The organism is Pseudomonas sp. PDM17 (assembly GCF_014851985.1).
Taxonomy (GTDB): domain Bacteria; phylum Pseudomonadota; class Gammaproteobacteria; order Pseudomonadales; family Pseudomonadaceae; genus Pseudomonas.
On sequence record NZ_JACVAT010000004.1, the window covers coordinates 1 to 55,762 of the forward strand.

General features: G+C 64.8%; 59 protein-coding genes (1 of these 59 cut by a window edge). 17 read left to right on the forward strand and 42 right to left on the reverse strand.

Annotated features, from left to right (window positions below):
- Positions 1–239: 239 nt before the first annotated feature.
- On the reverse strand, positions 240–1,439 hold the full coding sequence (gene tyrS / locus IB256_RS14185; RefSeq protein WP_192402997.1) for a tyrosine--tRNA ligase: 1,200 nt from the start codon (positions 1,437–1,439) through the stop codon (positions 240–242).
- Between the two features lie 182 nt (positions 1,440–1,621).
- Here tyrS and IB256_RS14190 point away from each other — a divergent pair, with 182 nt between their 5' ends.
- Positions 1,622–3,067 carry a peptidoglycan DD-metalloendopeptidase family protein gene (locus tag IB256_RS14190; RefSeq protein WP_192296207.1) on the forward strand — a complete coding sequence of 482 codons (1,446 nt, stop codon included), beginning with the start codon at positions 1,622–1,624 and terminating at the stop codon, positions 3,065–3,067.
- Between the two features lie 3 nt (positions 3,068–3,070).
- Positions 3,071–4,162: an anhydro-N-acetylmuramic acid kinase gene (locus IB256_RS14195; RefSeq protein ID WP_192296208.1), complete on the forward strand. Its 1,092-nt coding sequence runs from the start codon at positions 3,071–3,073 to the stop codon at positions 4,160–4,162.
- Positions 4,163–4,219: 57 nt separating this feature from the next.
- Here IB256_RS14195 and erpA read toward each other — a convergent pair whose 3' ends face one another.
- The 3 genes from erpA to IB256_RS14210 all read right to left on the reverse strand — a co-directional run bounded on the left by erpA (position 4,220) and on the right by IB256_RS14210 (position 7,197).
- Complete coding sequence (erpA, locus tag IB256_RS14200) at positions 4,220–4,570, reverse strand: iron-sulfur cluster insertion protein ErpA (protein ID WP_045212604.1); 351 nt, start codon at positions 4,568–4,570, stop codon at positions 4,220–4,222.
- A 135-nt stretch (positions 4,571–4,705) separates the two neighbouring features.
- Positions 4,706–5,740 (reverse strand): N-acetyl-gamma-glutamyl-phosphate reductase, encoded by a 1,035-nt coding sequence (gene argC / locus IB256_RS14205; protein ID WP_192402998.1) that lies wholly within the window; start codon positions 5,738–5,740, stop codon positions 4,706–4,708.
- Between the two features lie 89 nt (positions 5,741–5,829).
- Positions 5,830–7,197, reverse strand: coding sequence for a chloride channel protein (locus IB256_RS14210; RefSeq protein ID WP_225601773.1), 1,368 nt, complete (start codon positions 7,195–7,197; stop codon positions 5,830–5,832).
- 145 nt (positions 7,198–7,342) lie between these two features.
- Here IB256_RS14210 and hemJ point away from each other — a divergent pair, with 145 nt between their 5' ends.
- The 6 genes from hemJ (at position 7,343) to coq7 (ending at position 11,959) form a co-directional block, all read left to right on the forward strand.
- Entirely contained in the window at positions 7,343–7,768 is a 426-nt protein-coding gene (hemJ, locus tag IB256_RS14215; protein WP_192296209.1) for a protoporphyrinogen oxidase HemJ, read from the forward strand.
- A gap of 19 nt (positions 7,769–7,787) precedes the next feature.
- Positions 7,788–8,756, forward strand: a complete 969-nt coding sequence (locus IB256_RS14220; RefSeq protein ID WP_081520751.1) for an NAD(P)H-dependent flavin oxidoreductase — start codon at positions 7,788–7,790, stop codon at positions 8,754–8,756.
- 105 nt (positions 8,757–8,861) lie between these two features.
- On the forward strand, positions 8,862–9,962 hold the full coding sequence (locus IB256_RS14225) for a DUF805 domain-containing protein (RefSeq protein WP_192402999.1): 1,101 nt from the start codon (positions 8,862–8,864) through the stop codon (positions 9,960–9,962).
- A 55-nt stretch (positions 9,963–10,017) separates the two neighbouring features.
- The gene (locus IB256_RS14230) at positions 10,018–10,806 is read left to right on the forward strand and encodes an SDR family NAD(P)-dependent oxidoreductase (protein WP_192296211.1); all 789 of its coding nucleotides are present in this window, start codon (positions 10,018–10,020) and stop codon (positions 10,804–10,806) included.
- A 75-nt stretch (positions 10,807–10,881) separates the two neighbouring features.
- Positions 10,882–11,220: a histidine triad nucleotide-binding protein gene (locus tag IB256_RS14235; RefSeq protein ID WP_192296212.1), complete on the forward strand. Its 339-nt coding sequence runs from the start codon at positions 10,882–10,884 to the stop codon at positions 11,218–11,220.
- Positions 11,221–11,311: 91 nt separating this feature from the next.
- Positions 11,312–11,959 carry a 2-polyprenyl-3-methyl-6-methoxy-1,4-benzoquinone monooxygenase gene (gene coq7, locus IB256_RS14240; protein ID WP_192296213.1) on the forward strand — a complete coding sequence of 216 codons (648 nt, stop codon included), beginning with the start codon at positions 11,312–11,314 and terminating at the stop codon, positions 11,957–11,959.
- Between the two features lie 57 nt (positions 11,960–12,016).
- Here the strand turns inward: coq7 and speD are convergent, their stop codons facing one another.
- Together speD and IB256_RS14250 are read right to left on the reverse strand one after the other, a co-directional pair.
- Positions 12,017–12,811, reverse strand: coding sequence for an adenosylmethionine decarboxylase (gene speD / locus IB256_RS14245; RefSeq protein ID WP_192296214.1), 795 nt, complete (start codon positions 12,809–12,811; stop codon positions 12,017–12,019).
- Positions 12,812–13,037: 226 nt separating this feature from the next.
- Positions 13,038–13,460 carry an OsmC family protein gene (locus IB256_RS14250; protein ID WP_015475289.1) on the reverse strand — a complete coding sequence of 141 codons (423 nt, stop codon included), beginning with the start codon at positions 13,458–13,460 and terminating at the stop codon, positions 13,038–13,040.
- A 375-nt stretch (positions 13,461–13,835) separates the two neighbouring features.
- On the opposite strand from IB256_RS14250, the gene crp reads away from it, so the two are divergent.
- Positions 13,836–14,483, forward strand: coding sequence for a cAMP-activated global transcriptional regulator CRP (gene crp / locus IB256_RS14255; protein WP_024763566.1), 648 nt, complete (start codon positions 13,836–13,838; stop codon positions 14,481–14,483).
- 61 nt (positions 14,484–14,544) lie between these two features.
- Here the strand turns inward: crp and trpC are convergent, their stop codons facing one another.
- From trpC to IB256_RS14370, 23 genes are all read right to left on the reverse strand, one after another.
- Positions 14,545–15,381, reverse strand: coding sequence for an indole-3-glycerol phosphate synthase TrpC (trpC, locus tag IB256_RS14260; RefSeq protein WP_081520757.1), 837 nt, complete (start codon positions 15,379–15,381; stop codon positions 14,545–14,547).
- On the reverse strand, positions 15,378–16,427 hold the full coding sequence (gene trpD, locus IB256_RS14265) for an anthranilate phosphoribosyltransferase (protein ID WP_192403000.1): 1,050 nt from the start codon (positions 16,425–16,427) through the stop codon (positions 15,378–15,380). The genes trpC and trpD overlap by 4 nt, the downstream gene beginning before the upstream one ends.
- Positions 16,424–17,020: an aminodeoxychorismate/anthranilate synthase component II gene (locus IB256_RS14270; RefSeq protein WP_192296216.1), complete on the reverse strand. Its 597-nt coding sequence runs from the start codon at positions 17,018–17,020 to the stop codon at positions 16,424–16,426. The genes trpD and IB256_RS14270 overlap by 4 nt, the downstream gene beginning before the upstream one ends.
- A gap of 317 nt (positions 17,021–17,337) precedes the next feature.
- Entirely contained in the window at positions 17,338–17,589 is a 252-nt protein-coding gene (locus tag IB256_RS14275; protein WP_192403001.1) for a hypothetical protein, read from the reverse strand.
- Positions 17,586–17,942 (reverse strand): hypothetical protein, encoded by a 357-nt coding sequence (locus IB256_RS14280; RefSeq protein WP_192296218.1) that lies wholly within the window; start codon positions 17,940–17,942, stop codon positions 17,586–17,588. Before IB256_RS14280 ends, IB256_RS14275 begins: the two co-directional genes overlap by 4 nt.
- On the reverse strand, positions 17,939–18,568 hold the full coding sequence (locus IB256_RS14285; RefSeq protein ID WP_192296219.1) for a glycoside hydrolase family 19 protein: 630 nt from the start codon (positions 18,566–18,568) through the stop codon (positions 17,939–17,941). The genes IB256_RS14280 and IB256_RS14285 overlap by 4 nt, the downstream gene beginning before the upstream one ends.
- Position 18,569: 1 nt before the next feature.
- Positions 18,570–19,574, reverse strand: coding sequence for a phage late control D family protein (locus IB256_RS14290; protein WP_192403002.1), 1,005 nt, complete (start codon positions 19,572–19,574; stop codon positions 18,570–18,572).
- Positions 19,575–19,628: 54 nt separating this feature from the next.
- Positions 19,629–19,841, reverse strand: coding sequence for a tail protein X (locus IB256_RS14295; RefSeq protein ID WP_192296221.1), 213 nt, complete (start codon positions 19,839–19,841; stop codon positions 19,629–19,631).
- Positions 19,810–20,679 (reverse strand): phage tail protein, encoded by an 870-nt coding sequence (locus IB256_RS14300; RefSeq protein WP_192403003.1) that lies wholly within the window; start codon positions 20,677–20,679, stop codon positions 19,810–19,812. Before IB256_RS14300 ends, IB256_RS14295 begins: the two co-directional genes overlap by 32 nt.
- A 9-nt stretch (positions 20,680–20,688) precedes the next feature.
- Positions 20,689–22,548 carry a hypothetical protein gene (locus IB256_RS14305; RefSeq protein ID WP_192403005.1) on the reverse strand — a complete coding sequence of 620 codons (1,860 nt, stop codon included), beginning with the start codon at positions 22,546–22,548 and terminating at the stop codon, positions 20,689–20,691.
- A gap of 108 nt (positions 22,549–22,656) precedes the next feature.
- Positions 22,657–22,998 carry a phage tail assembly protein gene (locus IB256_RS14310; protein ID WP_192296224.1) on the reverse strand — a complete coding sequence of 114 codons (342 nt, stop codon included), beginning with the start codon at positions 22,996–22,998 and terminating at the stop codon, positions 22,657–22,659.
- An 11-nt stretch (positions 22,999–23,009) separates the two neighbouring features.
- Complete coding sequence (locus tag IB256_RS14315) at positions 23,010–23,513, reverse strand: phage major tail tube protein (protein ID WP_192296225.1); 504 nt, start codon at positions 23,511–23,513, stop codon at positions 23,010–23,012.
- A 12-nt stretch (positions 23,514–23,525) separates the two neighbouring features.
- Positions 23,526–24,686 (reverse strand): phage tail sheath family protein, encoded by a 1,161-nt coding sequence (locus tag IB256_RS14320; protein ID WP_192403007.1) that lies wholly within the window; start codon positions 24,684–24,686, stop codon positions 23,526–23,528.
- Between the two features lie 123 nt (positions 24,687–24,809).
- Complete coding sequence (locus tag IB256_RS14325; protein ID WP_192403009.1) at positions 24,810–26,426, reverse strand: phage tail protein; 1,617 nt, start codon at positions 26,424–26,426, stop codon at positions 24,810–24,812.
- Positions 26,417–27,031, reverse strand: coding sequence for a phage tail protein I (locus IB256_RS14330; protein WP_192403011.1), 615 nt, complete (start codon positions 27,029–27,031; stop codon positions 26,417–26,419). The genes IB256_RS14325 and IB256_RS14330 overlap by 10 nt, the downstream gene beginning before the upstream one ends.
- On the reverse strand, positions 27,024–27,914 hold the full coding sequence (locus IB256_RS14335; protein ID WP_192403013.1) for a baseplate J/gp47 family protein: 891 nt from the start codon (positions 27,912–27,914) through the stop codon (positions 27,024–27,026). Before IB256_RS14335 ends, IB256_RS14330 begins: the two co-directional genes overlap by 8 nt.
- Positions 27,911–28,237, reverse strand: coding sequence for a GPW/gp25 family protein (locus IB256_RS14340; RefSeq protein ID WP_192296230.1), 327 nt, complete (start codon positions 28,235–28,237; stop codon positions 27,911–27,913). The genes IB256_RS14335 and IB256_RS14340 overlap by 4 nt, the downstream gene beginning before the upstream one ends.
- Before the next feature lie 110 nt (positions 28,238–28,347).
- On the reverse strand, positions 28,348–28,911 hold the full coding sequence (locus IB256_RS14345; RefSeq protein WP_192403015.1) for a phage baseplate assembly protein V: 564 nt from the start codon (positions 28,909–28,911) through the stop codon (positions 28,348–28,350).
- Positions 28,908–29,438 (reverse strand): hypothetical protein, encoded by a 531-nt coding sequence (locus IB256_RS14350; protein WP_192296232.1) that lies wholly within the window; start codon positions 29,436–29,438, stop codon positions 28,908–28,910. The genes IB256_RS14345 and IB256_RS14350 overlap by 4 nt, the downstream gene beginning before the upstream one ends.
- Before the next feature lie 17 nt (positions 29,439–29,455).
- Entirely contained in the window at positions 29,456–29,800 is a 345-nt protein-coding gene (locus IB256_RS14355; RefSeq protein WP_169942383.1) for a phage holin family protein, read from the reverse strand.
- Between the two features lie 316 nt (positions 29,801–30,116).
- Positions 30,117–30,590, reverse strand: a complete 474-nt coding sequence (locus IB256_RS14360) for a GNAT family N-acetyltransferase (protein WP_192296233.1) — start codon at positions 30,588–30,590, stop codon at positions 30,117–30,119.
- Between the two features lie 83 nt (positions 30,591–30,673).
- Entirely contained in the window at positions 30,674–31,033 is a 360-nt protein-coding gene (locus IB256_RS14365) for a hypothetical protein (RefSeq protein WP_192296234.1), read from the reverse strand.
- A gap of 19 nt (positions 31,034–31,052) precedes the next feature.
- Positions 31,053–31,262: a TraR/DksA C4-type zinc finger protein gene (locus IB256_RS14370; protein ID WP_192296235.1), complete on the reverse strand. Its 210-nt coding sequence runs from the start codon at positions 31,260–31,262 to the stop codon at positions 31,053–31,055.
- Between the two features lie 412 nt (positions 31,263–31,674).
- Here IB256_RS14370 and IB256_RS14375 point away from each other — a divergent pair, with 412 nt between their 5' ends.
- Positions 31,675–32,445: an XRE family transcriptional regulator gene (locus tag IB256_RS14375; RefSeq protein ID WP_192296236.1), complete on the forward strand. Its 771-nt coding sequence runs from the start codon at positions 31,675–31,677 to the stop codon at positions 32,443–32,445.
- A 121-nt stretch (positions 32,446–32,566) separates the two neighbouring features.
- Positions 32,567–32,893, forward strand: a complete 327-nt coding sequence (locus IB256_RS14380) for a pyocin activator PrtN family protein (RefSeq protein ID WP_192296237.1) — start codon at positions 32,567–32,569, stop codon at positions 32,891–32,893.
- Positions 32,894–33,204: 311 nt separating this feature from the next.
- Here the strand turns inward: IB256_RS14380 and trpE are convergent, their stop codons facing one another.
- The 10 genes from trpE to IB256_RS14430 all read right to left on the reverse strand — a co-directional run bounded on the left by trpE (position 33,205) and on the right by IB256_RS14430 (position 45,485).
- Positions 33,205–34,698 (reverse strand): anthranilate synthase component I, encoded by a 1,494-nt coding sequence (gene trpE, locus IB256_RS14385; RefSeq protein WP_192296238.1) that lies wholly within the window; start codon positions 34,696–34,698, stop codon positions 33,205–33,207.
- Between the two features lie 72 nt (positions 34,699–34,770).
- On the reverse strand, positions 34,771–35,589 hold the full coding sequence (locus IB256_RS14390) for a phosphoglycolate phosphatase (RefSeq protein WP_192403017.1): 819 nt from the start codon (positions 35,587–35,589) through the stop codon (positions 34,771–34,773).
- A complete protein-coding gene (rpe, locus tag IB256_RS14395) occupies positions 35,589–36,263 on the reverse strand; it encodes a ribulose-phosphate 3-epimerase (protein ID WP_192296240.1) in 675 nt (224 codons plus the stop codon). The genes IB256_RS14390 and rpe overlap by 1 nt, the downstream gene beginning before the upstream one ends.
- Positions 36,264–36,451: 188 nt before the next feature.
- Positions 36,452–37,279 carry an ABC transporter permease gene (locus IB256_RS14400; RefSeq protein WP_045214142.1) on the reverse strand — a complete coding sequence of 276 codons (828 nt, stop codon included), beginning with the start codon at positions 37,277–37,279 and terminating at the stop codon, positions 36,452–36,454.
- A gap of 16 nt (positions 37,280–37,295) precedes the next feature.
- Positions 37,296–38,543: an ABC transporter permease gene (locus IB256_RS14405; protein ID WP_192403019.1), complete on the reverse strand. Its 1,248-nt coding sequence runs from the start codon at positions 38,541–38,543 to the stop codon at positions 37,296–37,298.
- A 239-nt stretch (positions 38,544–38,782) separates the two neighbouring features.
- Entirely contained in the window at positions 38,783–39,832 is a 1,050-nt protein-coding gene (locus IB256_RS14410) for an ABC transporter substrate-binding protein (protein ID WP_081520783.1), read from the reverse strand.
- A gap of 68 nt (positions 39,833–39,900) precedes the next feature.
- Positions 39,901–41,010, reverse strand: coding sequence for an ABC transporter ATP-binding protein (locus tag IB256_RS14415; RefSeq protein WP_192296241.1), 1,110 nt, complete (start codon positions 41,008–41,010; stop codon positions 39,901–39,903).
- Positions 41,011–41,190: 180 nt separating this feature from the next.
- Complete coding sequence (locus IB256_RS14420; protein ID WP_192296242.1) at positions 41,191–42,228, reverse strand: ABC transporter substrate-binding protein; 1,038 nt, start codon at positions 42,226–42,228, stop codon at positions 41,191–41,193.
- A 164-nt stretch (positions 42,229–42,392) separates the two neighbouring features.
- Positions 42,393–43,022 (reverse strand): response regulator, encoded by a 630-nt coding sequence (locus IB256_RS14425; RefSeq protein WP_192403021.1) that lies wholly within the window; start codon positions 43,020–43,022, stop codon positions 42,393–42,395.
- 51 nt (positions 43,023–43,073) lie between these two features.
- The gene (locus tag IB256_RS14430) at positions 43,074–45,485 is read right to left on the reverse strand and encodes a PAS domain S-box protein (protein ID WP_192296243.1); all 2,412 of its coding nucleotides are present in this window, start codon (positions 45,483–45,485) and stop codon (positions 43,074–43,076) included.
- 166 nt (positions 45,486–45,651) lie between these two features.
- Here IB256_RS14430 and IB256_RS14435 point away from each other — a divergent pair, with 166 nt between their 5' ends.
- Positions 45,652–46,701: an alpha/beta hydrolase family protein gene (locus tag IB256_RS14435; protein ID WP_192296244.1), complete on the forward strand. Its 1,050-nt coding sequence runs from the start codon at positions 45,652–45,654 to the stop codon at positions 46,699–46,701.
- A gap of 12 nt (positions 46,702–46,713) precedes the next feature.
- On the opposite strand, the gene IB256_RS14440 is transcribed toward IB256_RS14435, so the two are convergent.
- The 3 genes from IB256_RS14440 to IB256_RS14450 are packed head-to-tail and all read right to left on the reverse strand — an operon-like array spanning position 46,714 to position 49,173.
- The gene (locus tag IB256_RS14440; protein ID WP_192296245.1) at positions 46,714–47,478 is read right to left on the reverse strand and encodes a DnaJ domain-containing protein; all 765 of its coding nucleotides are present in this window, start codon (positions 47,476–47,478) and stop codon (positions 46,714–46,716) included.
- Between the two features lies 1 nt (position 47,479).
- On the reverse strand, positions 47,480–48,154 hold the full coding sequence (murU, locus tag IB256_RS14445) for an N-acetylmuramate alpha-1-phosphate uridylyltransferase MurU (protein WP_192296246.1): 675 nt from the start codon (positions 48,152–48,154) through the stop codon (positions 47,480–47,482).
- Complete coding sequence (locus IB256_RS14450) at positions 48,151–49,173, reverse strand: aminoglycoside phosphotransferase family protein (RefSeq protein WP_192296247.1); 1,023 nt, start codon at positions 49,171–49,173, stop codon at positions 48,151–48,153. Before IB256_RS14450 ends, murU begins: the two co-directional genes overlap by 4 nt.
- 129 nt (positions 49,174–49,302) lie before the next feature.
- Here IB256_RS14450 and IB256_RS14455 point away from each other — a divergent pair, with 129 nt between their 5' ends.
- The 5 genes from IB256_RS14455 to apaG all read left to right on the forward strand — a co-directional run.
- The gene (locus IB256_RS14455; protein ID WP_192296248.1) at positions 49,303–52,074 is read left to right on the forward strand and encodes an LPS-assembly protein LptD; all 2,772 of its coding nucleotides are present in this window, start codon (positions 49,303–49,305) and stop codon (positions 52,072–52,074) included.
- Positions 52,055–53,347, forward strand: coding sequence for a peptidylprolyl isomerase (locus IB256_RS14460; RefSeq protein WP_139791707.1), 1,293 nt, complete (start codon positions 52,055–52,057; stop codon positions 53,345–53,347). The genes IB256_RS14455 and IB256_RS14460 overlap by 20 nt, the downstream gene beginning before the upstream one ends.
- A 131-nt stretch (positions 53,348–53,478) precedes the next feature.
- Entirely contained in the window at positions 53,479–54,480 is a 1,002-nt protein-coding gene (gene pdxA, locus IB256_RS14465) for a 4-hydroxythreonine-4-phosphate dehydrogenase PdxA (RefSeq protein WP_192403023.1), read from the forward strand.
- A 116-nt stretch (positions 54,481–54,596) separates the two neighbouring features.
- Positions 54,597–55,424, forward strand: a complete 828-nt coding sequence (gene rsmA / locus IB256_RS14470; protein ID WP_192296250.1) for a 16S rRNA (adenine(1518)-N(6)/adenine(1519)-N(6))-dimethyltransferase RsmA — start codon at positions 54,597–54,599, stop codon at positions 55,422–55,424.
- Positions 55,421–55,762: the 5' portion of a Co2+/Mg2+ efflux protein ApaG gene (gene apaG / locus IB256_RS14475; RefSeq protein ID WP_138213007.1), read on the forward strand. It continues 39 nt past the right edge of the window; 342 of the gene's 381 nt are visible here — the first part of the coding sequence; it begins with the start codon at positions 55,421–55,423; its stop codon lies beyond the right edge, outside the window. The genes rsmA and apaG overlap by 4 nt, the downstream gene beginning before the upstream one ends.

Below are 55,762 nucleotides of genomic sequence, written 5' to 3' on the forward strand. Positions count from 1 at the left end.
GCGGGAGGCGCATTCTACAGCGATCAAACTCGCTGTCAACCACCTCGGCGATCTTCTTTTCAGCTCGCTGCCGGAGCAGCTAATGAAGAGCGGCAAGTGAATCACCTGCCTGACCACCACCCTCAACTTCGAATCTCTGTAAGTACTTGATTTTCAAGTTCTTTCAGCGCTTCGTCGCTGGGAGTGGTGCGCATTATAGGGAGTTTAAATCGGCCGTCAACGACTAATTTAAACTTTCTTCACTCAGCGACCAGGGAGACGCGAGCGAAAGCCTTCTTGCCCGCCTGCAGGACGTGGGTAGCGCCCACCTTGAAGACAAAGCTGCGATCCACAGCCTCACCATCCACCCGCACACCGCCGGACGACAGCAAGTCGCGAGCGACAGCCGAGTTCTTCACCAGGCCTGCCTTATTAAGGACAGCACCAATGGGCAGGTCTTCCGCAGCGGCGACCTCCACTTCCGGCAGGTCTTCCGGTAGCTCGCCCTCTTTCAGGCGGTTGCCAGCGGACTTGTGCGCGGAAGCGGCCGCTTCGTCACCATGGAAGCGGGCTACGATTTCTTCCGCCAGCTTGATCTTGATGTCGCGCGGGTTGGCGCCAGCCTCGACGTCTTTCTTGAAGCCCTCGATCTCTTCCATGGAGCGGAAGCTGAGCAGCTCGAAGTAACGCCACATCAAAGTATCCGGGATGGAGACGAGCTTGCTGTACATGACGCCCGGCGCTTCCTGGATGCCGATGTAGTTGCCCAGCGACTTGGACATCTTCTTCACGCCGTCCAGGCCTTCGAGCAGCGGCATGGTCAGAATGCACTGAGGCTCCTGCTCATAGGCACGCTGGAGCTCACGCCCCATCAGCAGGTTGAACTTCTGGTCGGTGCCGCCGAGCTCGACATCCGCACGCAATGCCACCGAGTCGTAACCCTGAACCAGCGGATAGAGGAACTCGTGAACGGCGATGGACTGATTGCTGGCATAGCGTTTGCTGAAATCATCGCGTTCCAGCATACGAGCAACGGTGTACTGGGAAGCCAGACGAATGAAATCAGCGGGGGAAAGCTGGTCCATCCAGGTGGAATTGAAGGCTACTTCGGTCTTCGCGGGGTCGAGGATCTTGAAGACCTGGGCCTTGTACGTCTCGGCGTTGTCGAGAACCTGCTCGCGAGTGAGGGGTGGGCGGGTAACACTTTTCCCGCTGGGGTCACCGATCATCCCAGTGAAGTCGCCGATCAGGAAGATCACCTGATGGCCCAGCTCCTGGAACTGACGCAGCTTATTAATAAGGACGGTGTGCCCCAGGTGCAGGTCGGGAGCGGTCGGGTCGAAGCCGGCCTTGATACGCAGGGGTTGGCCGCGCTTGAGCTTCTCGATCAGCTCGGCCTCCACGAGAATTTCGTCTGCACCGCGCTGGATCAGCGCCAGCTGCTCTTCGACCGACTTCATTGCAGGTTCCTGTACGTTGCGAATTGCGAAAGGGAACCAACGATACAAGAACAGGCACTAAAAACAAGTTTTGCCCAGCGCCAGAGGACAGGACGTCAGAAGCCCGACATCAGGGTTGCTTCAGAGGGAATTTGGTTATATTTTAGGCAGTTATTTCACATTCCAAAAACACCACTCACGCCATGACGCAATCCGATCAGAAAGCGCCGTACTACCCGAAGAGCCATCTGCTGGCCGCAAGCGGTGTAGCAGCGCTCCTCAGCCTGGCTCTGCTGGTGTTCCCCTCGGCCGAGGTCGAGGCGAAGAAGACCACGCTCAATCTCGAGCTGGAAAACAGCACCGAGCAGATCCTTCAGGAAAAAGACGATCTTCGACCCAACGCGGTCACGGAAGACGACGGCTCTTCGCCTTTTGCACAGATAGAAGGTCAGCCGGACAACCAGAACAGCGCCGGAAAAGACGCGGACAAGAAGAACGATCTCGCCGATTCGAACCAGCAACCCTCCCCCTCCGCTTCCGCAGATCCTGCGTGGAAAAGCGTGACCGTGGGCAAGGGCGACACCCTTTCTACCGTGTTCGCGAAGGCCGGCCTGCCGGCGAACGTCGTGCACGACATGCTTGCCGCCAGCAAGGACGCCAAGCAGTTCACCCGTCTTGATATCGGCCAGGACGTGGACTTCCTCATCGACACCAAGGGCGAGCTGCAGGGTCTGAAGGTCAAGCGCAGCGACCTGGAGACCATCAGCCTGAACAAGTCCGCCAAGGGCTATGACTTCAAGCGCGACCTGGTCAAACCCTCGGTCCATGCGAACTATGCCCACGGCCGCGTAGACAGCTCGCTGTTCGTCGCAGGCAAGAACGCCGGACTGTCCCACGACCTGATCATGTCGATGGCCAACATTCTCGGCTACGACATCGACTTCGCCCAGGATATTCGCGAAGGCGATTCGTTCGACGTGATCTACGAATCCCAGCAGGTGCAGGGCAAGCAGGTCGGTACCGGCAGCATCCTTGCGGTGCGCTTCGTCAACCGCGGCAAGGAATACACCGCGGTGCGCTACACCAGCAAACAGGGCAGCACCAGCTACCTGCGCGCCGATGGCAGCAGCATGCGCAAGGCGTTCATCCGCACTCCGGTGGACTTCGCCCGTATCAGCTCGCGCTTCTCTATTGGGCGTTTCCACCCGATCCTGAACAAGATTCGTGCACACAAGGGCGTGGACTACGCGGCGCCTATCGGTACACCGATCAAGGCGACCGGCGACGGCAAGATCCTCGAGGCCGGCCGCAAGGGCGGCTACGGTAACGCCGTGGTGATCCAGCACGGCCAGCGCTACCGCACCGTGTACGGCCACATGAGCCGCTTCGCCAAGGGCATCCGCTCCGGCGTGGCGGTGAAGCAGGGCCAGATCATCGGCTACGTCGGCATGACCGGCCTTGCCACCGGCCCGCACCTGCACTACGAGTTCCAGGTCAACGGCCAGCATGTCGATCCGCTGAGCGCCAAGCTGCCGACGGCTGATCCGCTGTCCGGTCCGGAGCGCAAGCGCTTCATGGCACAGGCGCAACCGCTGATCGCGCGCATGGACCAGGAGAAGGCGACCTTCCTGGCCCTGAACAAGCGCTGAGTCATGCCGCTCTACCTGGGGGTGATGTCCGGTACCAGTCTCGACGGGCTGGACATCGCCCTGATCGAGCAAGGCGAGCAGACTACTCTGCTCGCCTCCCACTACCTCCCCATGCCTGCGGCGCTGCGTGCCGACCTTCTGGCACTCTGCTCTCCCGGCCCTGACGAAATTGCCCGCTCCGCCCTCGCGGAAAACAGCTGGGTACGCCTGGCCGCCCAAGGCATCAACGAACTCCTCGCCCGCGAGAAGCTGAGCACCAGCGCCATTCGCGCCATCGGTAGCCACGGCCAGACCATTCGCCATGAACCGCATCTAGGCTTCACTGTGCAGATCGGCAACCCGGCACTGCTCGCCGAGCTGACGGGCATCGACGTAATCGCCGACTTCCGCCGCCGCGACGTAGCCGCCGGCGGCCAGGGCGCACCGCTGGTACCCGCCTTCCACCGCGCGTTGTTCGGTAGCGATGGTCGCGAATGCGCCATCCTCAACGTCGGCGGCTTCAGCAACGTCTCGCTGCTCAGTCCTGGCAAGCCGGTTCGCGGATTCGACTGCGGCCCCGGCAACGTCCTGCTGGATGCCTGGATCCAGGAGCAGCGCGGCGAAGCCTATGACCGCGACGGCGCCTGGGCTGCCAGCGGCAGCATCGATCAGGCGCTATTGCAGAAAATGCTGGCCGATGACTTCTTCGCCGCCAAAGGCCCGAAAAGCACCGGACGCGAGCGCTTCAACCTGAACTGGCTGAACGCAGTCCTCGCCGGGCACGACCCGGTGAAGGTCGAAGACGTGCAGGCAACCCTGCTCGAACTGACCGCACAAAGCATCGCTGCAGCACTATTGGACGCGCAGCCCGGCTGCGAGGAAGTGGTGGTTTGCGGTGGCGGCGCCTTCAACGCGACACTGATGCAACGACTGGCCGCGCACATGCCGGGCGCCAGCGTGATCAGCAGCCTCGAGCGCGGCGTACCGCCGGAATGGATGGAGGCGATGGCCTTCGCCTGGCTGGCCCATCGCTTCTTTGAACGCGAGCCCGGCAACTGCCCGGAAGTCACGGCCGCGCCGGGGCCCCGTATCCTCGGCGCGCTCTACCCCGCCTGAATCCGACGCACAAACAAAAACGCCGCGCATCTGCGCGGCGTTTTCGATGCTACGGCATCAGATCGAGAAGGACTGACCGCAGCCGCAGGTGGTCGCTGCGTTCGGGTTCTTGATGACAAACCGCGAACCTTCGAGGCCTTCCTGGTAGTCCACTTCCGCACCGGCGAGGTACTGGAAGCTCATCGGATCGACCACGAGGTTGACGCCGTCGCGCTCGACGATGGTGTCGTCGTCCGCGGTGTCTTCATCGAAGGTGAACCCATACTGGAAGCCCGAACAGCCACCGCCCGTGACGAACACCCGCAGCTTGAGGCGCGGGTTGCCTTCTTCGTCGATCAGGTTCTTCACCTTGTTCGCAGCGCCTTGCGAGAACATCAGCGGAGTGGGGGTGAAGGTTTCGATGGTCATGGTGAAAACTCTCCCGGCCGAGGCCGTACGTTACAACATTGCGGACCATTATCCGCTTACCCCAGAAAAACGGTCAACTAATCCGACTCATCCATTGGTCCAGATCAATCGACCGCCTTCCGGGGCAGTCTTTCCTTACGGCAGCAGCGCGACGTTGGACAGGCCCAGGTGCTCGTCCAGGCCGAACAGGATGTTCATGTTCTGGATCGCCTGGCCGGATGCACCCTTCACCAGGTTGTCGATGACCGAGAGGATCACCACCAGGTCGCCGCCCTGCGGACGGTGTACCGCGATGCGGCAGACGTTGGCGCCGCGCACGCTACGGGTTTCCGGATGGCTGCCAGCCGGCATCACGTCGACGAACGGCTCGTTGGCGTAGCGCTCTTCATACAGCTTCTGCAGGTCGACGCCATGGTCAGCGACACGTGCGTACAGGGTCGCGTGAATGCCACGGATCATCGGGGTCAGGTGCGGCACGAAGGTCAGGCCGACATCGCCCTTGGCTGCACGACGCAGGCCCTGACTGATTTCCGGCAGGTGACGGTGACCTTTCACCGAGTAGGCCATCATGCTTTCACCGGCTTCGCAGAACAGCGAACCGACCTTGGCACCACGGCCAGCACCGCTGACGCCGGATTTGCAGTCAGCGATCAGCTGGCTGGCATCGGCCAGGCCGTTCTCCAGCAGCGGGATGAAACCGAGCTGGGTAGCGGTCGGGTAGCAGCCGGGAACGGCGATCAGGCGAGCGGACTTGATCGCCTCGCGATTCACTTCCGGCAAGCCGTAGACGGCTTCGGGGAGCAGTTCCGGCGCGCCGTGCGGTTGGCCGTACCACTTGGCCCACTCCTCCGCGTCCTGCAGCCGGAAGTCCGCGGACAGGTCGATCACCCGGGTACCGGTCGCCAGCAGTTCGCCGGCCAGTGCGTGGGCCACGCCGTGCGGGGTGGCGAAGAACACCACATCGCATTCGCCCAGACGCTTCACGTCCGGCACGCTGAAAGCCAGGCCGTCGTAGTGGCCTCGCAGGTTCGGGTACATGTCGGCGACTTTCACGCCCTCCTCGGAACGCGAGGTAATCACCTCGACGCGAGCCTGGGGATGCTGTGCCAGCAGGCGCAGCAGTTCCACGCCCGTATAACCCGTACCGCCTACGATACCGACCTTGATCATCTGCCTGTCACTCCACCTATGGGACCAAATTCAGGGGCAGCCATGATATGAGCCGCTGCCCCTGCTGAACAGAGCGAATGCACGCAGGTTTAAGGGCCTTTGGTCGGAGCCAGGGTTTCCTGCATCTGACGAGCGAGCGCGTGATAGATCGGCAGCGGGTTCAGGCGCGCCGATACACCACTGGCCAGCAGCGTCGCGGCGAGGATAGGGATCAGCATGTCCGGGCTATGGGACATCTCCACGGTGATCACCGTGGCGGTGAGAGGCGTGCGCGTGACCCCAGCGAGGTAGGCGGACATCCCCAGCAGCGCCACTGCCGGCAGGCTTGCGCCGGGGATCAGCGGCGTCAGCCAGGGTGCCAGACTGGCGCCGACGGTGAGCGAGGGCGAGAACAACCCACCCGGGATGCCGGCGATGAAGGAGATCACGTTGGCGATGAACTTCCACAGGAGGAAGTCATGCCCCACCACCGGCTGCCCCTCGAGGATGGACCGGGTCTCGGCGTACCCGGTGCCGAACACATGTTGCCCGGACAGCAGGCCGAGCAACGCCAGCACCAGCCCGCAGGCAGCGGCGAAGCGGATCGGCCAGCGCCCGCGCCAGCGGCTGATGAAGCTGAGCGGACCGCGATGGGTCGGCAACACGAGCCGGCAGTAGAGGCCGCCAAGCAAGCCCCCGAGCACTCCGCAGGCCACCACGGCGATCCAGGCCGGGCCCAGGGGCATGCTTTCCGAGAGACGACCGAAATAGCTGTAACTGCCCATCAGGCCGAGCGTAACCATGCCGCCGAGCAGGACGGCGGTGAGCACCAGCCCGCTGAAGCGTTGCTCGAAGGTGCGGCTCAGTTCCTCGATGGCGAAGACCACCCCGCCCAATGGCGTATTGAAGGCGGCGGCGATACCTGCCGCACCGCCGGCGATGATCAGGCCGGACACCGTGCGCTTGTCATAGAGCCCCAGGCGACGGCCAAGCGAGTACATCAGGGCCGCGCCGATATGCACGGTCGGGCCCTCGCGGCCGGCCGAGGCGCCCACCAACAACGCCATCAGAGTCATCGCCAACTTGCCCACGGCAATCCGTACTGACAGCAAGGCATTGCGTGTGCGGCTGCTGCGTTGCTCCAGCGCCACGATGACCTGTGGAATGCCGCTGCCACGGGTGTTCTTCAGCGCTCCCTGGGTCAGCCAGACCAGGCCGGCGAAGCCCAGCGGGCAAAGCAGCCACGGCCACCACGGACTATGCGCGACCACGCCGCGGAAGGTCGCGCTGGCGAGGTCAGCCAAGTGGGCGAAGGCCAGTGCCACCAGGCCCACCAGCAACGCACCGAGCCAGAACGCCAGGTTGCGCCGCCACTGGCGCAGCAATGGGTGTCGCGCCAGTGGGCGCTTGGGGACGGTACGAGCGGACAGATCACCAGTCGGCTCGCTGGAACTCTCCGGCGGTACAGGTTCTGACATGGATACGAAGCCGGGCATCTTCCGGATGCCATGCGGCGCGCGCGGCAAACAGCCACGGACGGAAGAGCTCAGTGTAATAGACGCAGGGATGACGCCATTGCACGGCGCCACTACTATCGGCTCACCGTGATCCGAGGAAGTCCCGATGCTTTACCTGTGGTTGAAAGCCTTTCACATCATTGCCGTGGTCTGCTGGTTCGCCGGCCTCTTCTATCTGCCGCGACTGTTCGTCTATCACGCCATGAGCGAGGACGCCGCCAGCCGCGAGCGCTTCTGCATCATGGAGCGCAAGCTGTACCGCGGCATCATGGGCCCGTCGATGATCCTCACCATCATCCTCGGCGCCTGGATGCTCTACCTCAACCCGACCTGGCTGACCCAGGGCTGGATGCACGCCAAGCTGACCCTGGTGGTCCTGCTGATCGGCTACCACCACGCCTGCGGCGCCATGCTCAAGCGCTTCGCCCGTGGCGAGAACGGCCGCAGCCATGTGTTCTACCGCTGGTTCAACGAAGTGCCGGTGCTGTTCCTGATCGCCATCGTGATCCTGGTGGTCGTCAAACCCTTCTGACCCCGACAAGGAGACTGTCATGTCCCTGCCCGCCCTGCTCGACCGCCGCCTGCGCATTCCCCTGGTGGCGGCACCGATGTTCCTGGTCTCCAACCCGCAACTGGTGCTGGCCTGCTGCAAGAGCGGCATCGTCGGCAGCTTCCCGGCGCTGAACCAGCGCGAGAGCAGCGGCTTCAAGGCCTGGCTGGAAGAGATCGAGGCCGGGCTGGCCGCCGACCCGCAGGCCGCGCCCTATGCGGTGAACCTGATCGTCCACAACACCAACCCGCGCCTGCAGGAAGACCTCAAGCTCTGCGTCGAGCACAAGGTGCCCATCGTCATCACCAGCCTGGGCGCGGTGCGCGAAGTGGTGGATGCGGTGCACAGCTATGGCGGCCTGGTGTTTCATGACGTCACCACCCGCCGTCATGCCGAGAAGGCGGCGGAAGCCGGTGTCGATGGCCTGATTGCCGTGGCGGCCGGCGCCGGTGGTCACGCCGGCACCTGGAGCCCCTTCGCGCTGGTCGCCGAAATCCGTCAGTTCTTCGACAAGACTCTGCTGCTGGCCGGCTGCATCAACCACGGCCACGAAATTCTTGCGGCCCAGGTGCTGGGCGCCGACCTCGCCTACCTCGGCACTCGCTTCATCGCCACCCGCGAGAGCGCCGCTTCCGAGGACTACAAGCACATGCTGCTCAACGCCCGCGCCGCCGACATCATCCACACCCCCGCCGTTTCCGGCGTGCCAGCCAGCTTCATGCGCCAGAGCCTCGAGGCCGCCGGCTTCGACATGCAGAGGCTGAACGACAAGGGCGCGCTCGACTACGGCGAGAAGCTCAAGCCGGTCAGCGACGAGGCCAAGGCCTGGAAGACCGTATGGTCCGCCGGCCAGGGTGTCGGCGATATCCGCGACCTGCCCGCAGTGGGCGAGCTGATCGCGCGGCTCGACCACGAGTACCGCCAGGCGCTGACCCGCAGCGCCGGCCTGTCCAACCAACTGCTGGTCTGAGCTGCGGCACCGCTCACGATATATCCGCCGGGGCCGCTTGTTGGCCCCCGGCGGCCCGATTACGCTGTAGCGATTCCAACATAGCCAGAAGACAAGGATGCCCCGATGGATCAATCCCGCTTCAAGATCGTGTTCGACGGCGCGCTGATGCCGCAGACCCCCCTGGAAACCGCCAAGGAAAATCTCGCCCGACTGTTCAAGAGCGACGCCTCGAAGATCGAAGCACTGTTCAGCGGCCAGCCGGTCGTTCTCAAGCGCGACCTCTCCGGCGATGAAGCCGACAAGTACCTGCGCGCCCTCCATGGCGCCGGCGCCAACGCCCGCAAGGAAGCCGAAGGCGGTGCCGGTTTCAGCCTGGTAGAGACCGATGACCACCCCAGCGAAGCGACGCTGGCCGCCCGCGCTGCTGGCGAAAGCACGAGCAACGAGCGGATGACCTGCCCCAAGTGCGGGCATGAGCAGACAACCGCCAACGAGTGCGGCGCCTGCGGCATCGTCATCGAGAAGTACCTGGCACGCCAGGCCGAACTCACGGCCAACCCGGCGCCCACCGTGGCGGCCACGACTCCGAGCGCGACGCCCTCCCCTTATGCGCCGCCCCAGGCCAAGGTCGGCGAAGACCTGCCGGAGTTCGGCGAACTGAAAGTCCGCAGCCTCTCCGGCCGGATCGGTCGCGTGCGCTACCTCGGCTGGTCCGCTGCACTGTCCTTCATCGTCTTCGGTGCCTACCTGGTCGCCAGCCTGCTGATGGCCGTCTCGATGCCCCTGGGCGTGGTTGCCATCGCCGCAGTAGTCATCGCGGCCATGGTCTTCAGCGTACCCATCGGCGTACAACGCCTGCATGACCTGGGCTGGTCCGGCTGGCTCTGGCTCGCCCTGCTGGTGCCCTTCGTCAACGCCGTCCTCAGCCTGCTGATGCTGTTCATGCCCGGCGAGCAGACTACCAACCGCTTCGGCCCGCCGCCGCCGCCCAATAGCACCGGCGTCAAGGTCCTGGCCTTCTCCTGGCTGCTGTTCCCGGTGTTTGGCGGTATCCTCGCCGCCATCGCGATCCCGGCCTACCAGAGCTACGTTGAGCGCGCCCAGGCAGCGCAGACCTCGCAGTACCAGCAGGGCGACGAAGCTGCCGATCCGGCGGCCACCGCGGAGCCCTCCGACGGCGACTTCAGCAGCGGCGACACCGAAGGCGGCGACTCGGATCAGTAATGCAACAACCCGTGGCGGGCGTGGTCGAACGCCACCCCGTCACAGAGACTCGTGAATGCCTCGTTTTGCCCTCATCACCGGCGCTTCCAGCGGTATCGGCCTGGCCCTGGCCGAAGCCCTCGCCCGCCGCGGCCAGGCACTGATCCTGGTGGCGCGCCAGCGCGATGCACTGGACAGCGCCGCCTGCGAGTTGTCTCAGCGTTTCGGGGTGGAAGTGCTGTTCCGCGTCTGCGACCTGTCCGAACCGCTGCAGATCTCCGGCCTGCTGCACGAACTGGAACAGAGCGGGCGGCAGATCGAGCTGCTGGTGAACAATGCCGGCGTCGGCACTTCCGGCGCCTTCATTGACCAGGACTGGTCCCGCGAGCAGGAACTGCTGGAGCTCAACGTCCTGGCCCTGGCGCGCCTTTGCCACGGCATCGGCGCGATGATGGAGCGCACTGGCGGCGGACGGATTCTCAACGTTGCCTCCATGGCCAGCCTGCTGCCTGGCCCATGGATGAGCAGCTACTACGCCAGCAAGGCGTTCGTGCTGCATTTCTCCGAAGGTCTGCGCGAGGAACTCAAAAGCCGCGGCATCAAGGTCTCGGTGCTGTGTCCGGGGCCGACCCGGACGGCCTTCTACCGCAATGCCGACCTGCACCTGGGCAAACTCGACGACGGCAAGCGCGTCATGACACCCGAGGAGGTCGCCTTTCTGGCCGTGAAAGCGCTGCGCCGCGCACCCGCGCTGATCATCCCTGGCTGGCGCAACCGCCTGTTCGCCTGCGGCGTGCGCCTGCTGCCACGCTGGGTCATGCGCAAGCTGGCCGGGCGCATCAACCGCCTTGCGCTGGCAGACTGAGCGCGCACTGGGCGCACCTCCATCCATAGCGCTAAACTCCTCCGCCTACCCACCTGCTGGCCGGAGGAACGTTTCGTGGACTGTCTGTTCTGCAAGATCGTCGCCGGGGATATCCCCGCGAAAAAACTCTATGAAGATGACCAGGTGATCGCCTTCCATGACATCGGCCCGCAGGCACCGGTGCACTTCCTGGTGATCCCGAAGAAGCACGTGTCCACCCTCAACGACCTGACCGAGGCGGACACGCCGCTGGCCGGGCACATCCTCTTCACCGCCCAGCGGCTGGCGAAGGAGCAGGGCTGCGACGAGGGCTTCCGCGTGGTGATGAACTGCAACGACCTGGGCGGCCAGACCGTTCACCACATCCACATGCACGTGCTGGGTCAGCGCCAGATGCACTGGCCGCCGGGCTGATCGGGTAAAAGAAGCTGCGCGCACCTCGGCAAGACCTGTCATCCGCCATCCGGTAAACTGCCGGGCGAATGTTCCTACTCGGAGGTGCGCCATGTCCGCCGACCGTCACTACTCCCCCGCCGACCGTTTCCTGCTGCAGGCCGATGCCGCGCTGCGCACACTGCTGCCCTTCAGCGGTCACCCGGGACGCCCGTCCCCCGCCATCGTCCAGCCCGACAGCCACCTCAGCGACACCGATGCCCGCCATGTTGCCGGACTGATGCGCATCAACCATACCGGCGAGGTCTGCGCCCAGGCGCTGTACCAGGGCCAGGCGCTGACCGCCAAGCTGCCGAAGGTCCGCAAGGCCATGGAAGAAGCCGCCGACGAGGAAGTCGACCATCTCGCCTGGTGCGAGCAGCGCATCCGCGAACTGGGCAGCCGCCCCAGCGTGCTCAACCCGATCTTCTACGGTCTGTCCTTCGGCGTCGGCGCCGCCGCCGGGCTGATCAGCGACCGCGTCAGTCTGGGCTTCGTCGCCGCCACCGAAGACCAGGTATGCAAGCACCTGGACGAGCACCTGGCGGAAATCCCCGCCGAGGACCAGAAGTCCCGCGCCATTCTCGAACAGATGCGCGAGGACGAGGAACACCACGCCACCAGTGCCATCGAGGCTGGCGGCCTGCGCTTCCCGGCGCCGGTGAAGTTCGGCATGACGCTGCTGTCCAAGGTGATGACCAAGTCCACCTACCGGATCTGATCCGGCCGGCAACGAAAAAGGGCGCCCACCGGGCGCCCTTTTTCATCGTACGGAAGATCAGCGCGGCATGTTGCGCGCGTAGAAGATCTCCAGCATTTCGTGCCGTACGCGTTCTTCCACCTGCTTGCGCTGCTCAGGCGACAGGTTGCTGGTCGCATCGCCGAACAGGTAGTTGTCCAGGTCGAACTGCTTGAGCAGCATCTTGGTGTGGAACAGGTTCTCCTGGTACACGTTCACGTCGGTCATCTGATAGGCCTCGTACGTGTCGTCGGAGAGATAGTTCTGGATCGAGTTGATCTCGTGGTCGATGAAGTGCTTCTTGCCTTCCACATCGCGGGTGAAGCCGCGCACGCGGTAATCCACGGTGACGATGTCCGAATCGAACTGGTGGATGAGGTAGTTGAGCGCTTTCAGCGGCGAGATGACGCCGCAGGTCGACACATCGATGTCCACCCGGAAGGTCGCGATGCCTTCCACCGGATGAATCTCCGGATAGGTGTGCACGGTGATATGGCTCTTGTCGAGGTGCGCCAGGATGGTTTCCGGTAGCGGCCCCGGGGATTCCTCGATCTGGCTGTCGGTCGGGGTGACCGGCTGCTCGGAGATCAGGATGGTTACGCTGGCGCCTTGCGGATCGTAATCCTGACGGGCGATGTTCAGGATGTTTGCGCCAATGATGTCGACAACATCGGTGAGGATCTGCGTGAGACGTTCAGCATCGTATTCTTCGTCGATGTACTGCACGTAGGCCTGCTGGTCTTCAGGCGTCTCGGCATAGCAGATGTCATAGATATTGAAGCTCAAGGTCTTCGTCAGGTTGTTGAACCCGTGGAGCTTGAGTTTGCTTTTCACCGTGGGAAAACTCTCATCAAATGCGGCTCTGCCGCGTGGTTGAGCATGCCCGTCAGATGCGTACGGCGGCACCTGCGTAGGACGGTTTACACCTCTTCGCGATGGCGATTGTGGTTGCTTGGTTTCGGGCCGGATGGCCCTGAAAAAAGGTGGCGCATTATGCAGAGGTCAGGCGACCTCTGCCAGAGTTTGCGCACCCTTGATGATGAAAGGATGAAGGGGGCTGTCAGCCCAGTTCCACGATCTCGTAGTCGTGGGTGATCTCGACGCCAGCGCGACCGAGCATGATCGAGGCAGAGCAGTATTTCTCGGCCGACAGCTCGACCGCGCGCTTGACCTGCGCTTCCTTCAGGCCACGGCCCTTGACCACGAAATGCACGTGGATCTTGGTAAACACCTTCGGGTCTTCGTCGGCGCGCTCGGCTTCGAGGAAGGCTTCACAGCTTTCCACCGGCTGGCGGCCCTTCTTCAGGATGCTGACCACGTCGAAGTTGGTGCAACCGCCCAGGCCGAGCAGGAGCATTTCCATGGGGCGCACGCCCAGGTTGCGGCCACCGGCGTCTGGCGGGCCGTCCATCACCACGACGTGGCCGCTGCCGGATTCACCGAGGAACATCGCCTCGCCCGCCCACTGGATTCGCGCTTTCATTGCAAGGAACTCCGCCGAAAAAAAGGGGCGACAGCTTATCACAGGCCCCTAGCACGCCCAGTGGGAGCGATGGCTGTTACCCAAGTCTCATTTCCACACGGCAAGTATGCATTTATCACTTAAGCTGGCGCCGGTTTACTGGCACACTCTCAGAAATTGCCTACACGAACGTTCCAGACTTCCGATTGCTGGTAACACGTCGTCTGTTAAGCTCTTGCTGATTTACGTACATGCAAGACTGCTCAGCAAGGCAATCATGCCGCCCTGGGGATCGAGGGGGATCGCGCCAGGGACGCACGGCACTAAAGCTGAACATAAAAAATCATTAGCGCCTGTTGTGCAAAGGCCACTCTTTCTACTTTCCGGGACTCGGGCATGGTAGCTATTACCCTCACACCCAAAATCAAGAACCTCGACAAGTTGCTCGCGCACTGTCATCGCCGCCGCTTCACCGCCAAGAGCACCATCATCTACGCCGGTGACCGCTGCGAGAGCCTGTTCTTCATCATCAAGGGGTCGGTGACCGTCCTGATCGAGGATGACGATGGCCGCGAGATGATCATCGGTTACCTCAACACTGGCGACTTCTTCGGGGAGATGGGGCTCTTCGAGAAGGAAGGCAGCACCGGCCAGGAGCGTAGCGCCTGGATCCGCGCCAAGACCGAATGCGAAGTCGCCGAGATCAGCTACGCGAAGTTCCGCGAACTGAGCCAGCAGGACCCGGAGATTCTCTTCACCCTGGGCAGCCAGATGGCGGACCGCCTGCGCAAGACCACGCGCAAGGTCGGCGACCTGGCCTTCCTCGACGTCACCGGTCGCGTCGCGCGCACCCTGCTGGACCTGTGCCAGCAGCCGGACGCCATGACCCACCCGGACGGCATGCAGATCAAGATCACCCGCCAGGAAATCGGCCGCATCGTCGGCTGCTCCCGCGAGATGGTCGGACGCGTGCTCAAGAGCCTGGAAGAACAGGGCCTGGTGCACGTGAAAGGCAAGACCATGGTGGTCTTCGGCACCCGCTGAAGAGTCGCCAGACAACAAAAAAGCCGGCAATCGCCGGCTTTTTTGTTGTCCGCAGGAAGCATCAGTCCGGATCGGCGCCCAGCTTGACCTTGCTGCGTTCGGGGAAGAACAGGCGCTTGAGCTCGGTACCCGGCTCGTCGGCGCGCATGAAGGCTTCACCGACAAGGAAGCCGAACACGTCGCTGACTTCCATCAGCTCGACATCGGCCCGGTTGAGGATGCCGCTCTCGGTGATCACCATGCGCTCACGCGGGATTTCCGGCAGCAGGTCCAGGGTGGTCTCCAGGCTCACTTCGAAGGTGTGCAGGTTGCGGTTATTGATGCCGACCAGCGGGGTGTCCAGGGTCTTCAGTGCGCGCTCCAGCTCCGGGGCGTCATGCACTTCCACCAGCACGTCGAGGCCGACGTCCTTGGCCACCGAGGCCAGCTCGGCCATGCGCACGTCATCCAGCGCCGAGACGATCAGCAGGATGCAGTCGGCACCAATGGCACGAGCTTCCACCACCTGGTACGGATCGATCAGGAAGTCCTTGCGGATCACCGGCAGCTTGCAGGCCGCGCGGGCTTCCTTCAGGTAGGCGTCGCTGCCGAGGAAGAAGTCGATATCGGTCAGCACCGAGAGACAGGCTGCGCCGCCCTCTTCGTAGCTGCGGGCGATATCGGCAGGGTCGAAGTTCTCGCGCAGGATGCCCTTGCTCGGGGAAGCTTTTTTCACCTCGGCGATCACTGCCGGTTCACGACGCTTGGCGCGCTCCAGCAGAGCATTGGCAAAACCGCGCGGGGCGTCAGCGGCACGCGCCAGCTGCTCGAGCTCGGCGATGCTCACGCGGGTGCGGCGTTCGGCGACTTCTTCGGCCTTGCGGGCCAGGATCTTCTGCAGAACCGTCGGCACACTCACTGTGCATTCTCCTCTCGGTAAACGGCGGTGAAGGCCGCCAGCTCTTCCATCTTCTCCCGCGCCAGCCCGGTGTGCAGGGCGTCGTGGGCCAATTGCATGCCTTCGTGCAAGCTGGTGGCCAGGTCCGCGGCGTAGAGCGCGGCGCCGGCGTTGAGCACGATCAGCTCGGCAGCCTTCTGGCCGGCCTCGGTCTTGCGCCGGCCGAGGGCATCACGGATCAGCTCCAGCGACTGCTGCGGGCTATCCACGGTCAGGCCGATCAGGCTCTGGCTCTTGATGCCGAAATCTTCAGGCTGCACTTCGTATTCGGTGACCACGCCGTCCTTCAGTTCGGCAACGTGAGTCGGCGCGGCGAGGCTGAACTCGTCCAGGCCATCGCGCGAATGCACCACCAGGATGTGCTCGCTGCCCAGGCGCTTGAGCACCTCGGCCAGGGGGCGGCACAGCGCCTGGCTGAACACGCCGACCACTTGGTGCTTCACCCCAGCCGGGTTGGTCAGCGGGCCGAGCATGTTGAACAGGGTACGCAGGCCCAGCTCGCGGCGCGGCGCGGCAGCGTGCTTCATGGCCTTGTGGTGGACCTGGGCGAACATGAAGCCGACGCCGACGGTCTCGATGCAACGTTTCACCTGGACGGGCTTGAGGTCCAGGTAGATGCCGGCAGCTTCCAGCAGGTCGGCGCTGCCGCTCTTGCCGGAGACCGCACGGTTTCCGTGCTTGGCGACCTTGCCGCCAGCCGCGGCGACCACGAAGGCCGCCGCCGAGGACACGTTGAAGATGTTCGCGCCGTCGCCACCGGTGCCGACCACGTCGACCACGTGCTTCAGGCTGTCCAACTCGACCTGGTCGGCCAGCTCGCGCATCACCGCCACGGCGCCGACGATCTCGTCGATGGTCTCGCTCTTCATGCGCATGCCCATGAGGAAGGCGCCGATCTGAGCGTCGGTGCACTGCCCGGTCATGATCTCGCGCATGACGTCCTGCATTTCCTCGGTGGTCAGGTCCAGCTGGGTGACCACGCGGCCGAGGGCTTCCTTGATGTTCATGCGCGCACTCCGCCGGTCTGCTTGAGGAAGTTGGCCAGCATCTCGTGGCCCTGTTCGGAAAGGATCGACTCGGGGTGGAACTGCACGCCCTCGACGTTCAGCGTCTTGTGGCGCAGGCCCATGATCTCGTCGACCGAGCCGTCTTCCAGCGCCGTCCAGGCGGTGATTTCCAGGCAGTCGGGCAGCGTCTCGCGCTTCACCACCAAGGAGTGGTAACGGGTCTGGGTCAGCGGATTGTTCAGGCCGGCGAATACGCCCTGGCCCTTGTGGAACACCGGGCTGACCTTGCCGTGCATGACCTGGCGGGCCCGCACCACGTCACCACCGAAGGCCTGGCCGATGGACTGATGGCCCAGGCATACGCCCAGCAGCGGGAGCTTGCCGGCGAAGCGCTCGATGACTTCCAGGGACACGCCCGCCTCATTCGGCGTACACGGGCCGGGAGACAGGACAATGCGTTCAGGGTTGAGCGCGGCGATCTCGTCGACGCTCAGTTCGTCATTGCGAATGACGTGGATGTCGGCCTTCAACTCGGCGAAGTACTGCACCAGGTTGTAGGTGAAGGAATCGTAGTTATCGATCATCAGCAGCATGTCTGCTCGAACCTCATGATTGCACTGCTTTCGGATCGCGCCATCGTCGACACCCGTTGCGGCCTCGCGGGCTGCGCGAATCTGGCAATTATGCCAGCGGATGGGAGAAATGGACGCGTAAGAAGAGACCGGCGCTATGCCGGGAAAGAAGGAATCAGGCGCGCCAGCGCCAACGGGCGAATGCCTTGAGGAGGGAGGTGATGATGCGGGTGCTGTGGATCACGGTTGCGGTCTCGCCTAGCGATGGCCGAACAGTAGCCCAAGGCCGGGCGCCAGCGCAATACGCGTGGCGGCCCTGCCGACGAAGGTAGGAAGGTTCAGCGGCACGCATCGAGTGCAGCATGCAGGCGGGTTTCGTAGGCCAGGTGCTGCTGCCGCTCGGCCAGCAGCGCGCGCACTTTGGTTTGCAGGTCGTCCGCCGGGCGCAGGTCGGCGGTGGCGAATCGAGGGGTTTCGACAGCCGGCGCCTGGCACGGCACCGGGACGGCAACGCGCACTTCCACCGGCGCCGGCGCGGTGGATGCGCACCCCACCAGAAGCAGCGCGGGGATTACCCGCAGCAGCTTCATGGCAACAGCTCCCGGTCGATCAGTTGACGTACCACGGCGCACTCCTCGCCTTCGCTGCGCTCCAGCAACAGCCGGCTGGCAGCGGCCTCATGGCTCTGCGCCTGTTCGCGGGCCAGTGTCAGAGCGCGCTCGGCGGCGTCCGCACGCTGGCGGGCAGCCTGCTCCAGCGCTTCGACCTGGGTGTTCTGCAGCGCCAGCTTCGATTCCAGAACTTTGCCGGCATCGCTGCAACGAGCCTGCTCCAGGTGCAGGCTATCCAGCTGCCCACCATAAAAGCGCGCGGTCAGCCAGCCACCGATACAGCCCCCCACCAGAAAGCCGGTCAGGCCCAGCGCCAGCCAGAAGCGGCTCATTGCAGAACCTCCAGCGCACGGCGCCAGAGCTGTGCCCGGACCTCCTGGCCATTCAATCCCCCATTGATGCGCCGGGTGATGTCCTCGAAGCGCACCGCATCAGCCAGCTCGTTGAGCCCGTTGCATTGCCACCACCAGGCGGCGGTGCGACACGCCCAGCGCGGCTCCGCCAGCAGCTGCGGGCGAGCGACAAAAGGTTGCGCGAGCCCTTCGCCGACAGAACGGTAATTGCTCCGCCCGGTCACCTGCAGCAGACCCCGTCCCCGAAAGCGCCAGCCATCGCCGGAGGCCTCGTCGCCGTTGCCATTGCGCCCGGCGTAGACGAGGTTGGCAATGCGCTCCGGCTGGTACGCCACCTCCCGCGCCAGCGCCGTGGGCGAGCCGTCGGCACTGCGGAAGCGCCGAGGCCAGACAACGGCCAGGCGCTGCGCGCTGTAGGTCAGGCTCTCCACGCAACGGGTCAGCTGCGCGCTCTCGTACCCGACCTGGGCGAGGAAGGCGGCAACGCGCGGCGGCGTGTCGATACCAAAGTCGCGCATCGCTGCCTCCAGCACCGGCAGAAAAACGCCCGCGACGGGGCGGGCGTTGGGCAGGATCAGCAGAAGCTGGCGTTCGTCGATGAGCATGTCAGCCGCCCTCCCCTGCCATTGCCTTGCCGTCGCTCCCGCCATTGCACAGCACGCTGGTCGTCCAACCGCTCGCCTGGTAGTGCTGGGTCACGGTATCGACCAGGTAAACGCCGTCGACTCCGGTCTTGAATCCGCTCAGCTCGACCAGGCACTCCGCGAAGAGATCTGCGCGGCCCGGCAGTTGCAAACGGACGCCGGCGGTCTGCCGGTTGAAGTCCGCCAGTCTCGACTTGGCCAGCTGCTGGGCTGCCGTCTCATTGGCCTGGACATGGCGCTCGACGTACTCGGCCAGTACCTTCTTCGGCGCATTCGGGTTTGCCGCCGTCACCGTGCGCAGAGTGCCGTCAGGCCCCTGGAAAGGCACGACCACCTTCGCGACCACCTTGCGATCGTCCAGGGTAAAGGTGAAAGAGCTGACATCCCCGCGCATGAGGCGCACGTTGTCCAGCGCCTGTCCCGAAGCACTTCGGCCCGCCTGACGGGGCATGACCAGCAACTTCAGGTCAGCGATCTTCGCTGTACAGTCGTACTGACGCGCCAGGCGGGTGATGAAGTGATAGTCGGACTCATTGATCTGGTCCGCGCGCGCAATTCGCGTCTTCACTTCGCACTCAGCCTTCCAGCCGTTGCGCTCGGCAATGCGGGCCACCACTTCGGCCAGTGTCACGTTCTCCCAGCTGTCACTGCGAACGGACTTGCCGGCATTGCGCGAGTCGCCGGACTTGGCCTTGATCACCAGCGTATCGGGCGCGCCGCTGAAGGTTACGGTGTCCACCGTATAGCGCCCCATCGGCGCGACACCCGTTTCGTCATAGCCCAGGTACAGTTCCAGCTGCGCGCCGCGCCGCGGCAACACCACAGTGCCGGCGCGATCATCGAGAGTGAGAGAAAGGGTGTCCGACTCCAGGCCATGCTTGTCGGTTACCACCAGTTCGAGCACGCGGTCGTTGACCTGTGCCGAGATGTCGCGGCCATCGGCGACGATGCGAAAGACAGGTTTCATGGGTCACCAGAATGAAAAAGCCCCGCTTGTGCGGGGCCGTGAGGGAGCTGGGATTCAATCCCACAGACGGACCTGCGGATTGTCCGGTGCCGCCAGTTCGGGCATGCGGATCAGCACGCCAGCGCGCAAGGGTTGAGGCTCGTCGGCCAGGCCCGGATTGGCATCGAGCACTGCCTCCACACAACCCTTGAGATGGCCGTAGCGCTGATAGCAGAGCTGATCCAGCACATCGCCGTCACTGCTGCGATAGTTCGTTGTCGTCGCCATAGCGGTTGAACTCCAGTTCGAAGGCTTGATTACGCGGGGCGCCATTGCTGAGCAGAGCACTTTGCGTCTCGCTGACCCTGGTCAGGCACCAGGTCCCCAGCGGATCCCCGTAACCGCTGATCAGGCTCACCGGTTTGCCGCTCAAGGCGATTTCGCGCAGCTGGTTCGGTATTTTCCAACCCACGCGCTTGCCCGATGCCCGCGACAGGGCCGGCATCAGCGTCGCCTTCAGCAACAGCGACTCCGTACCAACGCCGACGTACTGCAGGGCGCCCCGACGGCCCAGCCGCGCCTGCTCCTTCCAGGTGAGCTGGCTGGTGCGAATCGTTGACTCGAAAGGCACCGTGTCGATGTTGAAGAAGAACTGCGTCTGCGAACCCACTACGTTCATGACCAGCAGGTGCGGCAGGGGAATCGCACACATGAAATCGCCGGGCGACAGTTGGGGCGACAGCGCCGAGCTGGGCAGCACCGAACCCAGCGAATCGCCGACCTTGCCGATGACCTTGTCCACCGCCTTCCTGGCCCGGTCCACCTGTTCCCCCAACCCCTGCATGCGCTCATCGATGCCCTTCAGGGCGCGCGTGGCGCTGTTGTAGGTGTTGACCACCTTGTTGACCTTGCCCTGTGCGCGCTCGATGCCCTGCATCGCGCGCTGAACCTTGCCCGCCATCTCCGGAGAAACACCCGGCAAGCCCTCGAGCTCGGCGGCCGCGCCACGGATTTCGCTGACGGCGCCGTTGACCGGCGCGATCACCGTGTCCAGGTCGCGGCGGCCATCCTCGGCTGCCCGGGCCAGCTGCGACAGGCCGTTCTGCATTTGTTCCCAATACGCCATATCGCCTCCTTAAACCACGACCGGATCGAACAGTGCATCGCGCTGCCGTTCCAGAGAGAAGTCTGCCAGCAGCTGCCGCAACCTTGGCAGCAGGTCATTGGCCAGCTGGTTGGGATCGTTGAGGTTGCCGGATACGTTGATGCTGATCTGCGGGGCGAAGGTCCAGTTCTCCGTGGTCGGCTCCTTGTTCGGAATTGCAGAGGAAAGGTCCGGTCTCAAGGCGCCGTGTCGTGGCGCCTGCTCGGCATCCTCGTTCCGATTAGCCTTGCTCGTATCAGGCATGCCGCTCCAATCTGGCAGCCCACCAACCATGGCACCGATGAATGGTCCAACCACCGGCACCATCCAGCCTCCCAGCATGCTGCCGGCAACGACTCCACCCAGAGCCTGGCTGCCCTCGTCATCGCTACGCACTTCGGGACTAGCCCCTGCGCGCGCGCGTCGGCGTGATTGCGAAGAAGCATCCAGCGCCGTGCCCCACGGTTGCGCCGCCGGGCCATAACCGACGTTATCCCAGTAGCTGCGTACGCCACGCCAGATGGTCGAGGGGCTCAGACTCAGGTTCGGCAGCTCCCGGGTTCTGGGGGATGCTCCAGGTTTCTCGGCAAGATGCCCGCCGAGCTTCATGAGTAGTTCCGAGCGATCGGCGAGCACGCCCAGGTCGACCGACTGGAGGCTGCGCGACAGCCCCTCCAGTCCCACCGTGGATGCAAAGGTCGCGAGCATGTCCTTCGACAGCCCAAACTGTCCTGTCGCAGCCGCCAGACCTGCTCCAAGGAAGGGGGTGGACTCTTTCAGCCGATCAGCGAAGAAAACCAGCGCCGGCAAGTTTTTATCAGCCAGCTCCAGAGTGACACTACCACCGGCCTGCAATGCTCCTGCCACGGCGTTTTCAGTCGTGCGGCGCAGCCCCTGGACTGTCCCCCTCCGCGCATCGACATCCGCTTGCAACACCATTGCCGGCTCGGCGCGCATTCCCTCGGGTTGCCGCAGGACCTGCGTCCACGGCCGACCGTCCTGCCCGCCATTGAGCCGACGCACCAGAATGTCGGCAGGTACATTGTCCTGGCGCGCGCGCCAGGAAATGACACCCAGGCTCCGCTCTACTTCCGCCGCACTGCCATCGCCATGGTCGACAACGTTCTTCACCAGTGCCGCCACGGCATCCGGTGCAATCGCCTTGCCGTACTGCAGCTTCGTCGCGGCCGGCAGGTAATCCAGACTCTGCCGGAGGGTGAGGCCGGCGTTCATCAACTGCCGGGTCATGTCCAGCGCCGCCTGGACATCAAGCCCGCTGTCCTGCGCCGCCGCCTCGACTCGGGCTTTGACGAAGCTTTCGGACGCGTCTCCCGGCGCCAGGCCTCCGCGCACTACCAGCTCCTGAACCCGCTGCTCGTAACGGTGAGCGCTGGTGAACGCCATCGAGAGGGCGTCCAGAGGGTTGGACAGTATCTGGAAGATGGTCGAGTCCTTGTCCTGCCAATCGACACTGACCGGCTGCATAGCGGTTGCTTGAGCCGCCGAGCCAATCTGTGCCGCGCTGCCAACGACACCTGCCGGCCCCGAACGTCGAAGCAAAGTAGCGATTTCCCTCAGTGTTTCGAGCGTCTGGCGAGCGACCTCGTCTCCCTCCCGCACATCCTGTTTCAGTGATTGATGCAGGGCACTACCCGGTGGCTCAGGGGCACCGTCTGCCATCGCCCGCCTTCCCTCGCCCTGCAAGCGCACAACTGCATCGGCAATGGCCAGTCCCAGAGAATCCTTCAGGGCCAGGCCGAGCGCCTGGCCCACCTCGGGGCCGAGGACCACTGTTACCTCATTGGTTTCACTAACATTCATTTCATTCACCTCCCTGACGACAAAGGGCACCGGTTACCCGGCACCCCCTGCGAAGCGAACTAATCCGCCTCCCCCCCGAGCCACCAACGCAGGTCGCTAAGGGTCATGCGTTCCAGTTCGCCGGCCGTGAAGCCCGACTCAGCCGCCAGTCGCCGCGCCAGCTGGCGCATCAGCGCGAAGCTCATCGCCGTCCTCTCGCACCAGGCGAAAGTAGGCGTGCTGCAGGCGCTGGTAATCGCTGAGCTTCAGTCCCTCCAGGTCCTGACGGCTGACCTGTACCAGCGAGGCAAACAGCTGCAGTTCGCGCTCCTCGTCATCGCTGGCGACCTTGCTGGCGAGGCGGATGTCGCGCACGGTCGGCGCACGCAGAGTGAGTGCGTCGACGTCGACGCCGTTGCAGGAGGTCGGGCGGGACAGCTTCACCACCGCCGCGTCCTCTGACAGGCTCAACCACGCGGGTTGCTTGACGGAGTCATGCATCACGGATTACCTCAGACGCCCAGGTCGTTGCGCAGCGCGGCGAGCTGGTCGACGCCGTTGATCTTGCGCACCGAGTTGACCGGATCGATCTCGAACATCTCGCGGCCTTCGACCTCGAGCTTGTAGTAGGTGACCGCCACGCTGTAGGAGCAGGCAGCCAGCTCATTGGCCTTCCACTCACCCGGATCGACTTCCTTGAGCAGGCCACGGACGGTGGCAACCACCGGTACGGTGCCGCCCTTCTGGGTCTTGAAGGAGCCGCGGAAGGTGCCGTTGAAAGAGCCCTGATCGCTCAGGCCGAAGAACTTCATGGCCTCGCGGCGCGCGCCATTGGTGGTGAATTTCGCCTCCATGGCCTCAAGGCCCATGTCGAGCAGGACCGGCGCGTCCATGCCGCCGGCACGGTACTCCTGGGTCTTCACCTTGAGGGCAGGCAGGGTCAGGGACGGTACGTCACCGGCAAAGCTCACGCCGTCGACGAAGAGGTTGGTGTTGGTGAGGATCTGCGGAATCATCTGGGGTTCTCCTTAAGCTGCGTCCAGGACTTCGGTGAGCCACTGATCGGTCACCTCGACGCGGAAGTTGGGGTTCTCGGCAGGCGGTACGTCGGTGAAGCGGATGTTCCAGTACACCTTGCCCTGGGCCAGCTGGCTGGCGGTGTTGAGTTCCGGGTCGGCGTAGACCTCGAAGTCGATCACCGCGCCCTGGTTCTTCAGGTCGCGCATGAAGGCCTGCAGGCCCTCGGTGACGTCCTTCACGTAGGTCTTGGTGATGCCGCGGTCGACCGCCCACTTGTGCCCGGCGAGGATCGCGTCCATCACCATGTCCATGGTCCGCACGCGGGTCACGAAGGCCCACTTGGCGTCGCTGGAGAGGGTGCGGTTGCCCCACAGGCGATAGCCGTCGTCACGGATGACGGTGGTGATGTTGGCGTTGTTGAGCAGGTTGGCGCGGCAGGTCTCGTCGCCGTCGAGGAACTCGATCGGCCGGCCGGTGCCGGTGATGCCGAGCAGTTCCTTGTTCGACGGCGAGGACCAGAAGCCGTACTGGCTGTCAGTCCAGGCGAACAGCGCGGCGGCGTTGGCCGACGCCGGTGCATCAACGGTGGCGCTGCTGGTGGTATCCCAGTACTGCACACCCGGATCGACCAGGTAGATGCGCTTGCTGCCGAACTCGCCGGCGTAGGCGATGGCCGCCTCGTCGGTGGTGTTCGGGCCGTCGACGATGGCGATGGCGCGCAGCTTCTCGGCCAGCGCGCCCATGGCGGTGGCCACCGCCTGGGTGGCGGAATGCTTCGGCGCGATCAGCAGGCGCGGCTGCGCATTGAAGCGCGACTTGCCGTCGAGCAGCGCCTGCAGGCCGGTACGCTGGCCGGCTTCGGTGACGGTACCGATGATCGCGGAAGTCAGCTGCGCAGCATCCTCGACCTTCGCCACACCCACCGCCACGACCACCGCAGCGGACTGGGTGAAGATGGCAGTGCAGGACTTGTAGATCGCCGACGCGGTACCGAACGCGGCAGCCGCTTCACGCAGGCTGGTGAGCAGCACCGGCACATCGGCCTGCGCGGTCAGCTTGGTATCGGGGGTGAAGGTATCCACCAGGCCGATGATCGAGGACGACGGCAGCGCAATGGTGCGCGCACCGACGTCGACATTGGTCACGGTGACGCCGTGAAAGAAGCTCATAGATTTTCTCCAGACATAAAAAAACCGCCGGGAGGCGGTTATGGATGCGCCGCCAAGAAAAGGCGACGCCAATAGGGATTTCATTCGATCAACGACTTATTTCGAGTGCTTACCGTCTATGCATCAAGCCAACTGAGTACAAAGATTCAGGTTGTACCCGCAATTGGTCCCTCCAGCGGGCGCCAGGATCGAAAACATAAGGATGAAAGTACCGTCCTGCTTCAGGCTCCATGCATACATACCCAGCTGCAGTGGTGTCTCTACCGAGTAACCACCAACTCCATCGATGACGTATTTCGGTCGAGCCCCCACAGGAAGCGTGAAGGCAAGCATCTGAATGCTTTCCGGTACTGTGTTTCGCCCCATGTTCAAACTGAGATAGAGATTGCCGTTGGCCGTCCAACAGGTACTCACCCCGCGATTGAAGAAGCCGTTGGCGAACGTGATGGGGAAGGTCTGAGTAGTCGAGAACTTCGCAAAGGACGACTGCACGAATTCAGTCGTGGCAACCTTTTTAGTGTTATCGCCCAATGCTGCAGTTGGTGCCGTAGGGGTACCTACGAGCGCAGGGCTGGTCAAGGGTGCTTTGGCCTGGAGACTGGCATCGACGCTTGCTGCATAGCTCGCGTTGTTGCCCAGCGACGATGCCAGTTTTCCCAATGTATCGAGCGACGACGGCGCGGCTCCAATAATTGCGGAACCGGCAGCCTGAACAAAGGCGGTCGTCGCCAACTGCTGGGTGTTGCTACCGGCAGAAGCGGTCGGGGCGGTTGGCGTTCCGGTGAATGCAGGCGAAGCCACCGCCGCAAGAGGAGCAATCGCTGCTTGTGTGAAGGCCGTGGTCGCCAGTTGCTGGGTGTTGCTGCCCACTGCAGCCGTTGGCGCCGTCGGAACGCCACTGAACGCCGGCGAAGCCAGCTTCGCCAACCCGTTGGTGATGTTCTGGAACGCCAGCGCCGTGGTGCCCAGTACGATCACGCCATCGGTCACCAACTGCCAGACACTGTCCGCCTGCGCAGTACCGCTCTCCACCGTAACGGTCAGGCCCGGAGTGACCTCGCTGCTCTCGTCAGCATCAATCGCGCGCTTCCAGACACCCGCTGCAACGACATACAGCCCGTTGTCCACGGCACTGGTCTGGTTCTTCACCAGCACACGGTCACCCGCCGCGAGCGCGACACCATCGACTGTCTGCAGTCCGCTCAGCGTGACGCTTGCGGTAGTCGCAGCGCGTACCGACTGTTTGTAGTCCAGCCGATTCAGCGCGGTGACGATGGAGTTATCCACATACTCCCGCGTCGCCAGCACCACGCTCGGGTCGATCTTCAGTTCCACCGAAGCCGCATTGCTGACGATCAGCACGATGCGCACGGTCTGGGTGCGGCCGCTGCCTTCGGCCAGTTGCGGCTTATAGGACGGCGCGCAGTTGGCGTAGGCGATCAGCGCGCCGGCTTCGTCGTACAGGCCCATCTCGCGGATCCACCAACCACCCACGTCCTCGGGGATGACCTGTTCGGCGATGATCTGCGCGCTGTTCGCCGGGTCGACGCTCAGGCGGTTCAGCGGTGCGCGGCGGACTTCGTTGACCAGCTGGGTGCGGCTTGCGTCCGGGGCCGGCACATCGCCGCCGCCGTCGCCCACGGCGAGCTGGGTGATTTTCAGGGTGGTGCCCAGCGCGGTGGCATTCGCCAGCTTGCCGGCACCGATCGTGGTGAGAAGTGCGTAGTAGGTTACTGCCATGGGTAGACACTCAAGCTATCGATGGTGTGTTCCCGGCCCGGCAAGCCGTGGCTGCCGATCGCTTCGATCACGTCCGGGAGGTAGGGGTAGACGGTGACGATGTCGCCGTCGTATTGCCCGGAGCCGACGGTTATCCGCCCCTGGGATTCCAGGCTGATATCCAGCCCGATGAGGTGCCGCGTGAGCGGCTTGGCGTCTTCGATCAGACGCTCCACCTCCTGGTACATCTCTTCGCTAATGCCGCTGTCGAGCACGCCGATGCGCAGGCGAAAGGTGCCCGGTTCGCCCATGGGCGAGCCCTGCCACCACTCGGTGATTTCGATCAGGTAACCCAGCGGCTCGATCACCCGCCGCAGTGCGGCGATGGTTCCCTTGTGCTGGTGGATGCGGAAGGCCGCAGCCACTGCCTTGCGCTTCACGGCCTCATTCCACGCCGGGTCCCAGCGGTCCACCGACCAGGCCCAGGCCAGATACGGCAGCAGCGCCACCGGGCAGCGTTGCGGGTCCATCAGCTCGCGCAGTGGCACCGGCAGGTCGGCAGCCTGTACATCGGCCAGCACGCGCTCCAGCGACGTCGAGTTGATCGGCAGCAGGCGGCTACTCATCGGAGCCACCCACGCGGATCTGGTAGCCGCTGCAGTACGCCGCCTGGGTCGAGTCGAGCACCACGTCGGCAGCCGGCTTGGCCAGCTCGACGCGCTGCACGCCTTCCACATGCAACGCGGCGAACAGCGCGCTGCGGCGAATATCACGGCCGATGCGGCGCTGGGTGGCGATGTAGCTCTGCAGCGAAGCCTCGGCAGCCTGCTGGATCAGCTCGGCCTCGGGGCCCGGATAGATGTAGAGCACCGCGTCGACCTGATAGGGCACGATGGCGGCGGACTGAACGGTGAGGCGGTCGCCCACCGGGCGCACGTCCTCGTCGTTCAACGCCTTGCGCACGGCATCCAGCAAGTCGGCCGACGCCGCGCCATTGCCCTCGGAAGACAGCACGCTGACCAGCGCCTCGCACGGCTGCGGGCTGATAGCCGAGACATCGGCGATGCGCCCGTCAGCGCCGAGGGCGAAGGCCACGTAGGCATTGCGCGGGCCGGCCACCGAAAGCTGGTCGAAGGCCAACTGGGTGCGGTTGCGCAGCGAGTCATCGCCCTCCAGCACGGCCGGAGTCGGCGGCGAGGTCGTGGCATCCGCCTCCTGTATTACCAGACGCTTGACGTTGTAGCCCGCCGCCAGCTGATCCAGGTCGCCCTGGGTGGCATAGCCGAGCATCACGGCGCGGGCGGCATCGTTGATCCGGGCACGCAGCAGCAGCTCGCGGTAGGCCGCCAGCTCCAGCAGCTTGACCACCGGGTCGGACTCCACCGCCGCTGTCCAGCCTTCGCCCATGGCGCTGCGAAAGTCCGCCAGCAGCTCTTCGTAGAGCGTCTCGTAGTCGAGGCTCTCGACCACCTGCGGCGCCGGCAACTGGGACAGGTCGATCAGGCTCATGCCGCCACCTCCAGTCCGATCTCATCGCCCAGGTAGACGCCGCGCAGGCGCAGCGAAACGTTGCCGGCGACCACTGCCACTACCTGCACCGAACTCAGGCGCAGGCGTGGTTCCCAGCGGCCGATGGCGCGGGCCACTTCGGCCTGCACTGCGCCCTTCCAGCCCTCGGTCACCGGCAGGTCGACCATGCGCCGCAGGCGGCTGCCGTACTCGGGGCGCATGCGCCGGCTGCCCAGCGGGGTGGTGAGGATGTCCTCGATGGATTGCTTCAGGTGCGCCAGTGCGCTCAGCGGCTGGCCGTTGCGTCGATCCATGCCGATCATGGCCGCGCCCTCCGTCGTTCAAGGTGCGCACGGGAAAAGTTGCCCATGGCAGGTCTCCAGAAATGCAGAGGCCCGCACGCGGCGGGCCTGGGTTGGAAGTCGAAGCGACTTCAATGGGTGTGGTGGTTGCTGTTGCCGGCGGTGTCCATGATCGAGCCGGTGCTGCTGATGTTGCCGTTCACCGTCAGCGTACCCTTGATGCTCACCGGGCCGGTCAGCTGGATGCTGGCGGCGGTGACATTTACTGCGCCGGGATCGATCACCACCTGGGTACTGCCAACCTTCACCGTGGCGCTCCCGGCCGGCATCTGCAGGTCGTAGCGATGCGCCTGCCAGTCGTAGCTGAGCACCGCGCCATCGGGGAAATGCCAGCTCTCGACCTCGCCGCGATTGTTCGGCGGCGCCGAGGCCCCGCCGAACAGTCCCGGCACGAAGGTGCCCATGGCGGCCACGCCGGATGGACTGAGCAGCACGCCCTGCTCGCCCAGGCTCGGCGCGCGCCAGTGCCGCGCGGCGCCGGCGGCCTGGGCATGCCAGCGCACCCAGGCGCTGGTCCACTCGCCGGAACGCACGCGCACCCGCGCCGCCGCCAGGTCGACGGCCACCACTTCGCAGGGCATGACCAGGGCCGCCAGCATGCGGTCGTGCTCGGCGCTCACGTAGTCCTGGTTCATTGCGCAGACCCTGGGTCGAAGTAATCCTCCTCGTGGCCGGGGCCGGTCTGCGGGTCGAAGCCGAGCCTGAGGCTGCCCGGCGGCTGGTCTTCCCAGGGCCACTCGGCCTCGCCCAGCAACATCGGCTGCTGCCATTCGACCAACCACACGCGGCAGGCTGCGAGCGCAGGGTTGTCGAGCTCCGGCTGGGCCTGGATGAAGCTCACCGTCTCCAGTTCCACCCCCCAGTTCTGCGCACGCAGCAGCGTCGCCAGTGCGGCGACATTGCGCAGCGCCAGCGCTTCCGCAGCGGCGTCATCGCGTGTCACCAGCAGGCGTACCTGCAGCCTGCAGATCAGTGCCGTCTGGCCATTGCCAGGGTCCTGGCCCGGAAGCATCCCGGCATACTCCAGCGCCAGCGCCGGGAGCGCCGCCGGGACCTGCTTCAGCGGGCCACGGAGAAAGGTGCCGATCTCGGTCAAGCGAGCGCTCAGCGTCTGCTCGACCGCATCAAGCAGCAGCGCCAGGGTCAAAGGTTGTTCGGACATGTCGTCTCCTTGCTGCTTCACTCTTGTCCGCGCTCGCTCGGCGGCAACTCGCAGACACCCAGGCGTTTCGCCGCCCAGCGTTCATAAAGGCCGACGGCGATCTCCGCACCGGCCGCCGCGGTCAGGCTGCCGATGGCGGCGGCCAAGGTCAGGGAAGCGCCGCAGGACATGGCCAGGAACATCACCGCCATGCCGCAGACGATGGAGGCGCCGGAGCGCAACGCCAGCCGCCGCAGCAATCGCCAGCCGCCCAGGCCCGCCTTGTCGGCGCGCCACATTTCACCGCTGATGCCGCCCGCCACCGCGAGCAGGATCAGCCCCCACAAAGGCACGTCGGCCAGGGTCTGAGGTTCGTTGCCCATGGGCTCACCTTGGATAAAGACGCCCGCGAACGGGCGAAACCGGCGGCTATCAGCCAACCGGGGATGACTGCCGGCGTGCTCGCCGGCCACCCGCCGCGAAGGCGGATCGAAAAAACGCGGGCATGAAAAAGCCCGGCTCAGTGGCCGGGCTTTTCGGGGTTTCGCGTTGTGCTCCCTGGGGACGCACCTTTACAAGAATGACTACTTTTTACCCCCCGATTCCCGCCGGAACAAGGCTTCTCGGGGAATGCGCTGCAATACGCAGATGACACACCGCAATGTGCTGTCGAAACGCCGAAATCCAACGTAGGAAATTTCAGAGCCCCTTGCTCATCAGCACAGTGGTGAAACCGCTGTGCCACTCCTCGTCCGGGTACATATCGACTTCCGCGTAGCCATGCTTGCCATAGAAGGCGCGCGCCTGCTGGTTGAAGGTGTCGGTCTCCAGGCGGATACGCGCATGGCCTGCGTTGGCGATGACAGTTTCGGCGTGCCGCAGCAGCGCCGCACCGATTCCCAGACGCTGATGACGGGGAGAGACATGCAGGGCATCGATGAAATCGTCGCGCCAGTCGAGCAGGCCGACCACCTCGCCGGCGATACAGGCAACCTCGAAATACGCCAGGCGCTCTCGCACATAGAGGGCGGTATGTGCGGATGACTCGAAGCGCGCGATGGCTTCCGCGCTCAGCTCGGGCTTCCAGGTGGCTTCGTAGGTTTCGCCGAGGATGCGCAGGATGGCCTCGGCGTCGGCGGGTTCGGCGCGGCGAATCAGGAGTGGCGTGGTCATGGGCCGCGAGCATAGCTCAACCGCACCCGTGAAAAGCCCGAAGCCCGGCGCAGGGCCGGGCTTCGTATGCAGAAGGGAAAGGATCAGGCGACGCGGCGCATCAACCGTGACTGGATGCTCTGGTGCGCTACGTGCAGGCGCAGGTAGAAGGTATTGCGGCTGCAGCGGCAGTGCCGGTATTTCTGCGAAGCCTCGCTGTCGCGATTGAGGTAGTGCTCGGTCACCACGTCCTTCTGCTCCTCGGGCAGGTGGTTGATGATCAGGTCCAGTTCCGCAACGCGGTCGAGAATCACCTTGCTGCCCCGCGTGCCGCGAATCATCTCGCCCTTGTTGGCCATCATCATCGCCAGCAGGTTGCCGCCGGCATAACCGCCGCCGGCACTGCCCGGGTTGTGCATCTCTTCAGCCCAGAGCTTGAGCATTTCATCGATGGGTTTGATCACGGCGTTCCTCCGGCGCGGCTCAGTGCCGACGCTCCAGTTCATCCAGGGCTTGGCAGTCGATGCAGCGGGTGCAGCCCGGCGCGGCCAGGCGACGTGCCGGCGGGATGTCGTCGCCGCAATCCTCGCAATACTCGGCGGAGCTGATGGCTGCAGGGGCGCGACGGCTGTGCAGCATGTCCTCGATGCGCTCCAGCATCAGGTCGTTGGCGTAGTCGGCGATATCAGCCACGGCGCACCTCCGCATCGGCGGGGGATACGGGCTGCATCTCGCAGTTCGGGTGTAGGTTCATGAAGGTCCTCCTGGCGACATGCCCGCCGTGGTCGCCGAGCTTCGGCCGCCTGGGGTGGTCAGTCGCGATCTATTCTTCGCGGACGCCGACTCGTCGGGCGGCATCCCTTGCCGGTACGCGGGCGGCACTTCCCTCGCCCACCCGCGTCCTCCAGCCTGCCCCCGCTCGTGACGGTCTGCAGGCAACCCACGGCTTCCTTGCCGCAGTGAAGGGGAAGCCGTTCGCCTCCCTTCAGCCGAACCGTTTTTCGTCTCTCCGGTGGGCTGCTGGCTTTTATGATTACAACCATAGCTATAATTATTCAACACCAAAGCTATTTACACGCTACAACCCAGGAGGTAGAGTGCCGCCATGGACAAGACTCCCTCATCGACGCTGGCCGACCGCCTGAAACAGGCGATGGCCTCGCGCAACCTCAAGCAGGAAACCCTGGCCGAAGCCGCCGGGGTCTCGCAGAACACCATCCACAAGCTGACCTCGGGCAAGGCGCAGAGCACGCGCAAGCTGATCGAGATCGCCAGCGCGCTGGGGGTCTCGCCGACCTGGCTGGCCACCGGCGAAGGCACGCCGACGCCGGGCGCCAGCGCACCTGCGCCGCGCCCGGTCGATGGCAGCCCGCTGCGACTGGAACCGCTGCACCCATGGGATAGCGACACACCGCTGGACGAGGACGAAGTGGAACTACGCCTGTACAAGGAAGTGGAACTGGCGGCCGGTGCCGGCCGTACTGCGGTGCGCGAGATAGAGGGGCGCAAGCTGCGTTTCTCGTACGCCACGCTGCGCGCCGCGGGGGTCGACCCGGCAGCGGCGATCTGCGCACAACTCACCGGCAACAGCATGGAGCCGCTGATCATGGATGGCTCCACCATCGGCATCGACACGGCCACCACGCACATCACCGACGGCGAGATCTACGCCCTGGAACACGAGGGCATGCTGCGGGTGAAGTTCGTCTACCGCCTGCCCGGCGGCGGCATCCGCCTGCGCAGCTTCAACCGCGACGAATACCCCGACGAGGAGTACCCGGCGGAGCAGTTCGACAGCGGGCAGATCCGCCTGATCGGCTGGGTCTTCTGGTGGTCCACCGTGCGCCATCGCCGCGCACCGACCCTGGTTCGCTGAGCCCGTTTCGCCATGAAAAAGCCCCGCTTCGGCGGGGTTTTTCCTGGGTGTCGATTGAAGAGAAATACAACCTTTGCTATATTTGCTTCTGTCGCCACCACCATCGGAACAGGAGAGTCCCATGCAGTCGACCGCAGATGTCCGCCCCGCCCCACGCCCGGAGACGGTGAGCCTGGTCTATCAGATCTTCGGGGATGTCCTGGTGCCGCTGGAGCAGGTGCGTGAGCGCTGGTTCCGCAACCTGAACCGGGAGAATTTCAGCAAGGCGCTGTCCTGCGGGCGCATTGCCCTGCCGGTGACCACGCTGGATGACAGCCACAAGGCGATGCAGTACGTCGCGGTGGATCACCTGGCGGCGTATGTGGAGGAGCGCTCGCAGCAGGCGGATGCCGCGCTGGCACGGCGCAAGGCGAACCTGCAGGTGGTGGAGACGCGGCAGGCCGGCTGAAGTTGGGGTTTGGGTTGTAGGAGCGAGGGGGACGCCATCGTTATTGCTCGCGAAGCCGCCCACTGGTGGAGTAGCCGGCAGACTCTATTCGCGAGCAGGAACCAGGCGTCCCCCTCGATCCTCCGAAGAGTTTTTTCATGAGGCTTCTGCGTGGGGCTCGCCCTCACCCCAACCCTCTCCCGGAGGGAGAGGGGGCAGTTCGCAGCGAGCGGAAACTCCCGAGCCAGCCGACGGACTCGGGCCGACACCCGGCGTGCTCGAGAGCCAATAAAAAGCCCCGCCGAAGCGGGGCTTTTCATCGAACCGACAACTCAGTCGCGGCCATGCACCTTGGCGGTGTGCTCGGCCAGCGCCACGGCGCGGAACATCGCGCGGCGCTTGTTGATGGTTTCTTCCCACTCCGCCGCCGGCACCGAGTCGGCGACGATGCCGCCGCCGGCCTGGACGTGAAGTTCGCCGTTCTTGATCACCGCGGTGCGGATGGCGATGGCGGTGTCCATGTTGCCGTTCCACGCGAGGTAACCCACGGCACCGCCGTAGACGCCGCGCTTGACCGGTTCCAGCTCGTCGATGATTTCCATCGCGCGAATCTTCGGCGCGCCAGACAGGGTGCCGGCCGGCAGGATCGCGCGCAGGGCGTCCATCGCACTGAGCTTCTCGTTCAGCTGGCCGTTCACGTTGGAGACGATGTGCATGACATTGGAATAGCGCTCGATCACCATCTGCTCGGTGACCTTCACGCTGCCGGTCTGCGACACGCGACCAACGTCGTTGCGGCCCAGGTCGATGAGCATCAGGTGCTCGGCGATTTCCTTGGCGTCGGAGAGCAGGTCATCTTCCAGCGCACGGTCGGCCTCTTCGGTCGCGCCACGCGGGCGGGTGCCGGCAATGGGGCGCACGGTGACTTCGCCATCCTCGACGCGCACCAGCACTTCCGGCGAGCTGCCGACGACGTGGAAATCGCCGAAGTTGAAGAAGTACATGTAGGGCGTCGGGTTGAAGCAGCGCAGTGCGCGGTACAGGTCGATCGGCGCTGCGCTGAAATCGATGGACATGCGCTGCGACGGCACGACCTGCATGCAGTCGCCGGCCAGGATGTATTCCTTGATGGTGCCGACGGCGCGCTCGTAGTCCTCGCGGGTGAAACTGGCGCGGAACTGCGGTTCCGGGGCGTTCACGGCGCTGAAGTCCAGGCCGCGGCGCGGGGTGATCGGCTGGCGCAGGCGCTCCAGCAGTTCTTCCAGCCGGGCCAGGCCGTTGTCGTAGGCGTCGGCCTGCGCCGGGTCGGCGAGGACAATCGCGTGCATCTTGCCGGCGAGGTTATCGAACACGACGACCGCGTCGGAAACCATCAGCAGGATGTCGGGATTGTTCAGCGGATCCGGATTCGGGCACTGCGCCAGGCGCTGCTCGACATAGCGCACGCAGTCATAGCCGAAGTAACCGACCAGGCCGCCGTTGAAGCGCGGCAGACCGGCGATGGTCGGCACGCGGTAACGGTCCTTGAACTCCTCAACGAAGGCCAGCGGGTCGGAGCATTCGAAGCTCTCGGTCTCGACGCCGTCGACCTTGATGCTTGCCTGGTGGCCGTAGACACGCAGCACGGTGCGGCTGGGCAGGCCGATGATGGAGTAGCGGCCCCACTTCTCGCCGCCCTGCACGGATTCGAGCAGGTAGGTGTTGGGGCCGTCGGCCAGCTTCAGGTAGATCGACAGCGGGGTGTCGAAGTCGGCAAGGGTTTCGCAGGTCAGCGGAATGCGGTTGTAGCCTTCGGCGGCCAGGCGCTGGAATTCTTCGCGGGTCATGATCAGCCTCGTGGAATGAGGAGGTAACGGACTTGGTTGCACACACGCGCCGGGCGTACCGGCCAAAGGATGTCAGGCGCGCCAGCGCCAGCGGGCCAGGGCCTTGATGACCTTCATCCAGAGTGTGTGGGGAGCCGTTTCCACGGTGCTGTCTCGCTGAGCGGTAGTTGAAGCGGAGTCGGGCAACACTATCGCTTTGCCCGAGTCGAAGCAAGGCAGCAGATGGCGCAGGTCGTCGAGCACCAGCGTCGGGGTTTCCTCGGCGATGGGGCGGCCGTGGTTGTAGCCGTAGCTCAGGCCTACGCTGCGCACGCCGGCGGCCTTGGCAGCGAGGATGTCGTTGCGCGAATCGCCGACGAACAGGGCCTGTTCCGCCGACACGCCGGCCATCTTCATCACGAACAGCAATGCGGCCGGGTCGGGCTTCTGCTGCGGCAGGGTGTCTCCGCCGATGATCCAGCGGAAGAACTTGCCCAGCTTCATCTCATCCAGCAGCGGGCCGACGAAGCGCTCGGGCTTGTTGGTGATCAGCGCCAGCTCGACGTCGCGCTTCTTCAGCCACTTCAGGGTCTCGATCACGCCGGGGTAGACCACGGTCAGCGCATGGCTGTCGGCGTAGGCATCCATGAACAGTTCGAGGGCGCGCTCGGTGTCTTCCTCGCTGACGCCATCGTGTTCGATGTCATTGGCCAGAGCACGGCGCACCAGCACCCGTGCACCGTTGCCGACCCAGTGACGCACCGCGTCCAGGCCGGCCGGCTGGCGCCCGAGCGCCAGCAGCATCTGGTCCACCGCCGCGGCGAGGTCGGGGACGGAATCCACCAGGGTGCCGTCCAGGTCGAACATCACCAGACGCGGCAGCCCGGCGAACGGCAGTTGTGCAGCACTCATCACTTGCGCGCCTGCGCCAGCTCAGCGTGCATGGCGCGGATGACCTCGGCGTAATCCGGTGCGTTGAAGATGGCAGAGCCGGCGACGAAGGTGTCGGCGCCCGCTTCGGCGATCTCGCGGATGTTCTTCACGTTCACCCCGCCGTCGATCTCCAGGCGGATGTCGCGGCCGGAAGCGTCGATCAGCGCGCGGGCTTCGCGCAGCTTGTCGAGGGTGCCGGGAATGAACTTCTGCCCGCCGAAGCCGGGGTTCACGCTCATCAGCAGGACCATGTCGATCTTGTCCATCACGTACTTGAGCGCGTCCAGCGAGGTGGCCGGGTTGAACACCAGGCCGGCCTTGCAGCCGCCGTCCTTGATCAGTTGCAGGGAACGGTCGATGTGCTGCGAGGCTTCCGGGTGGAAGGTGATGTAGGTGGCGCCGGCGTCGATGAAGTCACCGATGATGCGGTCCACCGGGGAAACCATCAGGTGCACGTCGATGGGCGCGGTGACGCCGTACTTGCGCAGCGCCGTGCAGACCATCGGGCCGATGGTGAGGTTCGGCACGTAGTGGTTGTCCATCACATCGAAGTGAACGATGTCGGCGCCGGCGGCGAGCACCTTGTCCACATCCTCGCCCAGGCGGGCGAAGTCGGCGGAAAGGATCGACGGAGCGATGGCGTAGGGTTGCATGGCGCACCTCTGTGGGCGGAAATCACGGATGGCGCGCATTGTAGCCGCTCGGACGGCTCGAAGGGGATCGGGCCGATAGTCGAAGCGAAAAGGACAGTATCAGGCAGGAAAGCAGGCAAAAAAATCGCGGATCGATCCCGCCCCTGTGGGTGAGCACAGGGACGCAACCGTCCGCGAAACACTGTGAATCAGGAAGTCGGTGCGGTCCGCAGTTTCTCGCTGCGACCACGCAGCCACTCGAGGGTCAGCAGGAGCACGACGGAGAAACCGATCAGCAAGGTCGCCGCAGCGGCGATGGTCGGGCTGAGGTTCTCGCGGATGCCGCTGAACATCTGGCGCGGCAGGGTGGCCTGCTCGGGGCCGGCGAGGAACAGGGTCACCACCACTTCATCGAAGGAGGTGGCGAAGGCGAACAGCGCGCCGGAAATCACCCCCGGAGCGATCAGCGGCAGGGTGACCTTGAAGAAGGTCAGCACCGGCGGCGCGCCCAGGCTGGCGGCGGCGCGCACCAGGTTGTAGTTGAAGCCCTGCAGGGTCGCCGACACGGTGATGATGACGAACGGCACACCCAGTACCGCGTGGACGATGATCAGCGAGATGTAACTGTTGCCCAGGCCCAGCGGCGCGAAGAACAGGTAGCTCGCCACGCCGATGATCACCACCGGCACCACCATCGGCGAAATCACCAGGCTCATGACCAGTGCCTTGCCGCGGAACTCGCCGCGGGTCAGGCCGATCGACGCCAGGGTGCCGAAGACCATCGCCAGCACCGTGGCCGCCGGGGCGACGATGATGCTGTTGGTCAGCGCACGCATCCACTCGGCGGAGTTGAAGAAGTCGGCGTACCAGCGCAGGGAGAAGCCCTGCAGCGGGTAGACCAGGAAAGTGCCGGAGTTGAACGACAGCGGCACGATGACCAGTACCGGCAGCACCAGGAACAGCAGGATCAGGCCGCAGAGGATGCGCAGGGTGTAGAACCACACGCGCTCGACCGGGGACATGTAGGGGCTCAGCATCTTCTTGTTCTCCTCATCAGCCCAGGCGCAGGCGGCTCGCGCCCACCAGCCAGCCATAGATCACGTAGAGCACCAGGGTGGCGAACAACAGCAGGCCGCCCAGGGCCGTGGCCATACCCCAGTTGATGGTGGTGTTGGTGTAGAAGGCGACGAAGTAGCTGACCATCTGGTCGTTCGGGCTGCCCAGCAGTGCCGGCGTGATGTAGTAGCCGATCGACAGGATGAACACCAACAGGCAACCGGCGCCGACACCGGCCACGGTCTGCGGGAAGTAGACCTTCCAGAAGCTGGAGAACGGGTGGCAGCCCAGCGAGATCGCGGCGCGCATGTAGCTGGGGGAAATGCCCTTCATCACGCTGTAGATCGGCAGGATCATGAACGGCAGCATGATGTGGACCATGGAGATGTACACGCCGGTGCGGTTGAACACCAACTGCAATGGCTCGTCGATCAGGCCCATCTTCAGCAGCGCGCCGTTGATCAGGCCGCCCGACTGCAACAGCACGATCCACGCGGCGACGCGCACCAGGATCGAGGTCCAGAACGGCAGCAGCACCATGATCATCAGCAGATTGGACTTGCGGGTCGGCAGGATCGCCAGCAGGTAGGCCAGCGGGTAGGCCAGCGCCAGGCAGATCAGGGTGATCACCGCGCCCATCCAGAAGGTGCGGGCGAAGATGTCCAGGTAGATCGACTGGTCCGGCGTTGCGCGGGCGATTTCGCCCAGGTCATCGATGCGGTGATCGAGCGCCGCCAGCAGGTAATAGGGCGTGACGGAGCTGGCGTTGCGACGGATCGCCTGCCAGTAGGCCGGGTCGCCCCAGCGCTCGTCGAGTGCTTCCATGGCGTCCTTGTACGACGCAGGCTGCTCCTTGAACGGCAGCGCGCGAGCGGTCTTGGACAGCAGGCTGCGGTAACCGGCCAGTTCCATGTTCAGGCGCTTGGACAGGTCACCGATAGTCTGGTTCTTGCGCGCGGCAACCAGGTCGTCGCTCAGCGCCTTGTACACCGCATCCGAAGGCAGCGATTTGCCGTCCCATTCGGAAATGGCGTTGACGGTCAGCGGCAGCGCGCCGACGACCTCGGGGTTGTTCACGCTCTTGTAGAGCAGTGCCGCGATGGGCACGAGGAAGGTCAGCAGGAGGAAGACCAGCAGGGGCAGGACCAGCACCTGCGACTTCAGGCGGTTCATCCGCTCCGCGCGCGCCAGGCGCTGCTTGAGGGTGGGGCCGGCGACCTCGTTCATCGACACAGCGGTGGCCATAGCGAACTCCGGTAAAACGGGCCGCCCGGGAGCGGCCAAGGTGTGGTGTCAGGAGGAGCCGCCGCGAGGGGGCGGCGGTTCCGGTCCGTCACGGTCCGGGCGACCGTGGCGGTAGGTGCATTACTCGAGTCGTCGACAAAACTGAGCGAAGCGGTTCTGGCTAGACGCCTGGCCGCAGACAGTACCTGTCAGTACGGCAAGGCCAGGCAACAACGCCAGAACAGTTTTGCCGGCGACTCTTACTTGGCGGCCCAGGCGTTGAAGCGCTGTTCCAGCTGCTCGCCGTAGTCAGCCCAGAAGGTCACGTCCATGCCCACCTGGCCCTGCATGTTTTCCGGGGTGGTCGGCATGTCTTTCAGCAGCTCCTTGCTCAGCAGCGGTACGGCGTTCTTGTTGACCGGGCCGTAGGCGATGTTCTCGGAGTAGGTCTTCTGCTGCTCGGGCTGAACCGAGAAGGCGATGAACTTCAGGCTCTCGTCGACCTTCTTGGCGCCTTTCGGGATGGCCCAGGCGTCGAAGTCGTAGATGCCGCCGTTCCAGACGATCTTCAGGTTGCTCTCCTTCTGCACGGCGGCGATACGGCCGTTATAGGCAGAGCTCATGACCACGTCACCCGAAGCGAGGTACTGCGGCGGCTGGGCGCCGGCTTCCCACCACTGGATGTTCGGCTTGATCTGGTCGAGTTTCTTGAAGGCGCGGTCCTGGCCTTCCTTGGTGGCCAGCACCTTGTAGACGTCCTTGGGCGCGACACCATCGGCCATCAGGGCGAATTCCAGGGTGTACTTGGCGCCCTTGCGCAGGCCGCGCTTGCCCGGGAATTTGCTGGTGTCCCAGAAGTCGGCCCAGCTGGTCGGTGCGGTCTTCAGCTTGTCGGCGTTGTAGGCGAGCACGGTGGACCAGACGAAGAAGCCCACGCCGCAGTTGCTGACGGCGCCCGGTACATAGTCTTCGGCCTTGCCGAGGATCGCCGGGTCGATGGTTTCGAACAGGCCTTCGTCACAGCCACGGGCCAGTTCCGGCGACTCGACTTCCACCAGGTCCCAGGAGACGCTGTTGGTGTCGACCATGGCCTTCACCTTGGCCATCTCACCGTTGTACTCGCCGGCAACGATCTTGTTGCCGGTGCTCTTCTCGTAGGGACCGTAGAACGCCTTCACCTGGGCGTTCTTGTTGGCGCCGCCGAAGGACACCACGGTCAGGTCGGTAGCGGCCATGGACTGGGCCGCGAAGGCCACGCCCAGTGTCAGCGCTGCGAGTTTGAGCCCCGATGCTTTCAAGGACTTCGACATTATTGTTGTCTCCACAGTGTGCAGGTTTGTTTTTCTTGGATGCGTCCGGGAGTGGCCGGGCCGCGCTGTTACGCCGCGGACAGTGGGTCGAGCGCGCGGACGTGCTCGACTTCCCAGCCCAGCGGAACCACGTCGCCAACACTGAGCGCAGGATCGAGCTCGGCGATCGGCTGTTTGACGAAGAAATCGGTACGGCCGCAGACCTCCAGGCGAATGCGCACGTGGTCACCTAGGTAGATGAACTCGGCGACGCGGCCGGAGAAGCGGTTCGCGCAGTTTTCGCTGTGGCCGTTCAGGCGCACGCGCTCGGGGCGGATCGACAGGCTGACGGTGTCGCCGACGTTGCCGACGTTCACCGCCAGCGCCTCGACCTTCTCGCCACGGGCCAGGCCCACGGTGCAGCGCTCGCCATTGCGGGCCTGGAGCTGGCCGGCAATGCGGTTGTTCTCGCCGATGAAGTTGGCGACGAAGGAGTTGCGCGGGTGTTCGTAGAGTTCCGCCGGCGGGGCGATCTGCTGGATCTCGCCCTGGTGGAACACGGCCACGCGGTCGGACATGGTCAGCGCTTCGCCCTGGTCGTGGGTCACGTAGACCACGGTCACGCCCAGGCGCTGGTGGATGTGCTTGATCTCCATCTGCATGTGCTCGCGCAGCTGCTTGTCGAGCGCACCCAGGGGTTCGTCCATCAGCACCAGCTGCGGCTCGAAGACCAGCGCACGGGCCAGGGCCACGCGCTGCTGCTGGCCACCGGAGAGCTGGCCGGGATAGCGGCCGGCGAAGGTGTCGAGCTGGACCATGGACAGCGCGCGCTTCACGCGCTCGCTCACATCGGTCTTGCTCATGCCGCGCACGGAGAGCGGGAAGGCCAGGTTCTCGGCCACCGTCATGTGCGGGAACAGGGCATAGTTCTGGAACACCATGCCGATGTCGCGCTTGTGCGGGGGGACGTTGTTGATGGCGCGGCCGGCGAGCTGGATTTCACCGGCGGTAGGAGTTTCGAAACCGGCCAGCATCATCAGGCTGGTGGTCTTGCCGGAACCGGAAGGCCCCAGCAGTGTCAGGAATTCGCCTTTGCGAATGTCCAGATTGAGGTCCTTCACGATGAGGGATTCGCCGTCGTAGCTCTTCTGCACGCCACGGAAACTCACCAGCACATCGTTTGCCTGATTCTCGGCCATCACCGCACCTTTGTTTTTTTGTAAATGCCGTTGATCTCAAGACTAGAGAAGCAGAACCGGCGCGCAAATCGGGCGGTATGAGAGATTGCTATAAGGCTTAGAGAGGATGCTTTGTAGGGCTCGCCCTACAAAAAACAGCGAAACAGGCTGCCGACCAGCTTGTGCTCGGCAGCCCGTCGATCAGCGCTTGGCCCAGGTTTGGAAACGCTGCTCCAGCGCGTCGCCGTGCTCGGCCCAGAACGCCACGTTCATGCCCACGGCATTGGCGATGTTCTGCGGCGCGGTGGGCAGGTTGGCGGCCACGTCCGGCGCCAGCAGTTCCACGGCCTTGCGGTTGGTCGGGCCGTAGGAGATGTTCTCGGCGAAAGCCTTCTGCTGCTGCGGCTGGCCGGCGAAGTTGACGAACTGTTCGGCCAGCTCCTTCTTGAACACGCCCGAGGGCAGCGCCCAGAAGTCGAAGTCGTAGATGCCACCGGCCCAGACCATGCGGAAGCCTTTCTGCTCGGCCTGCGCGGCGGCGATCCGACCGTTGTAGGCGGAGCTCATCACCACGGTGCCGTCGGCGAGGTCGCGCACCGGGTCCTGGCCGGACTTCCACCAGTTGATGCTCGGCTTGAGTTCGTCGAGCTTGCGGAAGGCGCGGTCGACGCCGTCATTGGTCGCAAGCACCTTGTAGACGTCCTTGGGCGCGACGCCGTCGGCCATCAGGGCGAATTCCAGGCTGTACTTGGCGCCCCAGCGCAGGCCGCGCTTGCCGGGGAATTTCTTCGTGTCCCAGAAATCCGCCCAGCTGCTGGGCGTGCCCTGCAGCTTGCTCTGGTTGTAGGCCAGCAGCGTGGTCCAGACGAAGATGCCGACACCACACGGCTGTACCGCGCCGGGAACGAAATCGGCAGTGTTGCCCAGGGTCTTGGGATCGAGCTTCATGAACAGCCCTTCCTCGCAACCGCGCGCGAGTTCGGGGGCCTCGACTTCCACCACGTCCCAGGACACATGGCTGATTTCCACCATGCGCTTGAGCTTGGCCAGGTCGCCGTTGTAGGAGCCGTGTACGACGGCGTTGCCGGTCACTTCCTTGAACGGCTTGTAGAAGGCCGCTTCCTGCGCCTGCTTGTTGGCGCCACCGAAGGAAATCACCGTGACGTAGTCCGCCAGCGCCGGCATCGCAGCGCTCCCCAGCAGGCCGAACAGCAGCCCTCCCCTTACCGCTCGCAACATCTTCTTCTCCTTGTTATCACGACGTACTGCATGAAGCCGGCAATCATTCCCTGCCTCACGCCCGCTAGATAGACGGTGTGTTACAGAAATCGGACACGTCGCACAGAGTGGAGGGAAAAATCAGCGAGCGATCTGCCACAGGTCAAGCCGGCGTCGCGGGGCGGTCAGACGAGCTTGTGCTCCATGGCGTAACGCACCAGGTCCGCCACCGAGTTGGCATTGAGTTTCTGCATCAGCCGAGCCTTGTGGGTGCTGATGGTCTTGCTGCTGACCGCCAGTTGCTGGGCGATGTCGTTGACGCCCTCACCCTGCACCAGGCGCTCGAACACCGAGAACTCGCGCTCCGACAGCAGCGCATGGGGCGGGCGCGAATCGGTCAGGCCGACCTCGAAGACCATGCGGTCGGCGAGATCGGGGTCGATGTAGCGGCCGCCGCTGGCGACCTTGCGGATCGCCGTGAGCAGCAGCGCCGGGTCGCTGTCCTTGGTGGCGTAGCCGGCGGCGCCGACCTTCAGCGCACGGGCGACCATCTGCACCTCGTCGTGCATCGACAGCATCAGGATCGCCGGCGGGTTGTTCAGCGCGCGGATGCGCGGGATGGCCTCCAGGCCGTTGACGCCCGGCATGGAGATGTCCAGCAGGACCACTTCGCAGGGCGTCTGGCGCAGGGTGTCGAGCAACTGCTCGCCGTTGGTGGCCTCGCCGACCACTTGCAGGTCCTTGGCCATGCCGATCAGTTGCTTGATGCCCTCGCGCACGATCGTATGGTCTTCCGCCACCAGCACTCGAATCACCGCCTTTCCTCCCGTTCCACGCTTGTCATTGTCGTTATGGTTTTCGCCCGATCACGCACTTCTGGAGCGCAACGGCACGCGGATCCACAGCGTGGTGCCCTCCCCGGGCTGGCTGTCGATCTGCAGGGTGCCGCCGAACATCAGCACCCGCTCGCGCATGCCCACCAGGCCAAAGGAGACGCCCTGGCGCGTGGCGTTCGGATCGAAGCCCACGCCGTCGTCGGCGATGCGCAGGCACAACTCGCGCCCTTCGACGCTCAGCTGCAATTCCACAGTATGCGCCTGGGCATGCCGCATGACATTGGTCAGTGCCTCCTGGAGGATGCGGAACAACCCGATGGCCTTGGCGTCGGATAGTTCCGGCGGGTTCTCCGGCACCTGCACCAGGCAGGGAATCTGCGTGCGCGATTCGAAGCGGCGCGCCTGCCATTCCACCGCCGAGCCGATGCCGGCATCGAGGATCGGCGGCCGCAGCGCAGTAGCCACGTCGCGCACCAGCTGGAACAGCTGGGCGATCAGGCGCTTCATGTTGTCCAGCCGCTCGCGCAGGCCGCTGTCCAGCTCGGCGTAGGCCAGCTCGCACATGGAAGTTTCCAGCTTGAGCACAGTGAGCACCTGGCCCAGTTCATCGTGCACTTCGCGGGCGATGCGCGCCTTCTCCTCCTCCCGCACGCTCTCCAGGTGCGCCGACAGCTCGCGCAGTTGCGCACGGGAATCCTGCAGTTCCAGCTCGATCTGCTTGTGCTCGGTGATGTCCCAGACCACGCCGTCCCAGGCAGGCCGGCCGTCGTCCAGGGTCCGCACCGTGGCCTTGATGTCGACCCAGCGCGGCTCGTGGCTGCGGGTGAGGATGCGGCCCTGCCACAGCCAGTTTCGATGGCCTTCCACCGCGTCCAACTGGCTAGCCAGGTAGCTCTCGCGCTCGGACGGATGCACCAGGCCCATGATGCCCAGGCCGCTCTCGCGCAGGTAACCGGGCGAGTAACCCAGCGAGGTTTCGCTGCCGCCGGTGATGAAGCTGATGTAGGCGAAATCGGAATCGTCATCCGGCGCGTTGGGCTCCAGGCGGAACACCAGCCCCGGCACGTTGGCGGCGATGCCCTGCAGGCGTGCCTCGCTCTCTTCCAGCGCGGCGCGGGCGCGGCGGCGCTCGGTGACGTCGGTGAGGAACACCAGCAGGTATTCCGAATCGCCGAAACGCAGAAAGCTCAGCGAAACGTCCGCCGGCAGCCACTGGCCATCGGCGCGCAGGCAGCGGGTCTCGAAGCTCAACGGTGCCTCGTCGGCATTGCGCGCGCGGCGCCAGAGGTTGAGCCAGCGGTCCATGTTCAGCGTCGGCTCGAAGTCCGACAGTGGCCGGTCCACCACCGCTCCCGGCAAATAGCCGAGCATCTCCTCGGCCGCGCGATTGGCGTAGCGCACATGGCTGTCCCAGTTGACCCACAGGATGCCCACGGTGCTGCTGTCGATGGCGAACTGGGTCAGGCGCAGGGCCTGCTCCGCCGCCTGGCGCAGTTCGATATCGCGGCGCGCGGCGAGCAGGCGAGACTCCAGCGCACGGTGCTGGCGACGCAACCAGAGCAGCGCGGCAACCGCAAACAGAAGCAGCAGGCCGAGCAGGATGCAGAGGTTCTGCCAGAAGCCGGGGGAGGAGCCCAGGCGCGGGTAGGTCGGTTGCAGCCAGCGTTCGTGGAGCTGATCGAGGTCCTTGGCCGGCACCGCACGCAGGGCCGCGTCGATGATCCCGGACAACTCCGGCAGGCCGCGCCGGGTCGCCACGCGGAGCAGCTGCGGATAGCCGATATCGGCCACCACCAGCAGGCCGGTGAACTCGGTTTCGCGGGTCAGGCGCGCCAGCTGCGCCTCGTCGATCACCGCGTAATTGGCCTCGCGACCGAGCACTTTGCGTAACACCTCCCGGTCGCTGTCGACCACTTGCAGGGTCAGCCCCGAGTAGGTGCCACGCAGGTAGTCCACCACCGGGCCGGGGCCGCGCACGGAGACGGACTCGCCTTCGCCGAGGGTATCCAGCTCTACCGAAGTGCCGCTGCGGCGATCGCCCACAACGAGACGCGGAACGCGCAGGTAGGGGTCGGAGAACAGCCAGTCGCGCAAGGTCGAAGGTGTCTGGCTGACGCCGGGCGCAAGATCGATTTCGCCAGCGCGCACCGCTTTCTCCAGCGCAGCCTGATCGGGAAAGGTGCGCCACTCCAGGCTGACATGCAGAGACTTGGCCAGCCACTCCAGCAGTTCGACGTTGGCCCCGGAGAGCTGCTGCAGGCGGCGATCCTGCTGCACATAAGGTGCCTCGAGCACCGCGCCAACGCGTAGCTGCGGGTGCTCGGCAAGCCACGCGAGCTGCGCCTGATCCAGGGTCAACGGCGGCGCGGCGGTTTCCGCCACCGCCAGCAACGGCAGGCAGCAGAGCCAGGCCAGGCAGGCTTTCCAGAACAGACGTCTCATGCCGACAGCACCATGGATTTCACTCAGGTCAAAGCAAATGGCCGGCATACCTTACAGCAACCCCGGTTGAACCCGGCACGCCTGCGCCTGACAAAGCTAATACAAGCCGCTAGGCTGGCCGCTCTCGCGCCCGCCGCTTGCTGCCCGCCAGACAGGGATATCTTCGATGCCGCATTTGCCTCGCCCGACGCTTCTCGCCCTCAGCCTGTGCCTCGGCCTTGCGCCGCTGGGCGCCAGTCAGGCCGAAGACGCCAAGCCCGCCGCCGAAAAGCCGGCCGCTGCGCCGGTGGTGCGCCCGGCGGTGAGCGAACGCAGCCAGGACGAAGCCAGTGGCCTGGTGCGCCAGTTGCCTGAAAGCGAACGCCAGGAGCTCAAGGCCGGCGACGAAACCTTCCTTGCCCTCTGGCTGCCGGCCAATGCCGCCGACGCCTCGGGCGCAGTGATCCTGATTCCCGGCGATGGCGAAAGCGCCGACTGGCCGGTAGCGATCGGCCCGCTGCGGCGCAAATTGCCCGATGCCGGCTGGCAGACCCTCGCCGTCACCCTGCCCGACCCGCAAAGCACCGCGCCGATTCCGCGCCCGAAGGAGTCGCCTGACAAGGCCAGCGCCGATACCGACGCCACGGCCGCCGACAGCGCCAGCAAACCCGAAGTGAAGGGCAGCGAAGGCAGCGCAACGCCGACCCCGGAAAGCACCGGCGAAGCCGGCAGCGCCGAGCCGGCCCAGGCCAGCGCCGAAGCCCCGCCGCCTCCCACCGACCCGGTGGAACTGCGCAAGGCCCATGCCGAGCGCGTGCTGGCGCGCATCCAGGCGGCCGTCGAACTGGCCCAGCAGCACAACCCGAAAACCATCGTCCTACTCGGCCATGGCACCGGCGCCTACTGGGCGACCCGCTACCTGGGCGAACGCACGCCAGCCGAAATCAAGAACCTGCTGCTGGTGGCGCCGGAGATGCCGCGCGACTTCAAGCCGTCGCTGGACGAAACCGTGCCGCTGCTGAACCTTGCCACCGGCGACTTCTATTACAAGGACAAGGCGCCTGACGTGGCCGCCGCGAAACTGCGCCTGCAGGCGAGCAAGCGGCAGAAGGCGCCGAACTACGTGCAGATCGGCATGAATGCCCTGCCGGCAGACCTGGGAACCGAGCAGGACCAGCTTTATCGGCGCATCCGCGGCTGGCTGTCGATGCACCTGGAGCCAATCGAGCAGCCCTGAGGGCCGCACGGTTCAGCGAAAGCCGCGACGCTGCCGCACCAGCAGGTAGGCGTCCTGTATCTCGCGGGTCCGGCTCGTCGCCGCGGCGATCCGCTCGGGACTCGCCCCCAGGCCTTCAAGCTTGTCCGGGTGGTTCTGGCTGATCAACTTGCGGTAGGCGCGCTTGATCTCCTCTGGTTCGCTCTCCGCCGTCACGCCCAACAGTCGCAGCGCTGCGGTGTAGGACTCACGCGGCGTGGCGGGCGGTTTGGGCGGTTCGGCGCCCGCCGACAGCGCGAGCACCCTGGAGCGGGAAAGCCCCAGCGAATCTCCCCACTGCAGCAGCAGGTTCTTCTGCGCAGCGTTCGGCGCGCCGCCTGCCCAGGCCATGCGCCAACAAGCCTGTACCAAGCCTTCGGCCGTAGCCTCCTGGCCGTGGCGCTGGCGCAGGCCGGCGTCCAGCAACTCACCGCCGGGCTTGCCGCGACCGAAGGCATCGATGGCCTGGAGACGGGCTTTGTCATCCAGTTGCAGACGCAGCATTTCGGCCCGCGCCTGCTGGATATGCGCATCGATAACACGACCGCGACTTTTGGCCAGCCGGCCAAGCAGCAGGAACAGCAACTCCTGGTCGCCGACTCGCGGCCCGCCGCGCAACTGATCGAGCAGGCCCCGCCAGGTGCGCTGCTTCAGGCGCCGGTCAAGCACCTGGCCCAGCAACGCACCGAGCATGGCACCCGGAATGCTCGCCAATGCCCAGCCGGCGATGACGCCCACCAGAGTCCCCGGCCAGAACACCTCAGCCCTCCGCCAGTTGACGTTCGACTTCCGCCAGGCGCTCGTGAGTGCCGACGTCGATCCAGCGCCCGCGATGATGGGCGCCGCTCACCCGGCCGGCTGCCATGGCCTGGCGCAGCAGCGGCGCCAGCTTGAAGGCGCCGGGCTCGCAGCCCTCGAACAGCTCGGGGCGGAGGATGGCGATGCCGCTGTAGGTCAGGCTCGGCTGGCCTTCGCGGTAATCGCTGACACGGCCTTCACTCAGGCAGAAATCGCCACGAGTGTGGTGCCCGGGGTTGTCCACCAGCACCAGGTGCCCCAGGTCGTCCTCGGCCAGCGCGCCGTTCAGGCTCGCGTAATCGAAGTCGGTCCAGATGTCGCCGTTGGCGATGACGAAGGCCTCGGCACCCAGCAGCGGCAGCGCCTTGAAGATGCCGCCGCCGGTTTCCAGCGGTTCGCCCTCGGGCGAGTAGCGGATGTTCACACCGAACGCCGAACCGTCGCCCAGGTGATCCTCGATCTGCTGGCCGAGCCAGGCGTGATTGATCACCAATTGATCGAACCCGGCCCGACGCAGCGCCTGCAACTGGTACTCGAGCAGCGGCACGCCACCAGCGCGCACCAGTGGCTTTGGCGTGTGCAGGGTCAGCGGGCGCAGGCGTTCGCCCTTGCCCGCGGCGAGGATCATGGCTTTCATGCGGGATGCGTCTCGTCTTTGGGCAGATCGGCCAGCAGCGCCGCGAGGTCAGCCAGTTCAGGCCGGCGCGCGATGACGCTCTCCAGGTAGCGGAAGAAGCGCGGCACATCGCTCAGGTAACGCGGCTTGCCGTCGCGGTGGCAAATGCGGGCGAAGATGCCGATCACCTTGAGGTGGCGCTGGGCACCCATCAGGTCGCTGGCGCGGAAGAAGGTCTCGAAGCTGTCCGGCAGCGGGATCCCGGCGGCCTGGGCCTTGCGCCAGTAGCGCGACAGGCCGTCATGCACACGCGGTTCGGGCCAACTGAGGAATGCGTCCTTATAAAGGCAGGTCACGTCGTAGGTCACCGGGCCGTAGACCGCATCCTGGAAATCCAGGATGCCGGGGTTCGGCTCGCTGAGCATCAGGTTGCGCGGCATGTAGTCGCGGTGCACGAAGACGCGCGGCTGCTCCAGGGCGCTTTGCACCAGCAGGTCGCAGGTGCGCTCCCAGCGGGCGAGCTGCTCGCCTTCCAGCGTCACGCCGAGATGCCGTTGCAGGTACCAGTCGGGGAACAGCTGCAACTCGCGGCGCAGCAAGGCCTCGTCATAGGCCGGCAAGCGCTCGGCGACATCGACCTGCTGGAAGGCCACCAGGGCGTCGAGGGCATCCTCGAACAGCTCCTCGGCGTTCTGTGCGGTGAGCACATCCAGGTAGGTCTGGCGGCCCAGATCGTCGAGCAGCAGGAAACCCTGCTCGACGTCCTCGGCCAGAATCTTCGGAACGTGCACACCGGCCTCGGCCAGCAGGCCGGCGACCTTGATGAAGGGTCGGACGTTCTCCTGGGGGGGAGGCGCGTCCATCACGATCAGACTGCGGCCCTCGCCCTGCCAGCGGAAATACCGGCGGAAACTGGCGTCGCTGCTGGCTGCGGTGAAGCTGGCCTCGGGCACCGGGCCCCAGCCCTGCGCGTTGAACACTGCGGGCAAACTCAAGTCCAACCAGCCGATCATCTGCTGGTAACGGGCATCCTGTGACATCTTTATGGGTTCTCCACGGCCCTAGCCGTTGCGCGGGTCATGCTTTATTATCCAGCATCTTTTTGAGCCCATCGAGAGGCGTGCGGTCCGCTTTGGGCCGATGGCTCGCAGGAAGCCCGGATTAACAAGATGGCAGTGAATTTCCCCGTGTTCCGTAGAAAATTCCCCTTACTGGTGACCGGTGGCCTGCTGGCTATCCAGCCGCTCGCCTCTGTGACCGCGGCACCCGGTGAGCAGTTCGCCTGCCAGCCCTCCGCGTCCGGCGCCTGGGACTGTTCCTCGCAGAACAGCGCCAGCAGCGTACCGCGCCCACAGCACGGCGCCAGCTCGGTCAGCGCCGGCGGCACCGCCGCCGCCAGCAGCTCGAAGTCCTCGGGCAGCTCGAGCAGCAGCGCCGGCGAAGAGCCGAAGCAGCTGGTCACCGAGTCCGGCGGCCGCGGTCTGAAGTCGCGCAGCAGCGACTACAGCCACCTCGACTGGATCCCGCGCGACAAGCTCACCGCCGCCCAGCAGGCGGAAATGGGCCCGTATTGCAGCGGTGCCTATGTCGAGCCGATCCGTCCGGGCATGAACGACAAGACGCCCAACGACGAGGCTCCGACCTACGTTTCGGCAAAAGTGTCCCGCTACGAGCAGGAAAAACAGATTGCCACCCTCGCGGGTAACGTGGTCCTGCGCCAGGGCAGCATGCAGGTGGAGGCCGACGAGGCCAACCTGCACCAGGCCGAGAACCGCGGCGAGCTGGTCGGCAACGTCAAGCTGCGTGACAACGGCGCTCTGATCGTCGGCGACCACGCCGAGCTGCAACTGGACAATGGCGCGGCGAAGATCGACAACGCCGAGTACGTCATGCACCAGGCGCAGATCCGCGGCAGCGCGCTGTACGCCAAGCGCCAGGAAGACGCGATCATCCAGCTCAAGGACGGCACCTACACCCGTTGCGAGCCGGGCAGCAACGCCTGGGTCGTCAAGGGCAACAACATCAAGCTGAATCCGGCCACCGGCTTCGGCACCGCGACCAACGCGACCCTGCGGGTGAAGGACATTCCGGTCTTCTACACCCCGTACATCTATTTCCCGATCGACAACCGTCGTCAGTCCGGCTTCCTGGCGCCTTCCTTCGCCAGCTCGACCGACACCGGCTTCACGCTGACCACGCCGTACTACTTCAACCTGGCGCCCAACTACGACGCCACGTTGTACCCGCACTACATGGTCAAGCGCGGCCTGCTGATGGAAGGCGAGTTCCGCTACCTGACCCACAGCAGCGAAGGCGAGGTCACCGCGGCCTACCTGAACGACAAGAACGACGACCGCAAGGACTTCCCGCAGTACACCGACACCCGTTGGCTGTATGGCTGGAAAAACACCAGCGGCCTGGATTCGCGCCTGTTGGCGCAGGTCGACTACACCCGCATCAGCGACCCGTACTACTTCCAGGACCTGGATACTTCGCTGGGCATCGGCTCGCCGACCTTCGTCAACCAGCAGGGCATCCTGACCTACCGTGGCGACAGCTACACCGCCAAGCTGAACGCGCAGTCCTACCAACTGGCGACCGTGACCGACGTCACCCCGTATGATCGCCTGCCGCAGCTCACCCTGGACGGCAAACTGCCGTTCAACCCAGGCGGTCTGAACTTCACCTACAGCACCGAGGCCGTGCGCTTCGACCGCGATCTGGATGAAGGCTACTACCGGATCGACGTCGACAATCCGACGCTCTATCCACGCCCGGACACCAACATCCGGGGCCTGGCGCGGGCTACCGGCGATCGCTTCCACGCCGAGCCGGGCATCAGCCTGCCGATGAACCGCAGCTGGGGCTTCATGACCCCGACGGTCAAGGCGCTGTACACCAAGTACGACCTGGACCTGGATGGCAAAGGCAAAGCCACGCTGCCGTCCTACATCGACTACGACAGCAGCCCGGATCGTTCGCTCGGCCTGGCCAAGCTGGACTCCGGTCTGTACTTCGACCGCGACACCACCTTTGCCGGCACCAAGTTCCGCCAGACCCTGGAACCGCGCGCGATGTACCTGTACGTCCCGTACAAGGACCAGGACAACCTGCCGACCTTCGACACCGGCGAGTTCACCTTCAGCTACGACTCGCTGTGGCGTGAAAACCGCTTTACCGGCCGTGACCGCATCGGCGACGCCAACCAGCTGTCCCTGGGCCTGGGGTCGCGCTTCATCGAAGACGATGGCTTCGAGCGCGCCTACATTGCCGCCGGCCAGATCTACTACTTCAGCGACCGACGCGTGCAACTGCCCGGCCTGACCGAGAACGATCTGGCCGCCAGTGGCGCGAAGAACCCGGACGCCGACACCTGGCGCTCGCCCTACGCGCTCACCGGCGTCTACCGCTTCAACCACGACTGGTACGCCAGCTCGGACTTCAACTGGAACCCGAACACCAACCATACCGACAACGGTAACCTGATGTTCCACTACCAGCCCGAAGCCGATCCCCGCAAGGTGCTGAACGCCGGCTACCGCTACCGTGCGGACAGCAAGCGCTTCAACCCGAACACCGGCCAGTTCGAGTACGGCAGCGACGAGTACAAGATCGAACAGCATGACTTCTCGTTCATCTGGCCAGTCCTGCCGCAGTGGGCCGCCATCGGCCGCTGGCAGTTCGACTACAACCAGAGCCGCACGCTGGAAGCCTTCGGTGGCTTCGAGTACGACAGCTGCTGCTGGAAGCTGCGCCTGATCAATCGCTACTGGGTCGACTACGACGACGAGGAATTCGTGACCTCCACGTCCAAGGCCGACCGCGGTATCTTCCTTCAAATCATCTTGAAAGGCCTTGGCGGCGTGGTTGGCAACCAGGTGGAAGGCTTCCTCGACCAAGGTATCCAGGGTTATCGTCAACGTGAAGACAATGCTATGTAAGGCCCTGCGCCCGCTGATGCTGGGCGCGCTGTTGGCAAGTTCCGTCGTGCACGCCGAAGTGGTTCCGCTGGATCGCGTGGTCGCCATCGTCGATAACGACGTGGTGATGCAGAGCCAGCTGGACCAACGCCTGCGCGAAGTCCGTGCAACCATCCAGAAGCGCGGTGCGCCGCTGCCGCCCGAGCACGTGCTGACCCAGCAGGTGCTCGAACGGCTGATCATCGAGAACATCCAGCTGCAGATCGGTGACCGCTCCGGCGTTCGTATCACCGATGAAGAGCTGAACCAGGCCATGGGCACCATTGCCCAGCGCAACAACATGAGCCTGGACCAGTTCCGTGCCGCCCTGTCCCACGACGGCCTGTCCTACGACGAGGCCCGCGAGCAGGTGCGCCGCGAGATGATCATCAGCCGGGTGCGCCAGCGCCGTGTGGCCGAGCGCATCCAGGTCAGCGAGCAGGAAGTGCAGAACTTCCTCGCCTCCGACCTCGGCAAGATCCAGCTCTCCGAAGAGTACCGCCTGGCCAACATCCTGATCCCGGTCCCCGACAGCGCCTCGCCGGAAACCGTGCAGGCGGCAGCCCGTCAGGCTCAGGAAATGTACGAGCAGCTCAAGCAGGGCGCGGACTTCGGCCAGCTGGCAGTGTCCCGCTCGGCTGGCGACAACGCCCTGGAAGGCGGCGAGATCGGCTGGCGCAAGGCTGCCCAGCTGCCGTCCCCGTTCGACAGCATGGTCGGTAGCCTGGCCGTGGGCGACGTGACCGAGCCAGTCCGCACCCCGGGCGGCTTCATCATCATCAAACTGGAAGAGAAGCGCGGTGGCAGCAAGATGCTGCGTGACGAAGTCCACGTCCGCCACATCCTGCTCAAGCCCAGCGAGATCCGCAGCGAAGAAGAGACCCAGCGCCTGGCCGAGAAGCTCTACGAGCGTATCCAGGCCGGCGAAAGCTTCAGTGATCTGGCGAAGAAGTTCTCCGAAGACCCGGGCTCCAAGCTCAACGGTGGCGACCTCAACTGGGTCGACCCGGAGTCCCTGGTACCGGAATTCCGCGAGGTGATGAACAACGCTCCGCAAGGCCAGGTCACCAAGCCGTTCCGCTCGCCGTTCGGCTGGCACGTGCTGGAAGTCCTCGGTCGCCGCGCCACCGACAGCAGCGACAAGTTCCGCGAGCAACAAGCCGCCCAGACCCTCCGCGCACGCAAGTACGACGAGGAACTGCAGGCCTGGCTGCGCCAGATCCGCGACGAAGCCTACGTCGAGATCAAGCAGTAAGCAGCGCGAGTCGCTCAGTAAAGAAACCCGGCCATGGCCGGGTTTCTTTTTGCTTGTCGAAAGCTTCGAAGAACCGGGGCTTCGTCGTAGAGTAGGCCCATCCGCTGCAACTCCCGATTCGAGAGCCCCTGATGAGCACTTCCCACCTTTTCGCCCTCACCCCCGGCGAGCCCGCCGGCATCGGCCCCGATCTCTGCCTGCTGCTGGCCCGCGAAGCGCAACCGCACCCGCTGGTCGCCGTCGCCAGCCGTGAACTGCTGGCCCAGCGCGCTGCCCTGCTAGGGCTGAACATCGACCTGCAGGATGTTGGTCCCGGCCAGTGGCCCAGCGTCGCCGCTCCGGCCGGCACCCTGTATGTCTGGGATACACCGCTGGCCGCCCCGGTCGAACCGGGCAAGCTGAACCAGGCCAACGCCGCCTACGTACTGGAGACCCTGACTCGCGCCGGCCAGGGCTGCCTGGACGGGCATTTCGCGGGGATGATCACCGCGCCGGTACACAAGGGCGTGATCAACGAGGCCGGAATCGCCTTCTCCGGCCACACCGAATTCCTCGCCGACCTCACCCACACCGCCCAGGTGGTGATGATGCTCGCCACACGCGGCCTGCGCGTTGCGCTGGTGACCACCCACCTGCCACTGCGGCAGATTGCCGATGCCATCACCCCGGATCGTCTGGAGCGTGTCACCCGCATCCTGCACGCCGACCTGCGCGACAAGTTCGGCCTGCCCAATCCGCGCATCCTGGTCTGCGGCCTGAACCCCCACGCCGGCGAGGGCGGCCACCTCGGCCACGAAGAGATCGACGTGATCGAACCGACCCTGGAACGCCTGCGCAGCGAGGGCATGCAACTGATCGGCCCGCTACCGGCCGACACGCTGTTCACTCCCAAGCACCTGGAGCATTGCGATGCCGTGCTGGCGATGTACCACGACCAGGGTCTGCCGGTGCTCAAGTACAAGGGCTTCGGCGCGGCGGTGAACGTGACGCTGGGCCTGCCGATCATCCGCACCTCGGTGGACCACGGCACCGCACTGGACCTCGCCGGCACCGGCCGGATCGACAGCGGCAGCCTGCAGGTCGCCCTGGAAACCGCCTACCAGATGGCCGAAGCCGGCGCTGGCGCGCGCTGATCCCGGGCATTCCGTTCGGCCAGCGTTTCGTGCTGGCCGCGCCGGGCTGGTAAACTGATGGTTTTTCCGCCTCCAGCCGGCCGCCACAGGCGCCCGGCTGCTCTCCGGAGCCCTCGATGTCCGAACTCTTCCAGCACCGCGCCCGTAAACGCTTTGGGCAGAACTTCCTGCATGACGCCGGGGTGATTCACAAGATCCTGCGCGCCATCGCCGCCAAGGAAGGCCAGCACCTGCTGGAAATCGGCCCGGGCCAAGGCGCCCTGACCGAAGGCCTGGTGGACAGCGGCGCTAAGCTCGACGTGATCGAGCTCGATCTGGACCTGATCCCGCAACTGAAATGGCGCTTCGGCCTGAAGCCCAACTTCAGCCTGCACCAGGGCGACGCCATGAAGTTCGACTTCGCAACCCTCATGGCCTCTGCCGAGGACAAGCTGCGCGTGGTCGGCAACCTGCCCTACAACATCTCCACCCCACTGATCTTCCACCTCCTGGACCATGCCTCGCTGATCCAGGACATGCACTTCATGCTGCAGAAGGAAGTGGTGGAGCGCCTGGCCGCCGAGCCGGGCAACGGCGACTGGGGCCGCCTGTCGATCATGGTGCAGTACTTCTGCCGCGTGGATTACCTGTTCACCGTCGGCCCCGGCGCGTTCAACCCGCCGCCCAAGGTCGAATCGGCCATCGTCCGCCTGGTGCCCTACGCCGAACCGCCGCACCCGGCCAAGGATCACCGCATACTGGAGCGCATCGTCCGCGAAGCCTTCAACCAGCGCCGCAAGACCCTGCGCAACACCCTGCGCACGCTGATGAGCGTCGAGGACATCGAAGCCGCCGGCGTCGATCCGACCCTGCGCCCGGAGCAGTTGAGCGTTGCCGACTTCGTCAGCCTGGCCAACCGCTACAGCGAAACCAACCCGGAAGCCGAGCAAGGACCGAGCGCATGAGCGACCCCCGCTACCAGGTCAGCGTCAGCGTCACCACCCGCCACCTGCCCGAGCAATCCCAGCCGGAGCAGCAGCGCTACGTGTTCGCCTACACCGTGACCATCCACAACCACGGCGAGCTGGCCGCCAAGCTGCTGACTCGCCACTGGATCATCACCGACGGCGACGGCCATGTGCAGGAAGTGCGCGGCGCCGGCGTGGTCGGTGAGAAACCGCTGATCGAACCGGGCGCCAGCCACACCTACACCAGCGGCACCGTGATGGCGACCAAGGTCGGTAGCATGCACGGCAGCTACCAGATGGTCGCCACCGACGGTCACCACTTCGACGCAGATATC

Bases quoted from the DNA above. Each gene is read 5' to 3' on its own strand.
- tyrS (WP_192402997.1), bottom strand. From the start codon at position 1,439: ATGAAGTCGGTCGAAGAGCAGCTGGCGCTGATCCAGCGCGGTGCAGAC.
- IB256_RS14190 (WP_192296207.1), top strand. From the start codon at position 1,622: ATGACGCAATCCGATCAGAAAGCGCCGTACTACCCGAAGAGCCATCTG.
- IB256_RS14195 (WP_192296208.1), top strand. From the start codon at position 3,071: ATGCCGCTCTACCTGGGGGTGATGTCCGGTACCAGTCTCGACGGGCTG.
- erpA (WP_045212604.1), bottom strand. From the start codon at position 4,570: ATGACCATCGAAACCTTCACCCCCACTCCGCTGATGTTCTCGCAAGGC.
- argC (WP_192402998.1), bottom strand. From the start codon at position 5,740: ATGATCAAGGTCGGTATCGTAGGCGGTACGGGTTATACGGGCGTGGAA.
- IB256_RS14210 (WP_225601773.1), bottom strand. From the start codon at position 7,197: ATGTCAGAACCTGTACCGCCGGAGAGTTCCAGCGAGCCGACTGGTGAT.
- hemJ (WP_192296209.1), top strand. From the start codon at position 7,343: ATGCTTTACCTGTGGTTGAAAGCCTTTCACATCATTGCCGTGGTCTGC.
- IB256_RS14220 (WP_081520751.1), top strand. From the start codon at position 7,788: ATGTCCCTGCCCGCCCTGCTCGACCGCCGCCTGCGCATTCCCCTGGTG.
- IB256_RS14225 (WP_192402999.1), top strand. From the start codon at position 8,862: ATGGATCAATCCCGCTTCAAGATCGTGTTCGACGGCGCGCTGATGCCG.
- IB256_RS14230 (WP_192296211.1), top strand. From the start codon at position 10,018: ATGCCTCGTTTTGCCCTCATCACCGGCGCTTCCAGCGGTATCGGCCTG.
- coq7 (WP_192296213.1), top strand. From the start codon at position 11,312: ATGTCCGCCGACCGTCACTACTCCCCCGCCGACCGTTTCCTGCTGCAG.
- IB256_RS14250 (WP_015475289.1), bottom strand. From the start codon at position 13,460: ATGAAAGCGCGAATCCAGTGGGCGGGCGAGGCGATGTTCCTCGGTGAA.
- crp (WP_024763566.1), top strand. From the start codon at position 13,836: ATGGTAGCTATTACCCTCACACCCAAAATCAAGAACCTCGACAAGTTG.
- trpD (WP_192403000.1), bottom strand. From the start codon at position 16,427: ATGAACATCAAGGAAGCCCTCGGCCGCGTGGTCACCCAGCTGGACCTG.
- IB256_RS14270 (WP_192296216.1), bottom strand. From the start codon at position 17,020: ATGCTGCTGATGATCGATAACTACGATTCCTTCACCTACAACCTGGTG.
- IB256_RS14275 (WP_192403001.1), bottom strand. From the start codon at position 17,589: ATGAAGCTGCTGCGGGTAATCCCCGCGCTGCTTCTGGTGGGGTGCGCA.
- IB256_RS14280 (WP_192296218.1), bottom strand. From the start codon at position 17,942: ATGAGCCGCTTCTGGCTGGCGCTGGGCCTGACCGGCTTTCTGGTGGGG.
- IB256_RS14285 (WP_192296219.1), bottom strand. From the start codon at position 18,568: ATGCTCATCGACGAACGCCAGCTTCTGCTGATCCTGCCCAACGCCCGC.
- IB256_RS14290 (WP_192403002.1), bottom strand. From the start codon at position 19,574: ATGAAACCTGTCTTTCGCATCGTCGCCGATGGCCGCGACATCTCGGCA.
- IB256_RS14295 (WP_192296221.1), bottom strand. From the start codon at position 19,841: ATGGCGACGACAACGAACTATCGCAGCAGTGACGGCGATGTGCTGGAT.
- IB256_RS14300 (WP_192403003.1), bottom strand. From the start codon at position 20,679: ATGGCGTATTGGGAACAAATGCAGAACGGCCTGTCGCAGCTGGCCCGG.
- IB256_RS14310 (WP_192296224.1), bottom strand. From the start codon at position 22,998: ATGCATGACTCCGTCAAGCAACCCGCGTGGTTGAGCCTGTCAGAGGAC.
- IB256_RS14315 (WP_192296225.1), bottom strand. From the start codon at position 23,513: ATGATTCCGCAGATCCTCACCAACACCAACCTCTTCGTCGACGGCGTG.
- IB256_RS14320 (WP_192403007.1), bottom strand. From the start codon at position 24,686: ATGAGCTTCTTTCACGGCGTCACCGTGACCAATGTCGACGTCGGTGCG.
- IB256_RS14325 (WP_192403009.1), bottom strand. From the start codon at position 26,426: ATGGCAGTAACCTACTACGCACTTCTCACCACGATCGGTGCCGGCAAG.
- IB256_RS14330 (WP_192403011.1), bottom strand. From the start codon at position 27,031: ATGAGTAGCCGCCTGCTGCCGATCAACTCGACGTCGCTGGAGCGCGTG.
- IB256_RS14335 (WP_192403013.1), bottom strand. From the start codon at position 27,914: ATGAGCCTGATCGACCTGTCCCAGTTGCCGGCGCCGCAGGTGGTCGAG.
- IB256_RS14340 (WP_192296230.1), bottom strand. From the start codon at position 28,237: ATGATCGGCATGGATCGACGCAACGGCCAGCCGCTGAGCGCACTGGCG.
- IB256_RS14345 (WP_192403015.1), bottom strand. From the start codon at position 28,911: ATGAACCAGGACTACGTGAGCGCCGAGCACGACCGCATGCTGGCGGCC.
- IB256_RS14350 (WP_192296232.1), bottom strand. From the start codon at position 29,438: ATGTCCGAACAACCTTTGACCCTGGCGCTGCTGCTTGATGCGGTCGAG.
- IB256_RS14355 (WP_169942383.1), bottom strand. From the start codon at position 29,800: ATGGGCAACGAACCTCAGACCCTGGCCGACGTGCCTTTGTGGGGGCTG.
- IB256_RS14360 (WP_192296233.1), bottom strand. From the start codon at position 30,590: ATGACCACGCCACTCCTGATTCGCCGCGCCGAACCCGCCGACGCCGAG.
- IB256_RS14375 (WP_192296236.1), top strand. From the start codon at position 31,675: ATGGACAAGACTCCCTCATCGACGCTGGCCGACCGCCTGAAACAGGCG.
- IB256_RS14380 (WP_192296237.1), top strand. From the start codon at position 32,567: ATGCAGTCGACCGCAGATGTCCGCCCCGCCCCACGCCCGGAGACGGTG.
- trpE (WP_192296238.1), bottom strand. From the start codon at position 34,698: ATGACCCGCGAAGAATTCCAGCGCCTGGCCGCCGAAGGCTACAACCGC.
- IB256_RS14390 (WP_192403017.1), bottom strand. From the start codon at position 35,589: ATGAGTGCTGCACAACTGCCGTTCGCCGGGCTGCCGCGTCTGGTGATG.
- rpe (WP_192296240.1), bottom strand. From the start codon at position 36,263: ATGCAACCCTACGCCATCGCTCCGTCGATCCTTTCCGCCGACTTCGCC.
- IB256_RS14400 (WP_045214142.1), bottom strand. From the start codon at position 37,279: ATGCTGAGCCCCTACATGTCCCCGGTCGAGCGCGTGTGGTTCTACACC.
- IB256_RS14405 (WP_192403019.1), bottom strand. From the start codon at position 38,543: ATGGCCACCGCTGTGTCGATGAACGAGGTCGCCGGCCCCACCCTCAAG.
- IB256_RS14410 (WP_081520783.1), bottom strand. From the start codon at position 39,832: ATGTCGAAGTCCTTGAAAGCATCGGGGCTCAAACTCGCAGCGCTGACA.
- IB256_RS14415 (WP_192296241.1), bottom strand. From the start codon at position 41,010: ATGGCCGAGAATCAGGCAAACGATGTGCTGGTGAGTTTCCGTGGCGTG.
- IB256_RS14420 (WP_192296242.1), bottom strand. From the start codon at position 42,228: ATGTTGCGAGCGGTAAGGGGAGGGCTGCTGTTCGGCCTGCTGGGGAGC.
- IB256_RS14430 (WP_192296243.1), bottom strand. From the start codon at position 45,485: ATGAGACGTCTGTTCTGGAAAGCCTGCCTGGCCTGGCTCTGCTGCCTG.
- IB256_RS14435 (WP_192296244.1), top strand. From the start codon at position 45,652: ATGCCGCATTTGCCTCGCCCGACGCTTCTCGCCCTCAGCCTGTGCCTC.
- murU (WP_192296246.1), bottom strand. From the start codon at position 48,154: ATGAAAGCCATGATCCTCGCCGCGGGCAAGGGCGAACGCCTGCGCCCG.
- IB256_RS14450 (WP_192296247.1), bottom strand. From the start codon at position 49,173: ATGTCACAGGATGCCCGTTACCAGCAGATGATCGGCTGGTTGGACTTG.
- IB256_RS14455 (WP_192296248.1), top strand. From the start codon at position 49,303: ATGGCAGTGAATTTCCCCGTGTTCCGTAGAAAATTCCCCTTACTGGTG.
- pdxA (WP_192403023.1), top strand. From the start codon at position 53,479: ATGAGCACTTCCCACCTTTTCGCCCTCACCCCCGGCGAGCCCGCCGGC.
- rsmA (WP_192296250.1), top strand. From the start codon at position 54,597: ATGTCCGAACTCTTCCAGCACCGCGCCCGTAAACGCTTTGGGCAGAAC.